This window comes from Enterococcus sp. DIV2371, from assembly GCF_050498525.1.
GTDB classification, from domain to species: domain Bacteria; phylum Bacillota; class Bacilli; order Lactobacillales; family Enterococcaceae; genus Enterococcus_B; species Enterococcus_B mangumiae.
Genome location: NZ_JBIPAJ010000001.1, coordinates 1,055,686 through 1,107,500 on the forward strand (window position 1 = coordinate 1,055,686; position 51,815 = coordinate 1,107,500).

Sequence of the window (51,815 nt, forward strand, 5' to 3'; positions counted from 1 at the left end):
GATGTGAAAATCGAAACAGAAGATGGCATCAAAACAGTTCAAGATTTAGTCACTTATGTTGAAAAACAAACTGCATAATCATCAAGATTAGGTTGGGGGCTGGGACATTTTCCGAAAAAGGAGTGTCTTAGCCTTTTTTTAAATGAAAAGAAGATATTTATCCTGAATATAAATAGGAGAACGATGATGAAAACAGCATTTTTATTTAGTGGACAAGGTGCACAATACCAAGGAATGGGTCAAGACCTCTACCATGAGCCAATCGTGAAAAAGACCTTTGATGAAGCAAGTGAGATCTTAGGCTATGATATGGCAGAGCTTTGTTTTTCAACAAATGATCGTTTAGATCAAACGGTCTATACACAGCCTGCTATTTTGACTGTCAGCATTGCCTTTTATCGTTTATTAGTAGAACGTGGAATCACTCCTCAGGCTGTCTTGGGACTTAGTTTAGGTGAATATTCTGCATTAGTGGCAAGTGGCGCTCTTTCCTTTAGAGAAGCCGTGGCGTTAGTCGAAAAAAGAGGTACGTTCATGACCGCCGCTGCACCAACAGGTAGTGGAAAAATGGTCGCAGTCATGAATGCACCGGCAGACGTGATCGAAGACTGTTGTAAACAGGCAGAACAAATAGGGATCGTTTCACCAGCAAATTACAACACCCCACAGCAGATCGTCATTGGTGGTGAAGAAAAAGCAGTGGATCAAGCGGTTGCTTTACTAAAAGAACAAGGCATCAAACGGATGATTCCACTGAATGTCAGTGGTCCTTTCCACACAGCCATCTTGGAACCAGCTGCTAGACAGCTAGCAGAAGAACTAAGCAAAATCGCTTTTTCGGAACCTAAGATCCCAGTGATCAGTAATACAACAACGGAGATCATGACAAAGGAAAGTATCCCAGCTTTACTTGAACAACAAGTGATGAAACCTGTTCGCTTCTATGAAAGTATCGAAAAACTCAAAGACTTAGGGATCGAACAAGTCGTTGAGGTCGGACCAGGTAAAGTCTTAAGTGGTTTTATGAAAAAGATCGACAAATCGATCGCAGTCACACGTGTTGAAAATCAGCAAACATTCGAAGAAACAATCAATCAATTGTCATAGGAGGCAAGTTATGGACGTAACTGGAAAAAATGTGTTTATTACAGGCAGTACACGAGGAATTGGCGAAGCCATTGCTTTAGCTTTTGCCAAAGCAGGGGCAAATATCTTCCTAAACGGTCGTGGAGAGATCCCAGCCGAAAAAATCGATGCAATCAAGGCATACGGTGTGGAGTGCGTGGGGATCTCAGGCGATATCTCCGATTATGATAAAGCAGGAGAGATGATCAAAGAAGCAGAAAAGCAATTGGGTTCTGTCGATATTCTGGTGAATAACGCTGGAGTTACTAATGATAAACTTGTCTTACGTATGGATGCAGATGATTTCAAGAAATGTTTAGATATCAATTTAACAGGCACTTTCAATATGACACAGCACGTGTTGAAAAAAATGATGAAAAAAAGAGAAGGAGCAATCATCAATCTTTCAAGTGTTTCTGGATTGATCGGTAACTTAGGCCAAGCCAATTATGCAGCGAGTAAAGCAGGTGTTGTCGGTTTTACTAAATCGGTGGCACGAGAAGTTGCGACAAGAGGAATCACTTGTAATGTGATTGCGCCTGGTTTTGTTACTACGGATATGACAGATGTCCTATCTGAGAAAGTAAGAGAGCAAGCAGAAAAACAAATTCCAATGCAACGTTTTGGCCAAGTAGAAGACATTGCGGAAGCCGCACTGTTCTTAGCGAAAAGTTCGTATATCACAGGTCAAGTCATCAATGTTGACGGCGGATTGGTCATGCACGGATAGGGAGGAAAATTAATGAATCGAGTAGTAATCACAGGTTATGGAGTCACTTCACCGATCGGGAATGATGCAGAAAGTTTTTTAGCTAGTTTAAAAGCTGGAACGAATGGTATTGCACCGATCACAAAATTTGATGCGTCAGAAACAGGTATCACATTAGCAGGTGAAGTCAAAGACTTTCCTTTTGATAAATATTTTGTAAAAAAAGACAGCAAACGGATGGATATGTTTTCAATTTATGGTATTTATGCCGCAATGGAAGCATTAGCAATGAGCGGGATCGAAAAAGAAGCAATCAACCAAGATCGTTTTGGTGTTATTGTCGGCTCTGGGATCGGTGGATTACCAACGATTGAAAGTCAAGTCATCCGGATGCATGACAAAGGACCAAACCGCGTTTCACCTATGTTTGTTCCAATGTCCATCGCTAACATGGCAGCTGGGAATATTGCCTTACGTGTAGGTGCTAAAGGCATTTGTACGTCGATCGTGACCGCATGTGCCAGTGGAACGAATGCCATTGGAGAAGCTTTCCGTAATATCAAACATGGCTATTCAGATATCATCCTTGCAGGTGGGACAGAAGCAACGATCTGTGAGATGGGGATCGCCGGATTTGCAGCATTGACTGCTCTATCCGAATCAACAGATCCAGCACGTGGTTCGATTCCGTTTGACGAAGGCCGTAATGGTTTCGTCATGGGTGAAGGAGCCGGTGTGTTAGTTCTAGAATCATTGGAACACGCACAAGCTCGCGGCGCAAAAATCTATGGTGAAGTCGTTGGATATGGCTCAAATTGTGATGCCTACCATATGACAGCTCCAACACCAGATGGTTCTGGCGCATCTAAAGCAATGAAACTAGCAATGGAAGAAGCAGGAATCGATGCGAAAGAAGTAGGATACATCAATGCGCATGGAACAAGTACACCTGCCAACGACCAAGCAGAAGCAAAAGCAATCCAAATCGCTTTAGGGGAATCATTCAGAGAAACCTATGTCAGCAGTACGAAATCGATGACTGGGCATTTATTAGGGGCCGCTGGAGGAATCGAGGCACTTGCGACATTGCTTGCGTTAGAGCATCAGTTCATTCCACCAAATATCAATGTAGAGAAACAAGATCCTGAAATTGATTTAAATGTGGTGATCAATGAAAGCAAAGAAGCCGAACTATCTTATGCTATGAGTAATTCATTAGGCTTCGGTGGACATAACGCTGTGCTATGTATGAAACGCTGGGAGGAATAATGTTGAAGATCAATGAAATCAAAGAATTAGTCAGTCAATTTGATCAATCCACGTTAACAGAATTTGACTTGAAAGACGGACAATTTGAATTATATATGAATAAAAATGAAATGAGTCGAGGAATGGGGCAACCCGTTCCGACACCCATGTTTTCTGAACCACAACCACAACCAGCTGCCCCAGTTGCAGCAAAAGAAGAAAGCAGTTCTACTCAGCAAGAAGTTGTAGCTGCACCAATAGTCGACGGTGTGGAAGTAAAATCACCGATCGTAGGAATCGTCTATTTACAACCCTCTCCTGATAAACCAGCTTTTAAAAAGGTGGGAGACAAAGTCACAAAAGGCGAAGTGATCTGTATCATCGAAGCGATGAAATTGATGAACGAAGTAACGAGTGACGTAGACGGTGAAATCGCAGCAATCTTGATCGACAATGAAGAGGTCGTAGAATACGGACAACCACTCTTTATCGTTCAACCAAATTAAGGCAAGGAGAACTAGACCTATGAACATTCAAGAAATCAAAAAAATTATCCCTCATCGTTATCCATTATTACTGATCGATCGAGTGGAAGAAATGGTCGAAGGCGAGCGGATCGTAGCCAAAAAAAATGTGACCATCAATGAACCTTTTTTCCAAGGACATTTTCCAGAAGAGCCTGTTATGCCAGGTGTCTTGATCGTTGAAGCAATGGCTCAAGCAGGAGCAGTTGCCCTCTTATCATTGGAACAGTTCAAAGGAAAAACTGCTTACTTTGGCGGATTAGATAAAGCCAAGTTTCGTAAAAAAGTGACTCCTGGAGATACGTTGATGTTAGAAGTCGAAATCACTAAAATCAAATCTTCTGCAGGAATAGGCAAAGGAATTGCAAAAGTGGATGGCAAAAAAGTTGCTGAAGCTGAATTAACCTTTATGATTGGATAGGTGAGTTATGTTTTCAAAAGTCTTGATAGCAAATCGCGGCGAAATAGCCGTACGGATCATTCGTGCCTGCCGTGAGCTTGGAATCCAAACCGTTGCGGTCTATTCTGAAGCGGATGCGGAGGCATTACACACACAATTAGCAGATGAAGCAATCTGTATCGGTCCTGCAAGAGCGACTGATTCATATTTGAATGTACAAGCAGTTTTAAGTGCAGCCATCGTAACAAAAGCAGAAGCCATCCATCCTGGATTTGGTTTCTTGTCTGAGAATAGTCGATTTGCTTCGATGTGTGAAGAATGTAATATCGTCTTTATTGGACCTAAAAGCAAAACGATCGATGACATGGGGAATAAAATCAACGCACGCCAGTTGATGCAACAAGCCAATGTCCCAGTGATCCCAGGTAGTGATGGTGTGCTGTCGACTGTTGAAGAAGCACTTGAAGTAGCAGAAAAAATCGGCTATCCAGTGATGCTCAAAGCCGCCGCTGGTGGTGGTGGTAAGGGAATCCGTAAAGTTTTATCAAAAGAAGAGTTACCACAACATTTTTCATCTGCCCAACAAGAGGCAGCAGCAGCTTTTGGTAACGATGAAATGTATCTAGAAAAAATCATTTATCCCGCAAGACATATTGAAGTCCAAGTATTGGGTGACCAATTTGGGCACGTTCTGCATCTAGGCGAACGCGATTGTTCATTGCAACGGAACAACCAAAAAGTATTAGAAGAATCCCCGTCTGTGGTGATTTCTGTAGAAAAACGAAATCATTTAGGATCTGCCGCAGTACGTGCTGCAAAGGCAGTGAACTATGAAAATGCAGGGACGATCGAATTTCTGATGGATGAATCCGGTGAATTTTATTTCATGGAAATGAATACCCGCATCCAAGTCGAACATCCAGTAACTGAAATGGTCACAAATATCGATTTAGTCAAAAAACAAATCGAGATTGCGGCTGGACGTCCATTAGAGATCCAACAAGAAGAGATCGTTTTTCAAGGACATGCCATCGAATGCCGGATCAATGCAGAAAATCCAGCGTTCCATTTCGCTCCTTCACCAGGGAAAATCAATGATCTATTACTGCCAGCTGGCGGTATGGGCTTACGGGTAGACAGCGCAGTTTATTCAGGCTACACGATCCCTCCTTATTACGATTCGATGATTGCTAAAGTCATCGTACATGGCGACACACGTTTTGATGCGTTGATGAAAATGCAACGAGCGTTGAGCGAGATCGTGACCGATGGGGTGATCACGAATGCCGAGTTCCAAATGGATCTGATCAGTCATCCAGCAGTGATTGCCGGAGATTACAGTACCGCATTCTTACAAGAAGAATTTTTACCGAATTGGATTCCCGAGACGGAGATAGGAGACGAATAAGATGGCTTTATTCAAAAAGAAAAAATACATTCGAATCAATCCTAATCGAGAAATCAAGCCAACAAATGCGCCGTCGGTCCCTGATAATATGTGGGCGAAATGTCCCAATTGTAAGCATATTATCTATACGAAAGATATTGGTGAAGAAAAAGTTTGTCCACATTGCAGTTACAATTTTAGGATCGGTGCGTGGCAACGATTAGCGCTGATCATCGATGAGAAAAGTTTAGAAGAATGGGATACGAACTTGGTCACCAAAGATCCACTTGATTTTCCTGATTATCAAAAAAAAATCAGCAAGATGCAAGAAAAGACTGGCTTACATGAAGCAGTTTTAACTGGTCAAGCGACCATCGAAGGCATTCCATTTGCTATCGGTGTCATGGACCCTAATTTTATCATGGGAAGCATGGGAACGATCGTGGGCGAAAAAATCACACGCTTATTTGAACGTGCCGCGGCGAAACAATTGCCTGTCGTATTATTTACTGCCTCTGGAGGCGCTCGTATGCAAGAAGGCATCTTTTCTCTGATGCAAATGGCCAAGATCTCAGCAGCTGTCAAACGTCACAGCAACAAGCAGCTATTTTACTTGACGGTATTGACAGATCCAACGACTGGAGGAGTCACTGCCAGCTTTGCGATGGAAGGGGATGTCATCTTAGCTGAACCACAAAGCTTGATCGGCTTTGCGGGACGCCGAGTGATCGAACAAACGATCAAACAGGAACTACCTGAAGACTTCCAAAAAGCTGAGTTTTTACTCGAGCATGGTTTTGTGGATCAAATCGTTCCAAGAAAAGAACTCAAGCAGACGATCCATCAATTACTAGAATTGCATACGCAGAAAGGATGGATCAACCATGAATAAAACAGCTCATGATATCGTCCAACTGGCACGTGCAAAAGATCGTTGGACAAGTCTTGATTTCTTTGAAACGATTTTTGAAGGCTTCCAAGAGTTTCATGGTGATCGCTTATTTGGTGATGATGAAGCTGTCGTTGGAGGAGTGGCGAAATTAGCCGGCAAACCAGTGACTGTCATTGGTATCCAAAAAGGCCGAGACTTGCAAGAAAACATTCGTCGGAATTTCGGTTCTCCTCATCCAGAAGGTTACCGTAAAGCACTACGTTTGATGAAACAAGCAGAAAAATTCAATCGTCCGGTCATTACGTTGATCAATACAGCGGGTGCCTATTGTGGGATCGGCGCAGAAGAACGTGGCGAAGGAGAAGCGATTGCCCGTAATCTGTTAGAAATGTCTGATTTGAAGGTACCGATCATCAGTATCATTATTGGTGAAGGCGGTAGTGGAGGGGCATTAGCCTTGGCGTTAGCCGATGAAGTCTGGATGTTAGAACAAACGATCTATGCAGTTTTATCACCAGAAGGATTTGCTTCGATTCTTTGGAAAGACGGCAGCCGAGCTGCTGAAGCCGCTGAATTGATGAAAGTTGCCGCTGGTGAATTATTAGAATTAGACGTCATCGATCGCGTGATTCCAGAAACATTCAACGGGGAGCCGTTAAGCAAAGAAAAAGTCGCTCGCATGATGCAAAAAGCATTGATCGAAAAACTGACCGAACTTTGCCAGAAACCCACCGAAGAATTGATCGAACAACGCTATCAACGTTTTCGTAAATATTAAGAAGATTTTTGATTTAAACTGTAGAGAATTTACTCTACAGTTTTTTCTGATTTATCATATGAAGCTATAGTAATTGGTTTATGATTTGTATATTTAACGTGATTATTTTTATTATTTTCTAGTTAAAAAGAAAAATAAATTAGGTTTAATATATATTTTTTTTAATAATAACTTGTTTTTGTACTTATTTTACGAGTTAAATGTTAAAATAAGTAGCTGTAAGGGAGGTTAGAGGATGTATTCTAATTTAGATGACTTTTTAGAAAATGATAAAAGTGTTGAAGAAAAAAAAGATATGGTTAATGAGATGATCGGTATTCTAGATGTTGATCAGCTATCACAAGTTATTGAGTTTTTAAGTGGCCCCTTTTTTGCCAATAAATTGAAAGATTATTTACTAGATTTTAGTTTACCAGATATAGAATCGAAGGAATTTTTATTTCTTATTCAAGCTGAAAAATATAATGGTAATATAGTGAGAAAAATGATGAATGAAGTAGGTATTAGTAACTATTATTTAAATAAATTCATTCACAAGTATAAATTACAAGAAGTATCAAGTGGAATTTATATTTTTCCACATAAAAACATAGATGCACCATTTTTATTTCAATCTCAATATTCTAAAGCAGTTATTTCACATGAATCGGCTTTGTATATGCTAGATTTGAGTGATGTGATTCCGAAAAGAACTATTGTTAGTTTGCCAAAGGATTACAAATTCTCTCAATTAGAAAGAAATTCAAATGATTACATTAAGATTTATAATGGAGTATACAATAATAATAAGGCTCTTGTTTTGAGTTATTATGAAAATGATCCCATATTCGTAACGAAAAATAATCCAATAGGAAGTACCCAGATCGTTTTAAAAAAATCAATGAAGAATAACCTTGTTCGAGTCACATCAGCAGAGAGAACTATAGCAGATATATTGGCTCCTAAATCTAATATAGAAGAAGAGGTTAAACATGAAGCTCTTAGAAGATATTATGATTTATATCACCGAGATAGTAACCGATTGAGAAGAATAGCGCACAAACAAGGTGTATTGAAGGAACTAGACAAGTATTTGTGGGAGTTGCAACTATAAGAAGGAGGCAGTGACGGATGAATTCAAACAGACTAAAAGACATAATAAAGACTAGGAATTCAGGAATAAGTGTTGAAGAGTACAGGATAAGATACGCAACTGAACGATTTTTATCTAGATTGCAAGAAAGTGACTATAAGGATAACTTTATCCTTAAAGGCGGTTTTTTACTGGGAGCTATTTTTAAAGTAGAGCAAAGAACAACAAGAGATTTAGATACATTATTAAAAGAGATATCAGCAGATAAAATGAATGTAACTAGAGTGCTTGAAAATATTGTTAGTATTGATCTGGATGATGGCGTACGATTTGAGTTGATCAATTTATCAGAATCTCAGCAACAACGTAAATATGATGGTTTTCGAGCCAAATTCAAAATGACCTTTTTAGAAGAAAATTCAATCGTTCAATTTGATCTAGATTTAGGTGTGGGGGACACTATAACTCCTAAAGCAGAAGTTATAGACATACCATTACTTTTCAATGAGAAAAAAGGGGACCATAAATCAATCACTTTGCAGGCTTACCCGATTGAGACCATTCTTGCTGAAAAAACAGAAATAATATTGGATTTAGGAACAAAAAACTCCAGGATGAAAGATTTTTACGATATACATTTGATTTTAAATTATCAATATAAACCGAGTATTACTAAATGTTATAAGGCTTTTGAGAATACATGGTTGTTTAGGCATAAGGAACTGCCTATTGATGCAGAACGGTTCGAGGATTGGTTTTTTATTGTTGATGAAATAATTGCAAATAAAAAAATGAATGATATTTATTGGAAGAATTATATTAAAGACAGAGAATATGCTAAACATCTAAGATTTAAAACTATCCTTAGGCAATTCAAAGAGTATTTAGAAAAATTACATAGAATATACATAGAATAATATGGTATAAAAAAAATAAAAACTACTAGCCTATTGAGTAATCAAATATACCAGTTAAAAGAAAGCTACGGTGGGGCTATCTGTTTTAATTTATCCTGATGTCAAATAGCTGATTAACAACATGTTAAAAAAGTAATATCATGCAAAATATTTTGTTTACTATTACTCCCTTTATATTCGCTACAAATCCATTATAGTCAATTTATTCTTTACAATCACAACTAAAATTATTTTTTGTTATTTTTAAAAAGTGTGATATCTTTTTTTAAAAGGAGTTGATAGTGTGTTTAGAAAATCATTAAATGTTCTTTTTTACGGAGTGTTGTTTTCGATGTTGCTATTTTTGACTGGCTGCTCTAAATCGAATGAGGATCAATTAAAAAACGCCGAGATCGTTCAAGTAACGAATGGTGGAACTTTACAAAACAGAGGAAGTTATACCCTTAAAGAGGGGAATTTAGAAATCATGAAAGAAATCCAACTGACACAAAACCTTGATCAAAATCCCGCTGATTTAAAACTATCAAGCAGTGAAGAAAAAGAAATCAAAAGTTTGCTGACACCTGATTTTACAACCGAAGAACAAGAACTAAAAACGACTGAACTTTTTCAAACGTTTGTTAAAGAAATCAAACATGTCACAGTCGAAGTCAATCAGGAGAAGAAAACGACAACATTAGTCGGGAAGGATTATCGAAAAGAATTCTCTTGGGTAGATGAAAGTGGGAATCGTTTAGCTGACTCACATAAGATTGAATATAGTTTTGTGTCAGAGGATGGGGAATAGTTGAGTAAAGAAAAAATCTGAATAAAGAATGATATAAGCTGAGACCTAGTACTCGACTTTTTTTTTCATTACCTGAAGCAAAGGATGGAAATAAATATTCTTTATTCGCTCATATTATTCATTTTTAAAGCATAAAATCAAAATAAATTAAATAAATATACAAAAAATAGTTTATTTTTGAAATTTTCATGCTATAATGACAGAACAAAATGAATAAGGGGCGAGACAATGAAAAAGATTTCAGGAATTATTTTATTTTTAGTTACAACATTCGCATTAGGCGCTTGCGGGAATGGGAATGCAGCTGAATCAACCGATCAATTGACGGCGATCAAAGAAAGTGGAGTATTGAAAGTTGCGACGTCTGCTGATTATGCGCCGTTTGAATTTCATACGATCGTTGATGGGAAAGATCAAATCGTCGGATCGGACATTGATTTAGCAAATGCTATTGCCGATGAACTTGGTGTGAAACTGGAGCTTTCAGATATGAGTTTCAATACAGTGTTAGCCTCTTTAAAAGAAGGAAAAGCCGATGTAGCGATCTCAGCAATCTCAGCGACTGAAGAACGCAAAGAACAATTTGATTTCACCGACAACTATTACAATCCGCCACAAGTGCTCGTGATCAACAAAAAAGACCAAGGTACATTAACAAGCATTGATAGCTTAGCAGGTAAGAGCTTAGGTGCGCAAAAAGGTTCGATCCAAGAAGCAGTGATCAACGAACAAATCAAAGAGGCTAAAGTAGTTACGATCGACAAGGTGCCAAATATGGTGATCGAGATCAATCAAGGTTCACTTGATGGAATGGTCGTTGAACAGACGATCGCCGAAGCTTATATCGCTCAAAATCCTAACTTGGTGATCGCTGATATCCCTTTGGAACAATCAGATGATGAAGCCTTTGCTGTTGCTTTACCAAAAGGTAGTACCGAATTACAAGAAGAGTTGAATCGCATCATCAAAAAGTTGAGCGATGAAGGCAAGATCGATGAATTTATCAAAAAAAATCATGAATTAGCTGAACAAACAGCGACAGAATAGAGGGAAGCCGTGTGAATTTTTCGTTTTTAGATAAATACTTACCCTATTTTCTATCAGGTGCGGTTGTTACGATCGTGATTTCGATTTTGACTGTCATCTTTGGAACGTTGATTGGTTTAGCAATGGCATTGATGAAGCGCTCAAAAGTCAAGCCTTTGAATTGGTTGGCTAATAGCTATATCGAATTATTGAGAGGCACACCGATGTTGTTACAGATCATGATCGGGTTCATTCTATTACAACGTTTCTTTCCAGCTGTTGACTGGTCAGTAGGTATTTTGACGATCGACTTAGGTCGTTTGATACCTGGAATCATCGTTTTATCACTAAATTCTGGCGCATATGTTGCTGAAATCATTCGTGGAGGAATCGCGGCTGTCAATATGGGACAAACAGAAGCATCCTATTCGTTAGGGTTACGTCCCATACAAGCGATGCGTTATGTCATTTTCCCACAAGCGTTGAGAAATATTTTGCCACCATTAGGAAATGAGTTTGTCACATTGATCAAAGATTCTTCCCTGCTGACAGTGATCGGTATCAATGAATTGATGGGATCTGCTCAAATCGTGATTTCAAACTCATATATCCCATTAGAACCTTATTTTATTGCCGCAGGGTTATACTTCGTTATGACTTTTGTGACTTCGCGGTTGTTGAGTAGTTGGGAGAAAAAACTCGGTAAAGGGTATCGACGTTAGGAGAGAACAACGTATGGAAAAATCAATATTGACGATCAAGCAGTTAAATAAATCATTTGCAGAAACAGAAGTGTTGAGAGGTATTTCTACTACTATTTCAGCAGGCGAGGTCGTGGTGATCATCGGCCCTTCAGGTTCAGGAAAAAGTACGTTTCTCCGCTGTTTGAATCTACTCGAATCTCCTACAGCGGGTACGGTGGAGTTTGAAGGAACGGACATCACGCATAAACAGCATGATATTTTTAAAACAAGAGAAAAAATGGGGATGGTTTTTCAGCAATTCAATTTATTTCCCAATATGACAGTATTAGAAAATATCACTTTATCACCAATCAAGGTGAAAAAAATGCCAAGAAAAGAAGCCGAAGCGATTGCTTTGGAGCTATTGGCAAAAGTCGGATTGTCAGACAAAGCGGCTGCATATCCGTACTCTTTATCAGGCGGACAGCAACAGCGGATTGCGATTGCGCGAGCGTTGGCGATGCAACCTGATGTCATGTTGTTCGATGAACCTACTTCGGCGCTTGATCCAGAAATGGTCGGTGAGGTGCTCTCCGTTATGTTGCAATTAGCACAAGAAGGAATGACGATGGTTATTGTCACTCATGAAATTGGCTTTGCAAAAGAAGTGGGGGATCGGATCATTTTTATGGATCAAGGACAGATCCTTGAAGAAGGAACACCTGACGAAGTATTTGAACGAACGAGTCATCCTCGGACGATCGATTTCTTAGCAAAAGTCTTATAGTCAGAAAAGAGATAAGAGACAGGAAGATTTGGATGCTTGTTTCGAGTCTGCCTGTAGATGATGATTTTTGTCCTCAAGCAATCTAAAAAATGAATACAAAGAATCCCTGTGAAAATCAGCAACCAACTTCCCCAATAATAGGAAACTATTTTGGAAGTTGGGTGCTGATTTCTTGCCGCTGATTACTTCTGTCATAACCATACGTAAAAGGTTTGATGTATAGAGGTAGTTTTTTTTTAGATTTTACAGTATAATATGGGGTTGAGGAGTACATTTCGTGCTCCTTCATTTTTTGCAGATGAGGAGACAACATGTTTTCAAATTATAAACCTACATGGATGGTAGAAGCCGTCTATAAAATTACCCCTGCACAACTGAAAAAACTAGGGATCAAAGCCGTTTTAACGGATCTTGATAATACACTGATTGCTTGGAATAATCCAGACGGGACAGAAGAATTGTTCAGTTGGATTTTAGAAATGAGAAATGCGGGTATACCAGTAGTCGTTGTTTCTAACAACAACTCAGAACGGGTAGCTCGTGCAGTTGAAAAATTTGAGCTGCTTTATGTCGCAAGAGCATTGAAACCTTTACCAGTCGGCATCAATAAAGCGAAGAAAATGTTAGATTTGGCAGATGAGGAGATCATCATGGTCGGTGATCAGATCATGACCGATATTCGTGGCGCCAATAGTGCCGGTATCCGTAGTGTCTTAGTCAAACCAATCATTGATACAGATAGTTGGAAGACGAAGTTCAATCGGTTCTGGGAACGTAAGATCATGAGTTATTTAGTAAAGAAACATCCAGATATGGATTGGCGAGGTGGCATTGAATGAATGAAGAATTACAATGTATCGGTTGTGGTGTGATGATCCAAACAGAACACCCTGATAAGTTAGGCTATACACCAAAAGCCGCGCTTGAAAAAGGGCTGGCAACAGGTGATGTCTATTGTCAACGTTGTTTTCGTTTGAGACATTATAATGAGATCCAAGATGTGTCATTGACGGATGATGATTTCTTACGATTACTAAATGAATTAGGGCAAAAAGACGCATTGATCGTGAATGTAGTCGATATCTTTGATTTTAACGGATCATTGATCCCTGGATTACATCGTTTTGTCGGGAATAATCCAGTTCTTTTAGTTGGAAATAAAGTCGATATCCTACCTAAATCATTGAAAAAATCAAAAATGATCAAATGGATGAATGAGCGTGCCCATGAAGCAGGGTTAAGACCTGTCGATGTCTTATTGACAAGTGCGAAAAAAGCACCTGAGATGACGACGCTACTTGAGAAGATCGAAGAATATCGTGAAGGCCGCGATGTATATATCGTTGGTGTAACGAATGTTGGGAAATCGACGCTGATCAATCAGATCATCAAAAACACAGCAGGGGTCCAAGAAGTGATCACCACGTCGCAATTTCCAGGAACGACGTTAGATAAAATCGAGATTCCATTAGATGATGGTCAGTTTTTGATCGATACGCCAGGGATCATCCATCGTCATCAAATGGCGCACTATCTAGGCAAAAAAGATTTACGGATCATTGCACCGACGAAAGAAATCAAGCCTAAAGTGTATCAGCTGAATGAAGGCCAAACGCTTTTCCTTGGTGGATTAGCTCGATTCGACTTCATCAGTGGGAAACGTGGTTCATTTATTGCCTATGTATCAAATGATGTCAACTTGCATCGGACAAAATTGGAAAAAGCAGATGCTTTTTATGAAAAACATGTAGGTGGCTTATTGCAACCACCACGTCCAAATGAAGTCGGTGACTTCCCTGAACTTGTTCGCTTTGAATTTTCTGTCAAAGAAAAGACAGATATCGTCTTTGCAGGACTAGGGTGGATCACTGTGACAGAACCGGCAGTCATTGCAGGTTGGGCGCCAAAAGGGGTACACGTGTTAAGAAGAAAAGCACTCATTTAAGAAAGAAGGAAAAGCATGAGTTTAAGAGGAAAGCAAAAACGATTTTTACGTAGTCAAGCCCATCATCTACAACCGATTTTTCAAATCGGTAAAGGTGGAGTCAATGAAGCGATGATCGTTCAAATCGAAGAAGCCCTTGAAAAAAGAGAATTGATCAAAGTATCATTGTTACAAAACACAGACGAGATCGCGGAAGATGTGGCACAAGTATTAGAACAAGCTATCGCCTGTGAAGTGGTACAGATCATCGGACGCGTACTTGTTTTATACAAAGCTTCGACCAAAGAAAAATATCAACGGATATCTAAAGAAGTACATGCAATCTAAGGAGTGACGAAGATGAAATCGCAAGCGAGATCCTTTGTTCGACCTCAAGTATTTCCAAAAGAAATGCCCCATCTTTATGAAAAAAGAAAACAGGTGGGGATCTTGGGAGGAACTTTCAACCCTGTGCATCTGGCCCATTTAGTCATGGCAGAACAAGCAGGACAGAATTTAGGACTAGACCATGTCTGTTTAATGCCTTCCTATCAACCACCTCATGTGGATGAAAAGCCAACAATACCGGCAGAACACCGCTTAAACATGCTTGAACTTGCGATCGAAGACAATCCTTTTTTAACGATTGAAACGATTGAGATCGAACGAGGTGGCAAGAGCTATACGTATGATACGATGAAGGCTTTGACGCAAAATAATCCGGATACGGACTATTATTTTATCATTGGTGGCGATATGGTCGAATATTTGCCAAAGTGGTACAAAATCGATGAATTGTTGACGATGGTCCACTTTGTAGGAATCCATCGTCGCGGTTATCAAGTGGAAACACCGTACCCAGTGATCTGGGTCGATGTCCCTGAAATCGATTTGAGTTCGACAAAAATACGGCAGAAGATCCAACAAGGTTGTTCAGTCCGTTATTTGGTCCCAGATAAAGTCTTGGATTATATTCAGAAAGAAGGCTTGTATCAACATGAATTATAGTACAGATTATACGGCATATACTCGAGAAGTCTTGATGCAAAAAGTCCAAATGCGAATGAGTGAGCAACGGTTCAAACATGTCTTAGGTGTCGAACAAACGGCGATCGCTCTTGCTGAAAAATATGGCTGCTCACCAGAAAAAGCAAGCATCGCTGCACTGACACATGATTATGCGAAAGAACGTCCTGATGATGAGTTTAAACTAGTCATCGAACGGGATCACTTTGATCCTGAGTTGCTCGCTTACGGGAATGCCATTTGGCATGGCTTGGTCGGTGCATCTTTTGTGGAGCGGGAACTAGGCATCACGGATGAGGAGATCTTGCAAGCCATTCGTGTGCATACGACGGGAGCGGCTGAGATGTCTTTACTCGATAAAATCATCTATGTTGCTGATTACATCGAGCCTGGACGTTCTTTTCCAGGTGTTAAAGAAGCTCGTGAACTTGCGATGATCGATCTTGACGAAGCAGTCGCATTCGAAACCAAACATACTTTAGCGCATCTGATTGCGCAAGAACAACAAATATATCCAAAAACAATCGAAACATACAATCATTGGGTAGCAAAATAGCTAGCCAATATAGGAGGAAATCATCATCGATAGTAAAGAACAATTAAAAATCGCTGTTCAAGCAGCTGATTCAAAACGTGCAGAAGATATTTTAGCTTTGGACGTCCGTGAAGTCTCATTATTGGCTGATTATTTCATGATCTGTTCAGCAAACAGTGAACGTCAAATCAATGCCATCGTGGAAGAAATCATCGAAAAAGAAGAAGAAAACAAGTATGAAGTGAAACGCGTAGAAGGAAAAGAAGGTGGCAAATGGATCCTGATCGACCTTGGTGATTTGATCATCCATGTCTTCCATGCACCAGAACGCGGTTTCTACAATTTAGAAAAGCTATGGTCAGACGCACCACTTGTCGACTTGAACGAATGGTTGGATTAAAATGGCATACGAAACATTTGCTTTTATCTACGATGAAGTAATGGACGACGGGTTATATGATCAATGGTTGGCTTTTTCTAAACGGCATTTACCGGAAACAACTAAAAATATCCTTGAACTTGCATGCGGTACTGGCGCATTAGCGGTCGCTTTTGCCAAAGATGGCTACAATGTGACTGGTTTGGATCTGTCAGAAGAAATGCTGATGATCGCCAGTCAACGGGCCTACGAAGAAGAAGCAACAGTGCAATTTGTGGAAGGGAATATGTTAGATCTTTCCGAAAGTGGACAGTACCAAGCAATCACTTGTTTCTCTGATTCTTTATGCTATATGCAAAATGATCAAGAAGTGCAACAAGTTTTTGATGAGGTATATCAGGCATTAGAAGAGAATGGTCGTTTCTTGTTTGATGTTCATTCCGTTTATCAGATCGATCGAGTGTTTCCAGAGTATAGTTATCATTACCAAGGAGACAATTTTGCCTTTCTTTGGGATAGTTATGCTGGAAAAGAAAAACATAGCATTGAACATTATTTGACATTTTTCGTCGAGTCTCAAGAAAAAGAAGGTACGTTTATTCGTGAAGATGAACTACACCAAGAACGCACGTATCCGTTAGAGAATTACTTGCGTATGCTGGAAAATAGTGGCTTTGCGAAAGTTGAAGTATGTGCTGATTTTACAGATGAGACACCTAACGAAGAATCAAGACGCTGGTTTTTTGTTGCTCATAAGGACGAAAGCGATACAGACGAACTGTAGTAAAAAATAAAAAGAAGGGACGGCTGGATCATAAAGCTTTGTCTCTTCTTTTTTACTAGATGGAAGGAGGAAAGAAAATGAAAGTTTGCGGCATCATTGTGGAGTATAATCCATTTCATAATGGGCATCTTTACCATGTACAACAAGCTAAGGAACAAACTGGGGCAGACGTGGTGATTGCGGTGATGAGCGGAAATTTTTTGCAACGAGGGGAACCGGCGATCATTGATAAATGGCAACGTGCAGAAGTGGCGTTGCACTACGGAGTAGATCTAGTGGTAGAACTACCGATCGAATGGGCGGTACAATCGGCTGATTACTTTGCGAAAGGCGCAGTTCAACTGTTGCAAAAATTAGGTTGTGATTATTTATGTTTTGGCACAGAGGACGAGAAGGCGTTTGATTATCAAACATTTGGAACGTTTGTCATGCAACATCAAGATCAAATCACTAAAGCTTTCCAAGCGTTGCCTGATCAGACGATGAGTTATCCGCAAAAGATGACACAAGTATTCAAACAAGTCTATCCAGAGATCTCGCTTGATTTTTCCTCACCTAATCATATTCTAGGGTTGAGCTATGCAAAAGAAAATGCGACCTATGAACATCCGATGAAATTAGTCCCGATCAATCGCAAAGGGGCAGGGTATCATGATAAAGAATTGTCTGAAGAAACGATAGCTAGTGCCACGGCGATTCGTAAAGCACTAACAGAAAATCGCTCGATTTCTGCCACAGTCCCCTCAGAAACAGAGACGTTTTTAACGACAGGAAGTTTACAAACATGGGCATCCTATTGGCCCTTGTTAAAATACCGACTTCTTTCCTCCACGGTCGACTCGTTGCAACAAATCTATCAGATGACGGAAGGCATAGAAATTCGAATGTTAGAAGCGGCAAAGACTGCCACTGCGTTTGCTGAGTTTGTCGAACAAGTCAAAACAAAACGTTATACTTGGACGAGGATCCAGCGTTTGTCTTGCTATGTATTGTTGAATATCCAAAAAGAAGAAATGAAGGAACAACAGTTACAAGAATATATCCATGTGCTGGGCTTTACATCAGCAGGTCGGGCATGTCTCAAAAATAAAAAAGCATGCGCACTCTTTTCTAAAATCGGCAAAAAAGAAGCGCAAGTAGCAAAACTACTCGTTCGCAGTGACGAAATCTATCGCTTAGGTGGCGAGGTAGCGGAACAAGTATTTGGGCGAAAACCAGTCTTTATTGAAACGATCGAAGAGAAAAAAAGCTTCACATAAACCTGATTCACAAGTATAATGAAACAGGACGTTTTGTGTGTTCCCGCACGAATCAAAAGTATCTATCTTATATCAAATCAGAAAGCGAAGTGAAACTATGGGACGTAAATGGGCCAATATCGTAGCTAAAAAAACAGCTAAAGATGCAAACAACAGCCGAGTTTATGCGAAGTTCGGAATTGAAATCTATGCAGCAGCAAAATCAGGTGACCCTGACCCACACGCTAACCAAAAACTACGTTTCGTCATTGAACGCGCTAAAACTTACAATGTACCTAAACATATCATTGATCGAGCAATCGAAAAAGCGAAAGGTTCAGGAGATGAAACTTACTCTGAATTGCGCTATGAAGGATTTGGACCAAATGGCTCAATGGTCATCGTTGACACGTTGACTAACAATGTGAACCGGACAGCCGCTGATGTGCGTGCCGCATTCGGTAAAAATGGTGGTAATATGGGTGTATCTGGTGCAGTTTCTTATATGTTCGATAATACGGCGATTTTCGGTTTTGCCGGCGAAGATGCAGATGAGATCTTAGAGTACTTGATGGAAAAAGACATCGATGTGCGTGATGTCATGGAAGAAGATGGACAAATCATCGTTTACGGTGAAGTGCCTGATTTCCACAGTATCCAAGAAGCACTAAAAGAAAAAGGCATCACTGAATTTTCTATTGCTGAGATCCAAATGATCCCTCAAAATGAAGTCACATTGACTGGTGAAGATTTAGAAAAATTCGAAAAAATGATTGACGTATTAGAAGACCTAGAAGATGTTCAACATGTCTTCCATAATGTAGCGTTAGAAGATTAATAGAGGAACATTGATAAAAAGGGCTTGAAAGAACCATTTTCAAGTTCTTTTTTATTTTCTTTGAAAGACTAAGCAGTTGTTATCATACCCAAAAACCCAATGTCATGTTTTACTTTCGATCTTTTATCTCTCCATTTTTTCTGATAAAGGAACTTTTCGGTGAGAGTGAAAAAAGAAGCAGAGGCTTAAAAAGTTTAGAAAAGACAACAAAGAAGTCGTAGTAAAATTAAAAATTGCGTGTTATTTGTTACAGTTTTTTTGTGATTTATTATCATTTCTATTTCAACCTGTGTTATTATTAAAGTATCGTGAGTAAACGAATAGTAATTTGATGTAGGCGGGGAAAGAATAATGGAAGCAAAAATTAATCTAGAGCCTTTCGAACGTATTCTAAGCGGTTACCAAAAAGTAGAAGAATTGGCAGTCAATATCGCTGATTGCTCAAAGCTTGCTCAAAAATATGCACCTTATGGCGTAGAAGGTTATCGTTTAGGAAACTATATAGGCACAGGCTATTTGAATCGTTATCTAGAATGTATGGTTGATCGGGCACCTATGCTGATCTATAAAAAAAAATATTTGATTCCATTGCTTTTTCGACGTTCTGACTCAGCATTTCAGTTGTTTGAAGAAGATTATCGAATGGAAGCTTTCTTTTTATTGTTGGACTGGAGTCTGAAGCATCAACCAGAAAAGATATTGATTGAAACAAGCACAAAAATGGCACCAAAAAAAGAGACAGTCATCGATACTGCTTATCTGGCCTTTCGTGTCTCAGAAATATTGGACAGTGGCGGCTATCCGATCAGCAATTTCCAGACGGTCGAACAATTCATGGATTGGAATCGTATTTATCGTTTGATCGATAATGGCGGGATCGGTCGACACAGCAAGGTGTTTGACCCAGAATATCCGGAAAATATCGAAGAACTGCGAATGATCGTCTCACTTGTTCGTTTGAAATACCCAAACACAGAATTGATGTTGTGATCGATAGATGAATAAAAAACAGAGATTTTCTACACGTCATGTAGAAAATCTCTGTTTTTTTATGCAAAGAATCAATCTAAAGCGAGAGACTCATAATGTTCAGTAGCCAATGTTTGCAGAAAAGAAGCATCTTTAGCGGATGTAAAGAGGATCAATTCATGCATGGCGCGCGTACACATCGTATATAAAATCTGTTTGTCATGGCCAGAATTAAAATGTGCGTCATCCACATTCCACAAAAAGACTCGGTCAAATTCTAATCCTTTGGCTAGATAAGCCGGGAGAAGAATAATCGAACGTTTCATAAAATCAGATTCATCCGCAATCAACTGGACTTGGTCTTTTAATGAAGCCGGCAATTGTTCATAAAGAGTTTCACATTCAGCGATTGTTTTGCCAATGATCGCAGTGCGCCAATATTTTGCTTGTTCTTTCGTCTCTGTGATCGTTTGTTCCAACCACTGGATTTTACTTGAGGCTGAATCACTTTGGACGATCAATGGCAAACGTCCTTCCCGAGCGGTTGTTTCTACCACATTATCATGTGCTAAGAAATGATTCGCAAAATCAGTGATCTGTTTCGTTGAGCGATAGCTCGTGGTTAACTGAAACTGTGTCACTTCTTTTTCTGGGAAAAGCGCCTCTAACGAACCAGTGATCGTTTCATTACCAAAGACATTTTGATTTAGATCTCCACAAAATGTTAGGTTAGCATTTGGATAGATCGATTGGAGCAAAGCGACTTGTGAAGGTGCGAAATCTTGCATTTCATCGATGAAGATATACCGTGCTTTTTGAGTGACTGATACAGGATGGACACGGCGCATCAGTAGAAAATATAAAACGGCATCTTCTTGTGGGAGCTCTCTGGTACGTAAATTCGTCTTGACTACTTGTAGGTGTTCACCCCAAGCACTTTCGCTGACGCCATGTGACGTTAACAGCTCTTTAGGCACTGTTTGTAGAAAGTGAAGAAACTGTTTGGGTAAGTTGACAAATTGATACTGCAAGATCCCACGATGAACTCTACGAAACCTTTTTTTCACGATTTGGTTCGCTAATTTTTTGAGCAATGATCTTTCTTTTTGTTCGGTGTATTCTAAGTTTGGATCGGTGGCATATAGTTCTTGGAGTTGCTCTTCTGCAAGCTCTTTGACCCATTTCTGACGAGTTTCATCCTTTTGCAGTCCGCCTAGTTTTTTCAATAGTTTTGTTTGCAGCAAGGACAGGCGTTGATGCAAGGGGAGTAATTCATTTGTTTCTTGATACCATCTTCGAATCGCTTCTTTTGATAAAATGGTTCGACCATTGATTTTCATTTCACGGAACAAAGGACCAAAATCAGTGATTGTTTGAATGTAAGTATCGAGATGCTCAACGAAAGTCAAGCCAGATTTCAATGTTTTGATCGGATCATTGTCACCAGAGAGAAAACCGACTTCTTGTTGTTCTTCCTCTGTCAAATCAAATTCAGGCAACAACTGTTGTAAATAATTTTTGAATGTTTGTGTCGGTACACCACTTTCACCTAGAGAAGGTAAAACAGTGGAGATGTAATCAGAAAATAGATGATTCGGCGAGAATAATAAGACATTTTCGGCATCTAACCATTTTCGATTGTGATAAAGAATAAACGCAATTCGTTGAAGTAACGCTGAAGTCTTACCGCTGCCAGCGATCCCTTCGATCAGCATGACTTTACTGTTTGTGTCACGAATGATTGCATTTTGGGCTTTTTGGATCGTGGAAACAATGTTCTTCATATGAGCGCTAGAAGCATCATCTAAAATCTCTAACAGAAAATCATCATTGATGACTTCGGATGTATCGACCATCGAGACGATTTTCCCATCAACGATCTTGAATTGTCGTTTCAATAGCAGTTCCACATCGATTTTTTCTACATCGGTTTCGTAAAAAGCAGGGCCGATTTCCCCTTCATAATAGAGGTTAGCGATTGGCGCACGCCAGTCGATCACGATCGTTTCTTCATCCGTATCTCTTAATGAAGCGATACCTAGATAGAGGGTTTCTTTTTCTGTTTCTTCTTTAAAATCAATGCGGGCAAAGTAAGGATTTTCTTTCATCACTTCTAAAGTTTGTAGGCGTTTTTGTTGCGATTCTAATGTGTGGTACTTTAAAAGTAGTTCTTGTTCATGTTGGCGGTATTCGACTACTGACTCATAAAAAGATTCGTTAGAGCCACTACGTATTTTGTGATTCGCTGTTTCCTTTGTGGAATCATTCATTTTTTCTGTCAAGTCGCTTAATTTGCGATTTAATAGGCGTTGTTCTAATTGGATCATTTGAGTGGTTTCTTCCACATGCTGTTGTTCTAATTGTCTTTCATTCATTGCATCGTTTACTCCTTCCGCCGTAAATAACGAATTAAAAGTATAGCACAGATTGATTAAAAAAGGTACATCGGAGAGTCAACTAAAAATAATCGTAAAGTATTTGAGAGTGATAGTTGTTTTCATTTAGGGGTTTTTAGTTTGAATGGCCTAAGAGAACAGGTATTCTAAAGATGGAGAAAGGAGCTGAACGAAATGACACATTATAAAAAATTTGCGATGACACTACTGATCGGTGTGGTGGCACTGGTCAGTGAGTTTATGTTCGATCGTCCTCGCCTTGCGTTTATCATCATTGCTGTCACAGGCGGTTCACTCGCCTTCTTGATGTTTATTGAAATGATCAAAACGCTACGTTCAGGAAAATATGGCGTAGATATCTTAGCAATCACCGCAATCGTTGCGACGTTGCTTGTCAATGAATATTGGGCGAGTTTGATGATTTTGATTATGCTGACAGGTGGTGAGAGTCTGGAAGACTATGCGCAGAAAAAAGCGGGTCAAGAATTACAATCTCTATTAGATAATACGCCGCGAACTGCCCATAAATTGGAAGGAGATAAACAACTCGATGTTTCAGTAGATGCACTTGAGGTTGGCGATCGGTTGGTAATCAAACCAGGAGAAATCGTTCCGGCTGATGGACGAGTGATAAAGGGCGAATCTACTTTTGATGAAGCGTCGCTGACGGGTGAATCGAAACCGATAGTCAAGAAGATTGATGATGAATTGATGTCTGGTTCGGTCAACGGCGATTCGTCTGTTCAGATGATCGTTGAAAAGCGGGCAGAAGACAGTCAGTACCAACTCATCATCAAGCTTGTGGAGGAATCGAAAGAAAAACCAGCACGCTTTGTTCGTCTGGCAGATCGTTATGCTGTTCCTTTTACATTGATTGCTTACGTGATCGGTGGAATTGCTTGGTGGGTCAGTGGGGATCCTGTACGCTTTGCGCAAGTTTTAGTTGTAGCATCGCCCTGTCCATTGATTTTAGCTGCCCCTGTCGCTTTAGTGGCGGGTATGAGTCGTTCAAGTAAAAGCGGGATCGTGGTCAAAACTGGGACTGCTGTTGAAAAATTAGCTGAAACAAAAACGATTGCTTTTGATAAGACAGGAACGATCACCAAAGGTATTCTTGCAGTCACTGGCGTTGATCCAGTTTCTCAATTTTCAGAAGCGGAATTATTGCGTGTGGCGGCAAGTGCGGAACAAGGTTCTGCTCACATCTTGGCCCGTTCTTTAGTTCAAGCAGTTCCCCAACTGTTACCAGTCACTGATTTAAAAGAAATCTCAGGGCAAGGGATCGAAGCAACAGTCGAGGGACGTCATGTCAAAGTAGGAAATGCAAAGTTTATCGGCGTACCTGAATCTAAAACCGATACAACTGCGATCTATGTGGCGATCGATGAAAGATATGCGGGGACGATCTATTTCTCTGACACGATTCGCCCAGAAGCAAAGGAAACGATTGCGAACTTGAAAGCACAAGGGATTCAAGATTTGTTGATGATAACAGGAGATGGGCATACGGTTGCCGAAGCAATTGCTGAGAAAGTTGGCTTGACTGAAATCCATGCTCGTTGCTTACCACAAGATAAGTTGTCGATTTTAACTAGTATCCCCGAAGAAAAGCGCCCTGTCACCATGGTGGGAGATGGTGTCAATGATGCGCCTGCCTTAACAGTAGCTGATGTAGGCATAGCCATGGGGGCACATGGTTCTACCGCAGCAAGTGAAAGCGCAGATGTTGTCATTTTGAAAGATGACTTGGAGCGAGTCGCCGAAGCAGTGATGATTTCTAGAGATACGATGAAAGTAGCGAAACAGTCTGTTTTGATTGGTATTTTTGTTTGTGTCTTTTTGATGCTTGTTGCAAGTACAGGAGTCATTCCAGCATTGTTTGGTGCCATGCTCCAAGAAGTTGTTGATACAGTTTCCATTTTAAGTGCGTTGCGTGCCAAAAAATCCTCACCTCAAAAACGAAATCGGGTCATCCCGCAAAATTAAGGACAAAATCGCAAGAAGGACTTTTCAGCAAAATCTTTTTACGGTATGATGCAAAGAGAGAAGTAACACTTGATCAAACAAAAAAAGAACCGTGAGAGGAAGTTGAAAACATGCCATTCGTACATGTCGAATTAGTCGAAGGACGTAGCCCCGAACAATTAGAAAACATGATGAAAGATATTACCGAAGCTGTCCACAAAAATACGCAAGCACCAAAAGAACACATTCATGTGATCATCAACGAAATGAAAAAAGGCACATATGGTGTCAATGGTGAATGGAAAAAATAAGTTGATTCGAGACTTGATTTTTTCAAACAATAGTGGTTAAATAAATTCATAGATGATTGATGAGAAAGACAACTGAATTTGAGAGTCTTCGATAAGAGAGGAAAAGCTAGGCTGAAACTTTTCCAGAAGAAAACCAAAGGATGACCACTTTCGAAACCTTTGTTGAAACAAAGGCGGTCGTACCGTTATCACGCTTGAGGAATACGAACATCGTATTCAAAATTAGGTGGAACCACGAATTTTTCGTCCTAGTATCTGTATAGATACTAGGACTTTTTTTATTAGTGGTAAAACAAAAATTAAAGGAGGAATCCCCTATGATAAAAATGACATTTCCCGATGGTGCTGTAAAAGAGTTTGCGCCAGGGATCACAACTGCAGAGATTGCAGAAAGTATTTCTAAAAGTTTAGCAAAGAAAGCCTTGGCTGGTAAAGTGAATGGTGAACTGATCGACTTGAACCGTGGGATCGAAGAAGATGGCTCAATCGAGATCGTGACACCAGATCATGAAGATGCCCTTGCTTTGGTTCGTCACTCAAGTGCTCACTTGATGGCACAAGCAATGCGTCGCTTGTATCCAAATATCCACTTTGGTGTAGGACCAGCAATCGATTCAGGGTTTTATTACGATACAGACAACGGCGAAAACCAAGTCAGTGCCGAAGATCTACCAGCAATCGAAGCAGAAATGATGGCGATCGTTAAAGAAAACTTGCCAATCGAACGTCGTGTGTTATCAAAACAAGAAGCATTAGAAATCTTTGCAAGCGATCCTTACAAAGTGGAATTGATCAGTGAATTACCAGAAGATGAAGTGATCACTGCATACCAACAAGGAGAATTCATCGACCTATGCCGTGGCCCACATGTCCCTTCAACTGGACGTATCCAAGTCTTTAAATTATTATCGGTTGCTGGTGCTTACTGGCGCGGAAATTCAAATAATCAAATGATGCAACGTGTCTATGGAACAGCATTTTTTGATAAAAAAGCTCTTAAAGAATTTATCCAAATGCGTGAAGAAGCCAAAGAGAGAGACCATCGTAAATTAGGAAAAGAGTTGGAGCTATTCATGGTGGCACCAGAAGTTGGTTCAGGCTTACCATTCTGGTTACCAAAAGGTGCAACGATCCGTCGTACGATCGAACGTTACATCGTGGACAAAGAAATCAGCTTAGGCTATCAACATGTGTATACACCGATCATGGGTGACGTTGAGTTATACAAAACTTCAGGACACTGGGACCATTACCAAGAAGATATGTTCCCACCAATGGATATGGGAGATGGCGAAATGCTTGTTTTACGCCCGATGAACTGTCCACACCACATGATGGTCTATAAAAACACGATCCATTCTTACCGTGAATTACCGATCCGTATCGCCGAACTTGGTATGATGCACCGTTATGAAAAATCAGGTGCGTTATCTGGATTGCAACGTGTACGTGAAATGACATTGAACGATGGCCACACATTTGTCCGTCCAGATCAAATCAAAGATGAGTTTAAACGTACATTGGAGTTGATGGTCGCTGTCTACGCAGATTTCAATATCACAGACTATCGTTTCCGTTTAAGCTATCGTGATCCAAACAATACAGATAAATATTTCGATGACGATGCGATGTGGGAAAAAGCACAGATCATGTTAAAAGCTGCGATGGATGAAATGGAGCTTGAGTACTTTGAAGCAGAAGGAGAAGCAGCCTTCTATGGACCAAAATTAGATGTTCAAGTAAAAACAGCCTTGGGTACAGAAGAAACATTATCAACGATCCAATTGGACTTCTTATTACCAGAACGCTTTGATTTGACTTACGTGGGAGAAGATGGCGAAAACAACCATCGACCAGTCGTTATCCATAGAGGAATCGTTTCAACGATGGAACGCTTTGTCGCTTACTTGACTGAAGTATACAAAGGAGCATTCCCAACTTGGTTGGCACCGATCCAAGCAACGATCATCCCAGTTTCGGTTGATGCGCATGGCGATTACGCTTATGAAATCAAAGAACGTCTACAAATGAAAGGCTTACGTGTAGAAGTCGATGACCGCAATGAAAAAATGGGCTATAAGATCCGTGCGTCACAAACACAAAAAATTCCATATCAAATCGTTGTTGGTGACAAAGAAATGGCAGATGCAACAGTGAATATCCGCCGCTACGGAAGTAAAGAAACAGCTGTAGAAGATTTGAATATTTTTGTTGATGCGATGTCAGAAGAAGTTCATAATTACAGCCGTTAAGACGAATTTTTAAAAAGTTATAAGTGAATACAAAACGGGGAGGACAAAAATGTTCTTCCCTGTTTTTTTTATCTAGCTGATCGTTGCTGATGGGAAAAACGAAATCATGGTAAGATAGAAGTAGCTGAATAAAGAAGGAGAAGAGAATGTACCAGCCAATCCAACCGCATCATCTATTCCATAAAGAATACGAAGAAAAAATCAACTATACAGAAATATATCTCCCTGACTTAGCAGATGTCTTGGTGTGTATGTGGGAGTCGATTGCAATTGATTTCAGTGGCACGATGAACGATGTGATCATCGCTGATGGTTGCATCGATTTGATTGTGAATGTCTTGGAAAAATCTGTTTTTTATACCGGTTCAAGTAAAACTGACTTCAACTTTATCTCGAATTTTCCCGAACACTATATTGGTTTTCGTTTAAAGCCAGGTGCTTTTTTTGCACTGACTGGCCGAGAGGCAACTGAGGCAATGGATAAAGTATTACCGCTTGAGGAAGTGGCGCATGATTTTGATACGACACAATTTTTTACTATTACGATTGAAGAAATGAAAGAAACGCTGATTGGCTATCTGTCTGGTTTAGCCGAACTGATTATCAATAATGAATACATCAAGCTGTTTGAAGATTTATATGTAAAAAAAATGTCATCTACTCAAGAATTGTATGAGTATATGGGCTTGAGTCCACGCCAAGTCCAGCGCTTATTCAAAAAGCACTACGGTCTCACGCCGCAAATGGGGCTATCGATCATCAAATTTCACCATAGTTTGACGATTTTATTCACACAACCAACGGATCGAAAAGTGCTTGTTGAAAATTATTATGATCAATCTCATTTTATCAATGAGTTCAAAAAAAATATCGGCCTCACACCGAGTGAATTCATAAAATTAAGCGAGCAGCGAAAAATGTCGCTTCTATCCAATACGTTACTTCGTTGAGTTGTTACAATGAGAGTAACTTATAAAAGGAGTGGTCGATAGATGAACTTTAATCAGGCAAAAATAGGTTTAGTGATTCAAAAAGATTATGCACGATGTTATGACTTCTACACAAAAAAATTAGGTTTAGTCCCTACATGGGGAGATAGCAAAGGTCCGTATACGTCATTTGCAATGGCTGAAGGAGAACCTAACTGTTTTGATATGACTTTGGCAGAAGAAATGTCTTTGATCAATGGCTACACGCCATCTGTTGGAGAAAAAGCATCTGATACAGTAGTGATTACGCTCCCTACGAAAGATATTCAAAAAGATTATCAGAAGTTAAAGGCAAATGGCGTGATTTTTTTAGGTGAGCCACAGAAAATGGAGACTTGGGGCGGCTTTATGAGTGCCTACTTTAGAGATCCAGAAGGTAATTTATTTGAACTAAATGATGGTTTTTAGGCATTTAAAAAATGTATAAGAAAGAATCCAAAGTACAAGTGATATCTGAGTTCACGCGTATTTAGGGTTCTTTTTTTGCCGAATGAATGTTTTTGATTTTCTTGTTCCGAAGCAGATTTGTTTTCCTTTGAGTATGCTATAATCATATAGACTGATAGAAAAAAGGAAGTGTAGCAGATGAGCGTAATTAGTCGTATCGAAAGTATGATGAATGAGTATTCCTCGGCGGAAAAAAAATTAGCCGATTATATCGTGACACATGTAGAAAAAATTCCGATGATGACAGCTAATGAATTAGCAGAAGGTGCTGGGGTAAGTGCCCCTACAGTGGTTCGCTTTTCTAAAAAACTTGGTTTTCAAAGTTTGACGGCTTTCAAAATCAATGTTTCTACGGAACTACAAGCCGGTATTGTAGAAGGCTTTAGTGACATCGAACCGAACGAGTCATTTTATTCGATCAAGCATAAGTTAGGAAACAATGCGCAAGTGGCGATCAAAGAAACCGTGGATATTTTAGAAGAAGAGATGATCCAACGTGTCGTGAAACGTCTGGAAGAAGCCCAGACCGTTTATCTCTATGGAGTAGGTGCGTCTTCTTTAGTTGTGGAGGACATTCTCCAAAAATGGTCTCGTGTAGGAAAACCGATCATCTTTGAAAAAGATATCCATGTGTTATTGCCACAACTAGTAAGTAACGATACTAAAAAAGTACTATGGCTTGTTTCTAACTCTGGGAACAGCAAAGAAGTAGTGATGCTTGCTCAGTTAGCGAAAGAAATAGGGATCGAGGTCATCGCCTTGACACAATTTGGGAACAACCAATTAAGCAAATTGGCTGATGTCGTTGTCCAAACATCAAGACCTAAAGAGATCACGAATCGTAGTGCGGCAACAAACTCTTTGCTGGCGCAATTTGCAACGATCGATATCATTTTTTATTTCTACATGGCGAAGAATGAAAAATTGACCGACAAAGTCATGCAAACCAAAGAAGCAATCAAGAATTATGTCAAACGAAAATGAAATAACAGATGGTAGTTTTCCACAATGTCAGATTAGTTTCCATTGTTTCACGGTAAAAGAAAACTTTATTTTCAAAAACAACCATATTTTTTAAAGATTTTTAAAGTTGTTTTTTGTGACACATTTCTTGTTTGTGAAACAAATCGGGTTTTTTCGAGGTGAGAATTAAAGAATTTCTTGCGGATTGGGATTTTACTTTTTAATTTTGTTTTTTTTAGGTACAATGGAGGCACTATGACATGAGTTATCTGTCGTCCCCTCAAATCGAAAGAACGGTGTTCCGGAAGCAACTCTTTCAAAAATAAGTCCTGCAACGCCAAAATATAAGAAGATATTTTAGGTTTGCAATGCTTATTTTTCGTAGTTGGAAGCTTCTGTTACAACCATGCAAAAGATAGGAATGATGAAAAGTTTTATGAAAAAAAATACAAATAATTCTTGGTTAGATCGAATAAAAAAAGGGACTCAAGAACCGAAAAACAAGACGTTTCGTCGTTCACACGTTCCTTTTCGTTTAAATTTTCTTTTTTTCATTATATTTACGTTGTTCGTGTCATTGATTGCTCGATTAGGTTATTTGCAGATCGTGAACAGTGAGACATTAGAAGCGAAAGTCAAATCTTCTTCATCTTTGACGGTGCAAGTCAGCTCACCTCGTGGGATGATCTATGATGCGACTGGAAAAGCACTAGTGACGAATCAAGCCAATCAGGCGATCACATTTACGAGAGGCAGAAACATGACAGCCGAGGACTTGCTGAAAACAGCAAATAAACTGACGCAATTGATCGACATGCCAGTAGATGAAAATTTGACGACTCGTGATAAGAAGGATTTTTGGTTAGCTGATCCTGCTCACTTGAAAGAGGCGACCGAACGTTTGTCGGCGAAAGAAAAAGAGTTGAGTACTAGTGAACAATACCAGGCAACGGTAGACAAAGTGACAGATGAGGAAATCAATTTCAATGAAGAACAGTTGAAAGCTGCAACGATTTTCAAACGAATGAATAACGCTTATGAATTGAATACAGTCTTTATCAAAAATTCTGATGTGACAGATCAAGAATTGGCGATCGTAGCAGAACACGCTTCAGATCTTCCGGGAGTTTCAACAGGAACTGACTGGGTACGCCAGTACAATGCGGCGGATTCAATAAAGAGTATCCTAGGAAGTGTGACTTCAGAAAGACAAGGATTACCGGCTGATCAAGTGGAAGAATTTTTGGCAAAAGGTTATTCACGTAATGACCGAGTGGGTCAAAGTTATTTAGAAAAACAATATGAAGATGTTCTGCAAGGAACAAAGACACAATATGAAGTGACGTTAGATAATAATGGAAATGTGATCCAACAAAAAGAACTTTATGCCGGAGAAAAAGGCTCGAACTTGATGTTATCGATCAATGCAGAGTTCCAAGCGAAAGTCGAAGAGATTCTTCGAAACAATTATCAAAAATTAGTCGATAATGGCAAAGCCCAATATTCACCAGGTGCCTATGTCGTTGCGATGAATCCACAAACGGGTGATGTTCTGGCAATGGCTGGTTTTAGCCATGAACAAGGTTCAAAAGATTTGACTGAAAATGCACTTGGTACGATCACCAATGCGTTTGTTCCAGGATCTGTCGTGAAGGCAGGGACGTTGGCAGCCGGTTGGCAAAGTGGTGTGATCAGTGGCAATCAAGTATTAGTTGACGAACCGATCAGACTGCAAGGCTCTTCTGAAAAAAGTTCCGTCTTCAATCGTAGCGGTTCCGTACCGTTGAATGTCGTTCAAGCGCTAGAGCTTTCATCAAATACGTACATGATCAAAGTCGCTTTAAAAATGCTAGGATTAGAATACGTACCGAATATGGGCTTACCTAGTTTGAGTGAAGAGGCACAAGCATATGAACAATTGCGTGAGGGCTTCAAACAATTCGGACTTGGAACGATCACAGGTATTGATTTACCGAATGAGTCTGCGGGGATCTCACATTCTGTTGAGTCCATGAAGAAATTCAATGAGGATAATGGCCAAGACTGGTTCACACCAGGTAACTTTACCGATTTGGCATTTGGACAGTTTGATACGTATACACCGATCCAATTGGCGCAATATGCTTCAACCGTCGCAAATGGCGGAAAAAGAATCCAACCTCGTCTGGTCAAAGGAATCTATGGCAATGACGAGAATGGTAATCTGGGCGAAGTGAAAAAGGAAATGGAACCAGTTGTTGAAAATACAGTGGATATCTCACCTGAAAACATGGCGCTTTTACGTGAAGGTTTCCATCAAGTGGTTCATGGCACAAATGCCTACACAACTGCTCGCTCATTAGCAGATGCAAAGATGGATCTTTCTGCTAAAACAGGGACCGCCGAAACGGTTGCTGAAGGACATCCCGATATTGCAACGGTCAATAGTAATATCGTTGCATATGGCCCGACAGAAAATCCTGAGATCGCGGTAAGTGTCGTATTACCAAACCTTCTAGATGAAAAAGATCGGATGAATTCGATCATTGCAAAAGAGATCATGAATGCTTATTACGATATGTTCATGGCAAATAGATAAAAAAATAGTTCAGAAGATATGTAACGTATCTTCTGAACTATTTTTTTTATAATGAAAGTAACTTTTCAAGGTAACTTGCCAGACCATCTTCTTCGTTTGTTTGCTCAGTGACATCGTTGGCTACTCCTTTGAGTTGCTCCGTACCGTTAGCCATCGCAACACCCCAGCCGGCATACTCGAGAAGTTCCAAGTCGTTATGCTCATCACCAAAAGCAATGACATCTTTTTGTTCGATCGATAAATGATTCGCCACTTGATGGATTCCTTTTGCTTTTTCGATCCCTTTTGAAACGATCTCTAAAATCGCCATCGGACCTCCCCAAGTCCTTACATCTACGTGTTTTCCAAATTGCCGTGTCAGTTCAGCAGAAACTTGTTCGGCGTATTGTTTTTCCGTACGTACCAATAAGGACGTAGGATTAGTTGTTAGATTTCGAGGAGACAGTAGATTTTCTGGTTTAGGATTTGGTGAAGCAAAGAATTTTGCATCAAAAAAATCAAACGTATCGATAAAGAAAGTATCGCGATTCTCCGCAGCGATAAAGTCTAGGTTCAATTGATTTTTTTGCGCTAAGATCTCAAAAACGATTTCTTTATTGATCAGTGTTTCTTGCTCGCCAGCCCATTGTTGGTTTGGGATATGCACGAGCGCACCATTAAAGTTGACCATTGGGGTAGTCAATTCTAACTGTTGATAATACTGATAGCTCATTCGATAAGGACGACCTGTTGCAATACTGACATGATGGCCAGCATCAATGGCTTTTCTCAATGTTTGTTGGGTTTTATTCGTAATGATCGAATCAGGATTCAAAGTTGTTCCATCCAAGTCGATCGCAATCAATTTTTTGTTCAATGCTGTCATTCCTTTCAAACAACGATTTGTTTCAGTCTAGCATATTTCGATGAATAAACAAGGTGAAAAATTTTCTGAAAAGGAGATGCTAATGAGCGAAGAGAGAAAAGAAGGAGAAAAAAACCGGTAAAACACGAACATTTTTAGAATAAACTAACTTTTTATATAGTTTTCTATTGAAATACGAATGAAATCTCTATATAATTTATAAATGTTCGACGGGGGAATGGATTTGGATTTATTTTACATATTATTATGTAGTCCGTTAGAAAAAATCAGGGAGTGGAAATTTTTATGGAAAAGTTTTTCCAACTAAAGAAAAATAATACAAACGTACCAACAGAAGTAATGGCAGGTGTAACGACCTTTTTTGCCATGAGTTATATATTATTTGTTAATCCGACGATCTTATCAGCTTCTGGGATGCCGTTTCAAGCAGTCTTTTTAGCAACGATCATCGCATCGATCATCGGTACTTTAGTGATGGGGTTATTTGCCAATGTGCCATATGCACAAGCACCAGGCATGGGACTAAATGCTTTCTTTACTTTTACAGTAGTCTTTGGGTTAGGTTATTCTTGGCAAGAAGCATTAGCTATGGTCTTTATCTGTGGATTGATCAATGTATTTATTACCGTTACAAATATACGTAAAATGATCATCCATGCGATTCCTGAGAGTTTACAACATGCAATCGGTGGAGGTATTGGGATTTTTGTTGCGTATGTTGGGATCAAAAATGCTGGGCTTTTGTCTTTTTCTGCGGATCAATCAGCAATCACTAGCTCTGTCGTTGACAACGGTCAAGTAACAAATGTGACGATCAATGGCGGAATCGTACCTGAACTGGCAAACTTTAATAATGCGCCGATCCTATTAGCTGTCATTGGGTTAGTTTTGACATCGATCTTAGTTGTTAAAAATGTTCGTGGTGCAATCTTGATCGGTATCGTAGTCACAACGATCATCGGAATTTTGATGGGGGTTGTCGATCTAGGAACGATCGATTGGGAACAAAATTCTTTAGGCAATTCAATCAATGAACTAGGCACAACATTTGGTGCAGCATTTGGTGCGGAAGGGATGCAATCTTTATTCAGCGATAGCTCTAAGATCCCACAAGTACTGATGACGATCATTGCGTTTAGTTTATCCGATACATTTGATACGATCGGTACGTTCATCGGTACTGGACGACGTACAGGTATTTTCTCTAAAGAAGATGAGGAAGCCTTGGAAGACGGACGAGGATTCAAAACTAAAATGGATAAAGCGTTGTTCGCTGACGCGATTGCAACATCGATTGGTGCGATTTTCGGAACATCGAATACAACGACGTATGTCGAATCAGCAGCTGGTATCGGTGCTGGTGGTCGTACAGGTTTGACTTCAGTTGTCGTAGCCGCATTATTTGCTTTAAGTAGCTTATTTTCTCCACTGATCGCTGTCGTGCCAGCACAAGCAACTGCTCCGGCATTGATCTTAGTAGGTGTGATGATGATGGCATCTTTTGCTGACATCAATTGGTTAGATATGGAAGAAGCTTTACCGGCATTTTTTGCTTCGATCTTTATGGGATTAGCGTACAGCATCTCTTACGGAATCGCTGCTGGTTTTATCTTCTATACGATCATGAAAGTCATCAAAGGCAAAACAAACGAGATTTCATTTGCTTTATGGGTTGTTGATATTTTATTCATCCTCAACTTTGTTATTTTAGCAGTTATTTAAATGACAATTGATAGGAGTAAAGAGTCGGTTGACCCTTTGCTTCTATTTTTTTTGGTCTAGTTCCTCTTTTGCAAAAACGAACGATACCGGCACATACGTTGCACACAGGTAGAAAAATAGGTATGATAATAGAGACGAAAGAAGGGTGATGAATGAAGATTCAATGGAAGAGAAATTTATTTGTAGCTTGGATAGGCTGCTTCTTTACTGGTTCAAGTATCAGTTTAGTCATGCCGTTTATTCCAGTATACGTTGAACAACTAGGTACACCAAAGGATCAAATCGAATTATTTTCGGGACTGGCGATTTCAGTAACAGCTTTTGCTGCGGCAATCGTTGCGCCTATTTGGGGGAACTTAGCTGACCGAAAAGGAAGAAAAATGATGATGATCCGAGCAGCCGCCGGAATGACGATCACTATGGGGTCACTAGCCTTTGTACCAAATGCGTATTGGCTTTTGGTCATGCGTTTCTTTAATGGGATTTTATCTGGATACATACCTAATGCGACAGCGATGATTGCTTCACAAGCACCAAAAGAGAAAAGTGGCTGGGCGTTAGGCACACTTTCTACTGGAGCAGTTGCAGGCACATTGATCGGTCCATCGATGGGGGGCGCTTTGGCGCAATGGTTCGGAATGGAAAATGTCTTTTTGATTACTGGAGGGTTATTACTGATCACCACGATCTTAACGATTTTCATGGTAAAAGAAGATTTCCAACCGGTTGAGAAGAAAGATCTGATCAGTACGAAAGAAGTCTTTGCTAAAATGGATCACTTTTCTGTTTTAGTCGGTTTGTTTATCACTACGTTGATTTTACAGTTAGGGATCACGACGATCAGTCCGATTTTGACATTATATATTCGAGAACTCAGCGGTGATACATCAAATATTTTATTTGTGAGTGGCTTGATTGTTTCAGTCTCAGGAGTATCAGCCGTCTTTTCTTCGCCAAGACTTGGGAAGCTAGGGGATAAAATAGGAAATCAAAAAGTTCTATTAGCAGGGTTGGTTTTATCTTTATGTTGCTATTTACCAATGGCGTTTGTAACGACACCATTACAACTAGGGATTTTACGCTTCATATTAGGTTTTTCAACAGGTGCGTTGATGCCATCGATCAATACATTGATTAGCAAGATCACACCTGAAGAAGGGGTTAGCCGAGTATACAGTTACAACCAGATGTTTACGAACTTTGGTCAAGTTTTAGGACCAATGCTAGGTTCAACGATTGCCCATGCGTACAATTATAGTGCAGTGTTTATTGTGACGAGTCTTTTTGTTCTAACCAATATCCTTTTATCACTGTTCAATTTTAGAAAAGTATTACATCAAAAACTATGATCAAGCAAAATAAAAAACAGATTGGAGAATACTCCAATCTGTTCGGCTTTTAGGAATGTGATGATGTCGTTTCTTTTTTAGGTGTTGCAGCAGCGCTGATCAAAATGACGATCAATCCCGCAACTAATGAAATAATAGTCGTCATAGTAAAATCATAAGGGCTACTCGTTAATGCACCACCAATATAGCCAACCACTTGACCTAAAATGACTGCCCAAAACAATGTGACGATATATCGCATATCAAACACCTCTTTTCTAAGTTCAGTTTACCAGATTTTTTTGGAATGTAAAGGGAGAAACAAGCGTCCAAAGGCAATGAGTGGCGTCAAAAAGGAATAAACGACACGTTCATCTGAGTGAAATAAGAACGATAAGGACAGAAGAACAGAAAGTTAAATGAAAAGGTGGTATGTAAAATGTTTCTTCCACAACTTTATACGATCACCTCGTATTCTTTGTTGCAAAGTACGATTCGCATAAACGAATACGTCCGAGAAGCAAAGAAACTAGGCTATCATACATTAGCGATCACAGATAAGAATGTGCTATCTGGCGCAGCAGAATTTTACCGTATCTGTATGGATGAAAAAATCCAACCGATCATTGGATTAAATCTTACCTATTTATTTGAAGAACGATACTATGAATTATTACTCTATGCAAAAGATGCTGTAGGTTATCAACAATTGATCAAACTTTCGAGTAAAAAAATGATCCAGGAGAACATTGAGCTTCATGAAATCAACGAACTCGACCATTTGCTAGTCGTTTTACCAACAAAACACTCGCTTGCTGACGATTATGGTGTGTCCGCTTCATTTGATAAGCACTGGCAAATGTTACAAGAAAAAGTACTGTCTTCCCATTTTTATGTCGGTGTGACAGAAGAAACACCAACGCAAGCGCCGGAATGGCTTGCTTATTTACGAGCAAACCAATTTAAACTTTGTGCCTTACATCCGATTGCCAGCTTACATCAAGAAGAGCTTTTTTCTTTGGAAACAATGAAACATCTTCGTGAAGGAACACAACTTTCTTTTGAGGAAGTACGACAAACAACTCGGGATTCAGGCAGAGGCTTTCTGATTGCTGAAGAAGAATTACGTCAAAGATTTTTAGCAGCAGGCTTAGAAGAGGCGATAAAGCATGCGCATCAGTTAGCTGAATCGGTCACGTTTGAATTTCAATTCCATCAAAAGTTACTGCCACATTATCCTGTGCCAGACAATCGTTCTGCTGGAGAATATTTGCAAGAACTTTGTCAAAATCAATTAAAGAAACGAGTGGCACAAGTTGATAAGGCGTATCAAGAGCGTTTGGATTATGAATTGTCAGTGATCCACCAAATGGGATTTGATGATTACTTCTTGATTGTCTGGGATGTCATGGCTTTTGCTCACGAGAACAATATCGTGACAGGTGCTGGGCGTGGTTCAGCTGCGGGTTCATTAGTTGCTTTTGTCCTAGAGATCACTGATGTAGATCCACTGGAGTATGACTTGCTATTTGAACGATTTTTGAATCCTGAACGTTTTACGATGCCCGATATCGATTTAGACATTCCGGACAACCGAAGAGAAGAAGTGCTGATCTATGTCCGAGAGAAATACGGGCAATATCATATGGCACAGATCGCAACTTTCGGAACCATGGCAGCTAAAATGGTCTTAAGAGATGTCGCTCGCGTCTTTGGTCTATCGCAAAGCGAAGCCAATCGTTGGTCCAAAGCAATTCCTAATCAATTGAAAATGACTTTGGCTGAGGCCTATCGTACATCAAATAAACTGGTTGAGTTAGTACAGGCGAGCGAAAAAAATCAATTGTTGTTCCAAACAGCTAAAATACTTGAAGGATTGCCCAGACACGTTTCCACGCATGCGGCGGGAGTCGTTTTAAGCGATAAAAATCTTTTAGAGTTAGTTCCTTTACAAAAAGGATCAGATGAAGCATATTTGACTCAGTATACAATGAATGATGTTGAAGCAATCGGATTGCTAAAAATGGATTTCCTTGGATTAAGAAATCTATCGATCATTGATTACACAGTCAAAGCAATCAAACGAATCGAGAACAAAGAAATCCAACTAAAAGAAATCCCATTGAATGACCCCAAAGCATTACAGCTTTTTCAGCAAGGAGAAACAACTGGTGTTTTCCAATTTGAATCTGCGGGGATTCGGAATGTTCTACGAAGACTAGGACCAGAAAACATCGAGGATATCGCGGCGGTCAATGCGTTATATCGACCCGGACCAATGCAGAACATCGATACATTTATTGCTCGGAAGAAAGGGAAAGAAAAAATCCATTATCCTGATGATTCATTGATGCCGATTTTAAAAAATACGTATGGCGTCATCGTGTATCAAGAACAAATCATGCAAATTGCTTCAACTATGGCGGGCTTCTCTCTTGGCCAAGCGGATATTTTAAGGCGAGCAATCAGTAAAAAGAAAAAAGAAGTCATCGATGAAGAAAGAGATCATTTCGTGAATGGGGCAGTCCAACAAGGATACCGTAGCGAAAAAGCGAATGAAGTCTACGAATACATCGAACGCTTTGCAAACTATGGTTTCAACCGTTCCCATGCGTTTGCTTATTCCTTTGTCGGGTTTCAAATGGCCTATCTAAAAGCACATCATCCCGGCGCATTTTTTGTAAGTTTGATGAATTCTGTTCGTCACAATACTGCAAAGCTAAAAGAGTATATTGCTGAGGCGAAAAAGTATAAACTAAAACTGACAGCGCCATCGATCAATCAAAGTTTTTATGGTTTTGAGTTGACAGACAAAGAAACGATCCGCTTTGGATTGACCGCAATCAAAGGGGTTCGTAGAGATTTTGTTGAAGAGGTCATCCGTGAACGAAAAGAAGAAGGGCCGTTTCGTTCCGTAGATCAGTTTTTGATACGGATCAATAAACGTTGGCTGAAGTTGGACTTACTGAAAACGTTGGTCGCAGCTGGTGTGTTTGATGAATTAGCAGCAAATCGCAGACAGTTGATGTTGGATTTAGAAGGTAAGATCCAAAACATCTTATATAGTGGCGGTAGTTTAGATTTATTGGATATCATGGCTTTAAAAGAAGAAGAAGTTGCTGATTATACCCTCGAAGAGAAACTGCAATTGGAAGAAGAATATCTGGGTGTTTATCTATCCGGTCATCCAACAGAAGGTTACGAACGACTGAAATTAGCAAAGCGAGTCCATTTGGTCACAGAGATCGTGCCTAAACAAGCAACCAATGTCTTAGTGATGGTCAAAGAAGTAAGAGAGATCCGAACGAAAAAAGGGGCATTGATGGCTTTTGTCAGCGGCACAGATAGTAGCGGGGAACTGGCGATCACTGTCTTTCCTGAGCTGTATCGTCAAGCACGACCGCTATTCAAAGAAAATCAAGTGATTTACGTGCAAGGACGTTCAGAAATCAGTAAATATAATCAAGAGTTGCAATTGATCGCAGAAGTGGTCGCTGACCCTGAAGAACTGGAACAACAATATCCAGAGCAAACGTGTTATTTGCGGATCAGAGAAGAAGCAGATCAGCCTGATACGATGAAAAAACTGCAAGAACTGTTCAAGAAATTCCCAGGATACATTCCTGTTGTCATGTATCATGAAAAAGACCAACGAAAAGTCGTCTTATCTGAAGCCTTTTGGCTCGACGGCTCAGACAGTCTTAAGAAGCAATTAGCTTACCTTTTAAAAGAAGAAAATGTTGTTTTCAAATAACTTACGGTAAAACATACTATTTGCTTTCATTTTTTTTCATTTTTTTATCAGGAAATCAAGACAAGTGAGCAAAATAATGTTAGAATGTTAGTCGTGGTTAAGACAAAGAAGGTTATAAACCTAAGTCATGCTTAGGATAAAGTAATTTAATGAGGTGAAGATGAATATGAAACGCATCGGAATTTTAACTAGTGGTGGAGATGCTCCTGGGATGAATGCAGCAGTTCGTGCAGTCGTTCGTAAAGGTATATATGAAGGATTGGAAGTTTACGGGATCAATTATGGTTTTGCTGGACTAGTTGCCGGAGATATCCGTCGCCTAGATGTTGCAGACGTCGGTGATAAGATCCAACGCGGAGGAACATTCTTATACTCTGCACGTTATCCTGAATTTGGAACAGAAGAAGGACAATTAAAAGGAATCGAACAATTGAAAAAATTCGGTATCGAAGGACTTGTTGTGATCGGTGGCGATGGCTCTTACCATGGCGCGATGGCATTGACTAAACGTGGCTTCCCAGCAGTGGGTGTACCAGGTACGATCGACAACGATATTCCAGGAACTGATTTCACGATCGGTTTTGATACAGCGATCAACACAGTATTAGAATCAATCGACCGTATCCGTGACACAGCAACTTCACACGTTCGTACGTTTGTGATCGAAGTAATGGGTCGTAATGCAGGAGATATCGCTTTATGGTCAGGTGTTGCTGGTGGAGCAGATGAAATCATCATCCCTGAACATGATTTTGACATGGCAGTCGTTGCTAAAAAAATCCAAGACGGACGCGATCGCGGCAAAAAACATTGCTTGATCATTTTAGCTGAAGGCGTAATGGGCGGAAACGAATTTGCAGAAAAATTGTCAGAATATGGCGATTATCATACACGTGTATCGATCTTAGGACACGTTGTACGTGGTGGTTCACCAACTGCACGTGACCGTGTATTAGCAAGTAAATTCGGCGCACATGCTGTTGAATTATTGCAACAAGGTAAAGGTGGATTGTGTATCGGAATCCGTGACAACGACATCGTTGAAGCTGATATCATCGATACATTAGAAAACAACAAACACCAACCAGATTTATCATTATACGACTTGAACAACTCACTTTCTTTCTAATAAAGGAAAGCAGTCAGATAAATCACTAGATATATATGGGAGTGAGAAGCAAGTCTTCTCAATATCTAACAGATATTTAAGCTTTGAATGGCTTTAAATAAACAATTTGAATGGGAGAGTTTTGTAAAATGAAAAAAACGAAAATCGTTAGTACATTAGGACCAGCCAGTAATTCAGTAGAAACTATTTCTAAATTGATTGAATCTGGAGCAAATGTCTTCCGCTTCAACTTTTCACATGGTGACCATGAAGAACAATTATCTCGTATGGTAATGGTTCGTGAAGCAGTTAAAAAAACTGGTAAAGATGTCGGTATCCTTTTAGATACAAAAGGTGCAGAAATCCGTACAACAGTTCAAGGTACAACTGAAGAAGATTTTGGCCGCGCAGGCTACATCAAATTTGAAGTAGGCGACAAAACACGCATCTCAATGGACCCTGAACATGTTGGTTCAAAAGAAAAAATCGCTGTGACTTACCCAGGTCTTTTTGAAGACGTACATGTAGGTGGACACATCTTATTCGATGATGGCTTGATCGACATGGAAATCATCGAAAAAGACGAAGCAACACGCGAATTAGTTGTAGAAGTTAAAAATGCAGGTATGCTAGGATCACGTAAAGGTGTGAATGCACCAGGCGTATCAATCAGTTTACCAGGTATTACACCAAAAGATGCTGACGATATCCGTTTCGGACTTGATAACGACATCGACTTCATCGCAGCAAGTTTTGTTCGTAAAGCGCAAGACGTATTAGACATCCGTGAAATTTTAGAAGAAAAAGACATGACACATGTTCAAATCTTCCCTAAAATCGAATCTCAAGAAGGTATCGACAACATCGATGAAATCATCAAAGTTTCTGACGGTGTGATGATCGCTCGTGGAGATATGGGTGTTGAGATCCCTGCTGAATTAGTACCAATGGTGCAAAAACGTATCATCAAAAACTGTAACGCTGCGGGTATCCCAGTAATCACTGCAACACAAATGTTAGAATCAATGCAAGAAAACCCACGTCCAACACGTGCGGAAGCTTCTGACGTTGCGAATGCGGTATTTGACGGAACTGATGCAACAATGCTATCAGGTGAATCAGCAAATGGTGACTATCCTGTTGAAGCTGTTGCAACAATGGCTCGTATCGACCAACAAGCTGAAATGGCATTATCAGAATTAGGTTCATTCCAATTAAATGAATTTGATAAAACTGATGTGACAGAAACAATCGGTCTATCTGTTGCCCGTGCTGCGAAAAACTTAGGCGTTAAAACAATCGTTGCTGCAACTGAATCTGGTTATACAGCAAAAATGATCTCTAAATACCGTCCAGATGCTGACATCTTAGCTGTTACATTTGACGAACGCACAAAACGTGGTTTGATGCTTAACTGGGGTGTATATCCAACAGTTGCAGAAAAACCATCAACAACAGACGAAATGTTCGAATTAGCTGCGAAAAAAGCAGTTGAACTAGGATTTGCTTCAGAAGGCGACTTGATCTTGATCACTGCTGGTGTACCAGTTGGTGAACGTGGAACAACAAACGTAATGAAGATCCAAATGATTGGTTCAAAATTGCTTGAAGCTCAAGGAATCGGACAACAATCTTTAGTAGCTAACGCTGTCGTTGCTTCATCAGCAGCAGAAGCAATCAAAAAAGCGAAAGACGGTATGGTATTAGTTGTTCCTTCAACAGACAAAGAATACATGCCTGCAATCGAAAAAGCAGCAGCAGTTGTTGTTGAAGAAGGCGGTTTGACTTCTCACGCAGCAGTTGTAGGGATTGCACAAGATATTCCTGTGATCGTTGGTGCGAAAGACGCAACTTCAACAATCAAAGACGGAGAATTGATCACTGTTGATGCTCGTCGTGGTATTGTATATCGCGGAGAAACAACAGCTATCTAATCCACATCAAAAAGAGTGCCGAGAGAAATCTCAGCACTCTTTTTTTGTGTGATCCAATGTTTCGTTTGAGTAAACTATTTTTGTGTTTGCATGAATTCGTGGATCACTTCAATCACGTTTTCATGTAAGACGGTTGGCAACTGTTGCGCACGTGTAGCTAATGAGATCAAAAAACGTGGTTGATCAGTATCTGCCAGAGGAATAGCGACCAAATTATCTTCAGGGTGGATGGCGATCTCCGTCAAAAAGCCGATGCCGATATTTTCCCGGACCATGCTTTTCAAGATGTTCAAATCGTTACTTTGATAAACGATCTTTGGTTCGATATGCGTTTGCTTAGAAAGCTTCGTAAATGCAGCAGGATGGACGTAGTGCTCATTTAGCAAAACAAATTGTTCATCTGCTAACTCCTTAAAAGAAACGCTTGTGCGCTCTGCTAGAGGGTGTGAAGGAGAAACGACGATCATAAAGCATTTATCTAACAATCGTTCGACTTCAAGCTTCTGATCGACGATCGGTTGTGTGGACCCGAGGATTGCGATATCGATACGACCTTGATGGATCATTCCGTATAGATCACGAGAACCACCATCAACGATATCGATCTGTGCCATCAATTGGTACTTGATAAAGTAGCTCGATAATTTTGGGAAATACTCGTTACCAATGATAGGCGGCATGCCAAAACGCAATTTTTTCTTTTGTAATTGTGCAATCTCAGCTTTGGCAAGAGTGATTTCTTGTAAGACTGATTGTGCGTGGATCATCAATTGCTTGCCAGCAGGAGTGATGATCAGTTCATGATGGGAACGATCTCTTGTAATGAGCGTAGCACCAAGTTCTTTTTCAAGGCGTTGGATGGCATAAGTGATCGTTGGCTGACTGACCTCGAAAAACTTAGCGACCTTGGTGAAGTTTTTTTGTTTGACGATTTGAACATAATATTCAAGATCTCTGGTATTCATGAAACGATTCGCTCCCTCAACATATAAATAATGTTTATTGTAATCCATAATTTTCCGACTATCAAATCAAACAAGTTAAAGAAAATCAGTGAGAACAAAAATAAGTATATCGAAACCTTGTCCCAACAAGCTAAATGTTTTTTTATGAAGTGTAAGGTGTCAAGAAAATTTCATTGACAACCGACTTTTTGCCCTGTATAATAGCTTTTGTTGCTTAGGAGTGATGAAACTATGAAATGGTCTTTATTGGAATTGAGAAAATACCAAGAGACACCGTTAACTTTTCATGAGACCCTTGACGTAAAAAAGGCTCTTATGAAGCGAGACGATTCAATTTTAGATGTTGCGCCTGTGGAAGTCGAAGGTCTAGTCTCAGTAGATAACAAAGGCTATCTCGTTCATTACACTGCGCAGACGACACTGACTGTTCCGTCTACTCGTTCATTGACCCCAGTTGAATTACCAATCAAACTGTCTGTGGATGAATTGTTTATGACGATGGAACAATACCAACGTAGAGATGCACAGTTACCTTCAGAAGAGATTCTCTTGATCGAAGGAACACATCTTGATGTGACAGAGTCGATCGAAGACAACATTTTATTGGCGATTCCGATGCGTGTACTCACAGAAGAAGAAGAGCAATCCACTGAATTACCGAAAGGAAATGACTGGGAAGTGCTATCTGAAGAAGAGTACGAAAGACGCAAAACGGAAGAAGCTGAGACAAAAGTAGATCCTCGTCTTGCAAAACTATCAGAATTTTTTGATTCAGCATCAGAAGAAGATGATAAAGCGTAAGATTGGAATATATTGTATCAAATTTTGATACGAGACTTTACAAGGAGGTGTAGCAAAATGGCAGTACCAGCTAGAAGAACATCGAAAGCTAAAAAAGCAAAACGTCGTACTCATTACAAATTGACAATCAAAGGATTGAACGAATGTCCAAACTGTGGTGAAATGAAAAAAAGCCATCACGTATGTGCAAGTTGTGGTTACTACGATGGTAAGGACGTAATGTCTAAAGAAGCTTAATACATTTTATTTAGAAAATGTAAAACCTCAAGGCTAACCATGGAGCCTTGGGGTTTATTTTTTGATTCTTAAATAACAATTGGATTTCGAATATATAAGATAAGAAACATGACCGATTCGTAGTTATTTGGTTTGCAAGTAAGCCATGTTAAGCTATAATGAGAGAGATTAGGGAGAATATCCCATATGTAGGAGGAGTTTATATGTCAAAACAACAAATCGGCGTTGTCGGTATGGCCGTCATGGGTAAAAATCTAGCCCTTAACATTGAAAGCCGCGGCTACTCTGTTGCTCTATTCAACCGTACAGGAGCAAAAACAACAGATGTGGTAGAAGAGCATCCAGACAAAAACTTCAAAGCAACATACACGATCGAAGAATTTGTTGATTCAATCGAAAAACCACGTCGTATCCTTTTGATGGTCAAAGCAGGACCAGCAACCGATGCGACCATCCAAGAATTATTACCACACTTAGACAAAGGCGATATCTTGATCGATGGTGGAAATACCTTCTTCCAAGATACGATCCGTCGAAACGAAGAGTTAGCTAACTCTGGCATCAACTTCATCGGAACTGGTGTTTCAGGTGGAGAAGAAGGGGCGTTAAAAGGACCTTCGATCATGCCTGGTGGACAAAAAGAAGCGTATGAGTTAGTTGCACCGATCCTTGAACAAATCTCTGCAAAAGCGGAAGATGGTACGCCATGTGTGACTTACATTGGTCCAAATGGTGCAGGACATTACGTGAAAATGGTCCACAATGGGATCGAGTATGGCGATATGCAGTTGATTGCTGAATCTTACGACTTGATGAAAAATATTCTAGGTCTATCTGTTGATGAGATGGCAGATATCTTCAAAGAATGGAATGAAGGCGAATTAGACAGCTACTTGATCGAGATCACTGCGGATATCTTGACACGTAAAGACGATGAAGGGACAGGTCAACCGATCGTAGATGTGATCCTTGATGCTGCTGGAAACAAAGGGACAGGTAAATGGACAAGCCAAAGTGCCTTAGACCTTGGTGTACCACTTCCATTGATCACTGAGTCGGTATTTGCCCGATATATCTCTGCATACAAAGAAGAACGTGTACAAGCAAGCAAAATCTTGTCACATACAAATGACTTTGAATTCAAAGGCGATAAAAAAGAATTTATCGAAAAAATTCGTGAAGCATTGTACTTCAGTAAAATCATGAGCTATGCCCAAGGATTTGCACAGCTACGTGTCGCATCAAAAGATTATGGTTGGGATCTGCCATTTGGTGAAATCGCAAAAATCTGGCGTGCCGGCTGTATCATCCGCGCGCGTTTCTTGCAAAAAATCACAGATGCCTACGATACTAATCCTGACATTGAAAATCTTTTATTGGATGACTACTTTGTTGAGATCACTAAGAAATACCAACAAGCCGTACGAGAAGTTGTTGCTCTAGCCGTTCAAGCAGGCGTACCAGTTCCAACATTCTCTTCAGCCATTGCTTACTTTGATTCATACAGAGCCGAACGTTTGCCTGCAAACATCATCCAAGCACAACGTGATTACTTTGGGGCACATACGTATGAGCGTGTTGACAAAGAAGGAATCTTCCATTACTCATGGTATAACGAAGATTAAACTCTTCAACATGCGAAACAAATAAGTAATAAAGAAAGAGCTGAGGTCAATTTATAGAGAACGACTTCAGCTCTTTTTAAAAATGGTATTCCATGATAAAATGATTTTAGATTAAAAAAATATATATCGGTATAATAATGGAGTTTAGAAGCCTAGGAGAGAGAAAGGATAAAATTGAATGAGTAATATTCTAATCATTGAAGATGAGAAAAATTTAGCCCGATTTGTCGAGTTAGAATTAAAGCATGAAGGGTATAATGCTGAAGTACATTACAATGGACGGACAGGTCTTGATGCCGCTTTGAATAATGAGTGGGATGCGATTTTATTAGATTTGATGTTACCTGAATTGAACGGACTTGAAGTTTGTCGTCGTGTGCGTCAAGCAAAAAATACACCGATCATCATGATGACTGCAAGAGATTCTGTCATCGACCGAGTTTCAGGTCTAGATCACGGGGCAGATGATTACATCGTCAAACCATTTGCGATCGAAGAGTTGTTGGCACGTCTGCGTGCTTTATTACGCCGTATCGACATCGAAGGAGATAAAAACGTAGCCAAACAAACAACGATCACTTATCGCGATTTGACGATCGAAAAAGAAAACAGAGTCGTACGTCGTGGCAATGAAGTCATTGAATTAACAAAACGCGAGTATGAGCTATTACTTACTTTAATGGAAAATGTCAATGTGGTACTTGCCCGTGATGTTTTATTGAATAAAGTCTGGGGTTATGAAACCGAAGTAGAAACGAACGTAGTGGATGTGTATATTCGTTATCTTCGTAATAAGATCGACGTTCCTGGTGAGGAAAGTTATATCCAAACAGTACGTGGGACTGGTTACGTGATGCGCTCGTGAGCAACTACAATAAAACAGAAAAAAGAGAACTTAAAGGTCCATCCTTGACAATCAAGTGGGCCTTTGCAAGTTCTTTCTTCATATTTGTCGTCTTTACGATCTTTGCGGTGATCACTTATAAGTCATCGATCAACTTGATCGTAGCAAAAGAACGAGCGAACGTGGAACATACGATTTCTGAAGCAGCTTCTCGTTTATCAAATTCAGACGAAGAGTTGACGTTGATCAGTGCCTATCGCAATTTAACGAATGCTGACCAAACTGGTGGCACTGGCGATGATACAGCGATCATTGAAGGAAACTTGATGAAGATCGATTCCTTTATTTCTGAACTTGGTCAAGCCTCAATGGATCTATACGTTTACGATCTTGATGAAAAGCTGATTTTCAAAACACATGAAAAAAGCCGTTCATTGATTCAAACAACGCGTAAGATTCCAACGATCGTTACCTTAGATGGAAAAACTGGTTTTTTATCGATCCAGCCTATTTATTCTAAACAAACGAGAGAAAAAATCGGGTATACTCAAACCTTTTACGAACTTTCATCTTTCTACGACATAAGAAACAATCTCTTGTTGACGTTGATCGTGTTAGAGATCGTCTCTTTGATATTAAGTAGTATCTTAGGCTTCTTCTTATCTTCATACTTCTTGAAACCGTTAAAAGTATTAAGAGACACCATGGATACGATTCGTAAAGATCCGCAATCAGATATCCACATGCCAGAGATCGATACAGATGATGAACTCGCCGACCTTGCTGAGATCTTCAATGAAATGCTTGATCGTATGCGTCTTTATATTGAGCAGCAAGAACAATTTGTAGAAGATGTCTCTCATGAATTAAGAACCCCTGTAGCAATCATTGAAGGGCATCTCAACCTGTTGAATCGTTGGGGGAAAGATGATCCTGAAATTCTAGAAGAGTCATTGACCGCAAGTATGCAAGAAATCAGTCGTATGAAAAGTTTAGTACAAGAAATGCTGGATCTTTCAAGGGCAGAACAAGTAGATGTTTATTATGCTAATGAAACGACGAATGCAAAAGAAGTGACTTATCAAGTATTCAATAATTTTAAATTACTTTATCCAGACTATGTCATTACACTAGATGATGACTTAGCTAAGGAAGTAACACTACAAATATTTAGGAATCATTTTGAGCAATTGATCATCATCATCTTAGATAATGCGGTGAAGTATTCAACGACTAGAAAAGAAGTTCATATCTCAATCTCATCAACACTTAGCGAATTTGAGATTGCCATCCAAGATTTTGGTGAAGGAATCCCTGAAGAGGACCTGAAGAAAATTTTCAACCGTTTTTATCGGGTCGATAAAGCGAGAGCACGAACAAAAGGTGGAAATGGGTTAGGGTTGTCTATCGCCAAACAACTTGTCGAAAGCTATAAAGGTCGAATATTAGCTGAGAGTGTGGTTGGTCAAGGGACGATTTTTAGGATTTTTGTACCGATCGTAAGAACAGAGGACAAGTAAAGTATCATACTTTACTTGTTTTTTTTATGGATTTATCGAACGTAGCGAGCCGTCTTTTGCTCTAATAATCAGATCTTTGCGGAGGATGTCTGAAAAAGAGGCGAACTTTAATTCTTTGATTTCAGCTGTATACAATTAAATAACAGTAAAAAACTGTTGATTTTAAAAGAAAAACGCTGAATATTCGGCTTTAAAAATATTCATTGAAAATCGCATTTTTTCTATTGCAATTTTTTTGAGTCCTTGATATATTATTATTTGTTCTGACAAAGCAGATAAAACTACTGCAACAAATTGTTTGATTTAACTGTTGACTAGGTTTTGGAGCTATGTTATAATAACTGAGTCGCTAATTTCAAAAGTGATATAAAGCTTAATAAATCAACGAAAAAAGTTGTTGACAAATAACAAACGAGATGGTATATTAATCAAGTCGCTAAGAAATGACGACAACAAACTTTCTAAACAAGGAAGAAAAAACTTGTTGACAATCTTTTAAGAAAGTGTTAAGATATAAAAGTTGTTGAAACAAGAAAGATTAGACCTTTGAAAACTGAACAAAGTAAGACAAACCAAATGTGTAGGGCGTCTTGATTCAATTCAAGACAACAAACATTTTTAACAAGCAAGCAATATGCTAGCAAACAAATTGAGCTTAACAAATGAACTATTATGATGTTCGAAAGTAAATTTCGAACTACAGTTCCACATCAGCTATCGCTGTGAGGAACTAGCATATTATGAGAGTTTGATCCTGGCTCAGGACGAACGCTGGCGGCGTGCCTAATACATGCAAGTCGAACGCTTCTTTTTCCACCGGAGCTTGCTCCACCGGAAAAAGAGGAGTGGCGAACGGGTGAGTAACACGTGGGTAACCTGCCCATCAGAAGGGGATAACACTTGGAAACAGGTGCTAATACCGTATAACAATCGAAACCGCATGGTTTCGGTTTGAAAGGCGCTTTACGGTGCCGCTGATGGATGGACCCGCGGTGCATTAGCTAGTTGGTGAGGTAACGGCTCACCAAGGCCACGATGCATAGCCGACCTGAGAGGGTGATCGGCCACATTGGGACTGAGACACGGCCCAAACTCCTACGGGAGGCAGCAGTAGGGAATCTTCGGCAATGGACGAAAGTCTGACCGAGCAACGCCGCGTGAGTGAAGAAGGTTTTCGGATCGTAAAACTCTGTTGTTAGAGAAGAACAAGGGTGAGAGTAACTGTTCACCCCTTGACGGTATCTAACCAGAAAGCCACGGCTAACTACGTGCCAGCAGCCGCGGTAATACGTAGGTGGCAAGCGTTGTCCGGATTTATTGGGCGTAAAGCGAGCGCAGGCGGTTTCTTAAGTCTGATGTGAAAGCCCCCGGCTCAACCGGGGAGGGTCATTGGAAACTGGGAGACTTGAGTGCAGAAGAGGAGAGTGGAATTCCATGTGTAGCGGTGAAATGCGTAGATATATGGAGGAACACCAGTGGCGAAGGCGGCTCTCTGGTCTGTAACTGACGCTGAGGCTCGAAAGCGTGGGGAGCAAACAGGATTAGATACCCTGGTAGTCCACGCCGTAAACGATGAGTGCTAAGTGTTGGAGGGTTTCCGCCCTTCAGTGCTGCAGCTAACGCATTAAGCACTCCGCCTGGGGAGTACGACCGCAAGGTTGAAACTCAAAGGAATTGACGGGGGCCCGCACAAGCGGTGGAGCATGTGGTTTAATTCGAAGCAACGCGAAGAACCTTACCAGGTCTTGACATCCTTTGACCACTCTAGAGATAGAGCTTCCCCTTCGGGGGCAAAGTGACAGGTGGTGCATGGTTGTCGTCAGCTCGTGTCGTGAGATGTTGGGTTAAGTCCCGCAACGAGCGCAACCCTTATTGTTAGTTGCCATCATTTAGTTGGGCACTCTAGCAAGACTGCCGGTGACAAACCGGAGGAAGGTGGGGATGACGTCAAATCATCATGCCCCTTATGACCTGGGCTACACACGTGCTACAATGGGAAGTACAACGAGTCGCGAAGTCGCGAGGCTAAGCTAATCTCTTAAAGCTTCTCTCAGTTCGGATTGTAGGCTGCAACTCGCCTACATGAAGCCGGAATCGCTAGTAATCGCGGATCAGCACGCCGCGGTGAATACGTTCCCGGGCCTTGTACACACCGCCCGTCACACCACGAGAGTTTGTAACACCCGAAGTCGGTGAGGTAACCTTTTGGAGCCAGCCGCCTAAGGTGGGATAGATGATTGGGGTGAAGTCGTAACAAGGTAGCCGTATCGGAAGGTGCGGCTGGATCACCTCCTTTCTAAGGAATATTACGGAGACTACACACGTTTGTCGATACTTTGTTCAGTTTTGAGAGGTCTACTCTCAAAATTTTTGTTCATTGAAAACTGGATATTGAAGTAAAAATGTAAGTAATACAAACCGAGAACACCGCGTTGAATGAGTTTTTTAATAAGTTCAATTGCTTATTTTTCTTGATCGGACTTCTATCGCTAGAAGAAAGATCAAAACCCAACCGTAAGGTTGATAAGGTTAAGTGAATAAGGGCGCACGGTGGATGCCTTGGCACTAGGAGCCGATGAAGGACGGGACTAACACCGATATGCTTTGGGGAGCTGTACGTAAGCTATGATCCAGAGATTTCCGAATGGGGGAACCCAGCATCTTTTATAGGATGTTACGTATACGTGAATACATAGCGTATACGAGGTAGACGCAGAGAACTGAAACATCTAAGTACCTGCAGGAAGAGAAAGAAAATTCGATTCCCTGAGTAGCGGCGAGCGAAACGGGAAAAGCCCAAACCAATGAGCTTGCTCATTGGGGTTGTAGGACTCCGATCTGGTAGTTCTTTCAGATAGTCGAATGACTTGGAAAAGTCAGTCAAAGAGGGTGAAAGCCCCGTAGACGAAATTTGGAAGGCACCTAGGAGGATCCTGAGTACGGCGGAACACGAGGAATTCCGTCGGAATCCGGGAGGACCATCTCCCAAGGCTAAATACTCCCTAGTGACCGATAGTGAACCAGTACCGTGAGGGAAAGGTGAAAAGCACCCCGGAAGGGGAGTGAAATAGAACCTGAAACCGTGTGCCTACAACAAGTCAAAGCCCGTTAATGGGTGATGGCGTGCCTTTTGTAGAATGAACCGGCGAGTTACGATTGCATGCGAGGTTAAGTTGAAGAGAC

46 protein-coding genes and 2 rRNA genes (2 of these 48 only partly in view) are annotated in these 51,815 nt (G+C 40.2%); 44 read left to right on the forward strand and 4 right to left on the reverse strand.

Features of this window, described 5'->3' with window-relative positions:
• The 25 genes from IGL24_RS04920 to IGL24_RS05040 form a co-directional block, all read left to right on the forward strand.
• Positions 1–78 carry the 3' end of an acyl carrier protein gene (locus IGL24_RS04920; RefSeq protein WP_034688440.1) on the forward strand. It extends 147 nt beyond the left edge of the window, so the window shows 78 of its 225 coding nt (coding positions 148–225); its start codon lies off the left edge, out of view; the stop codon is at positions 76–78.
• 108 nt (positions 79–186) lie between these two features.
• Complete coding sequence (gene fabD / locus IGL24_RS04925) at positions 187–1,107, forward strand: ACP S-malonyltransferase (RefSeq protein WP_206859587.1); 921 nt, start codon at positions 187–189, stop codon at positions 1,105–1,107.
• Between the two features lie 10 nt (positions 1,108–1,117).
• Positions 1,118–1,855 carry a 3-oxoacyl-[acyl-carrier-protein] reductase gene (gene fabG, locus IGL24_RS04930; protein WP_206859588.1) on the forward strand — a complete coding sequence of 246 codons (738 nt, stop codon included), beginning with the start codon at positions 1,118–1,120 and terminating at the stop codon, positions 1,853–1,855.
• 12 nt (positions 1,856–1,867) lie between these two features.
• Positions 1,868–3,103, forward strand: coding sequence for a beta-ketoacyl-ACP synthase II (fabF, locus tag IGL24_RS04935; protein ID WP_207114986.1), 1,236 nt, complete (start codon positions 1,868–1,870; stop codon positions 3,101–3,103).
• 2 nt (positions 3,104–3,105) lie between these two features.
• Entirely contained in the window at positions 3,106–3,588 is a 483-nt protein-coding gene (gene accB / locus IGL24_RS04940; RefSeq protein WP_347401502.1) for an acetyl-CoA carboxylase biotin carboxyl carrier protein, read from the forward strand.
• A gap of 19 nt (positions 3,589–3,607) precedes the next feature.
• Complete coding sequence (fabZ, locus tag IGL24_RS04945; RefSeq protein WP_206859602.1) at positions 3,608–4,027, forward strand: 3-hydroxyacyl-ACP dehydratase FabZ; 420 nt, start codon at positions 3,608–3,610, stop codon at positions 4,025–4,027.
• A gap of 7 nt (positions 4,028–4,034) precedes the next feature.
• Positions 4,035–5,414 (forward strand): acetyl-CoA carboxylase biotin carboxylase subunit, encoded by a 1,380-nt coding sequence (locus IGL24_RS04950; RefSeq protein ID WP_207114988.1) that lies wholly within the window; start codon positions 4,035–4,037, stop codon positions 5,412–5,414.
• Position 5,415: 1 nt separating this feature from the next.
• Positions 5,416–6,285 carry an acetyl-CoA carboxylase, carboxyltransferase subunit beta gene (accD, locus tag IGL24_RS04955; protein ID WP_207114989.1) on the forward strand — a complete coding sequence of 290 codons (870 nt, stop codon included), beginning with the start codon at positions 5,416–5,418 and terminating at the stop codon, positions 6,283–6,285.
• Positions 6,278–7,063 (forward strand): acetyl-CoA carboxylase carboxyl transferase subunit alpha, encoded by a 786-nt coding sequence (locus IGL24_RS04960; RefSeq protein ID WP_207114990.1) that lies wholly within the window; start codon positions 6,278–6,280, stop codon positions 7,061–7,063. The genes accD and IGL24_RS04960 overlap by 8 nt, the downstream gene beginning before the upstream one ends.
• 235 nt (positions 7,064–7,298) lie before the next feature.
• Positions 7,299–8,156, forward strand: a complete 858-nt coding sequence (locus IGL24_RS04965) for a type IV toxin-antitoxin system AbiEi family antitoxin domain-containing protein (protein WP_429966295.1) — start codon at positions 7,299–7,301, stop codon at positions 8,154–8,156.
• Between the two features lie 17 nt (positions 8,157–8,173).
• Positions 8,174–9,052 carry a nucleotidyl transferase AbiEii/AbiGii toxin family protein gene (locus IGL24_RS04970; RefSeq protein WP_207115156.1) on the forward strand — a complete coding sequence of 293 codons (879 nt, stop codon included), beginning with the start codon at positions 8,174–8,176 and terminating at the stop codon, positions 9,050–9,052.
• Positions 9,053–9,335: 283 nt separating this feature from the next.
• Positions 9,336–9,839 (forward strand): hypothetical protein, encoded by a 504-nt coding sequence (locus IGL24_RS04975; RefSeq protein ID WP_347401507.1) that lies wholly within the window; start codon positions 9,336–9,338, stop codon positions 9,837–9,839.
• 228 nt (positions 9,840–10,067) lie between these two features.
• Positions 10,068–10,886: a transporter substrate-binding domain-containing protein gene (locus IGL24_RS04980; protein ID WP_207115157.1), complete on the forward strand. Its 819-nt coding sequence runs from the start codon at positions 10,068–10,070 to the stop codon at positions 10,884–10,886.
• 11 nt (positions 10,887–10,897) lie between these two features.
• Positions 10,898–11,587: an amino acid ABC transporter permease gene (locus IGL24_RS04985; protein ID WP_429968404.1), complete on the forward strand. Its 690-nt coding sequence runs from the start codon at positions 10,898–10,900 to the stop codon at positions 11,585–11,587.
• Between the two features lie 13 nt (positions 11,588–11,600).
• Positions 11,601–12,335, forward strand: coding sequence for an amino acid ABC transporter ATP-binding protein (locus IGL24_RS04990; RefSeq protein WP_242542443.1), 735 nt, complete (start codon positions 11,601–11,603; stop codon positions 12,333–12,335).
• Positions 12,336–12,646: 311 nt separating this feature from the next.
• Entirely contained in the window at positions 12,647–13,174 is a 528-nt protein-coding gene (locus tag IGL24_RS04995) for a YqeG family HAD IIIA-type phosphatase (RefSeq protein ID WP_206858336.1), read from the forward strand.
• Complete coding sequence (yqeH, locus tag IGL24_RS05000; protein WP_207699859.1) at positions 13,171–14,280, forward strand: ribosome biogenesis GTPase YqeH; 1,110 nt, start codon at positions 13,171–13,173, stop codon at positions 14,278–14,280. The genes IGL24_RS04995 and yqeH overlap by 4 nt, the downstream gene beginning before the upstream one ends.
• A 15-nt stretch (positions 14,281–14,295) precedes the next feature.
• Positions 14,296–14,607, forward strand: coding sequence for a ribosome assembly RNA-binding protein YhbY (gene yhbY / locus IGL24_RS05005; RefSeq protein ID WP_207115160.1), 312 nt, complete (start codon positions 14,296–14,298; stop codon positions 14,605–14,607).
• A 12-nt stretch (positions 14,608–14,619) separates the two neighbouring features.
• Entirely contained in the window at positions 14,620–15,267 is a 648-nt protein-coding gene (locus IGL24_RS05010; RefSeq protein WP_206858379.1) for a nicotinate-nucleotide adenylyltransferase, read from the forward strand.
• A complete protein-coding gene (gene yqeK, locus IGL24_RS05015) occupies positions 15,257–15,841 on the forward strand; it encodes a bis(5'-nucleosyl)-tetraphosphatase (symmetrical) YqeK (protein WP_206858386.1) in 585 nt (194 codons plus the stop codon). Before IGL24_RS05010 ends, yqeK begins: the two co-directional genes overlap by 11 nt.
• Positions 15,842–15,860: 19 nt before the next feature.
• The gene (gene rsfS / locus IGL24_RS05020) at positions 15,861–16,220 is read left to right on the forward strand and encodes a ribosome silencing factor (protein WP_206858452.1); all 360 of its coding nucleotides are present in this window, start codon (positions 15,861–15,863) and stop codon (positions 16,218–16,220) included.
• A gap of 1 nt (position 16,221) precedes the next feature.
• Positions 16,222–16,983: a class I SAM-dependent DNA methyltransferase gene (locus IGL24_RS05025; protein WP_207699860.1), complete on the forward strand. Its 762-nt coding sequence runs from the start codon at positions 16,222–16,224 to the stop codon at positions 16,981–16,983.
• A 77-nt stretch (positions 16,984–17,060) separates the two neighbouring features.
• Entirely contained in the window at positions 17,061–18,242 is a 1,182-nt protein-coding gene (locus IGL24_RS05030) for a nucleotidyltransferase (RefSeq protein WP_207699861.1), read from the forward strand.
• A 97-nt stretch (positions 18,243–18,339) separates the two neighbouring features.
• Positions 18,340–19,059 (forward strand): YebC/PmpR family DNA-binding transcriptional regulator, encoded by a 720-nt coding sequence (locus IGL24_RS05035; protein WP_207115163.1) that lies wholly within the window; start codon positions 18,340–18,342, stop codon positions 19,057–19,059.
• 351 nt (positions 19,060–19,410) lie between these two features.
• Positions 19,411–20,049, forward strand: coding sequence for a hypothetical protein (locus tag IGL24_RS05040; RefSeq protein ID WP_206858396.1), 639 nt, complete (start codon positions 19,411–19,413; stop codon positions 20,047–20,049).
• Between the two features lie 71 nt (positions 20,050–20,120).
• Here IGL24_RS05040 and helD read toward each other — a convergent pair whose 3' ends face one another.
• Positions 20,121–22,403: an RNA polymerase recycling motor HelD gene (gene helD, locus IGL24_RS05045; RefSeq protein WP_207115164.1), complete on the reverse strand. Its 2,283-nt coding sequence runs from the start codon at positions 22,401–22,403 to the stop codon at positions 20,121–20,123.
• 195 nt (positions 22,404–22,598) lie between these two features.
• On the opposite strand from helD, the gene IGL24_RS05050 reads away from it, so the two are divergent.
• The 7 genes from IGL24_RS05050 (at position 22,599) to IGL24_RS05080 (ending at position 31,929) form a co-directional block, all read left to right on the forward strand.
• Positions 22,599–24,410: a heavy metal translocating P-type ATPase gene (locus IGL24_RS05050; RefSeq protein WP_207699862.1), complete on the forward strand. Its 1,812-nt coding sequence runs from the start codon at positions 22,599–22,601 to the stop codon at positions 24,408–24,410.
• 110 nt (positions 24,411–24,520) lie between these two features.
• Positions 24,521–24,700 carry a 2-hydroxymuconate tautomerase gene (locus IGL24_RS05055; protein ID WP_002287649.1) on the forward strand — a complete coding sequence of 60 codons (180 nt, stop codon included), beginning with the start codon at positions 24,521–24,523 and terminating at the stop codon, positions 24,698–24,700.
• 317 nt (positions 24,701–25,017) lie between these two features.
• Positions 25,018–26,952, forward strand: coding sequence for a threonine--tRNA ligase (gene thrS, locus IGL24_RS05060; RefSeq protein WP_206858401.1), 1,935 nt, complete (start codon positions 25,018–25,020; stop codon positions 26,950–26,952).
• Between the two features lie 146 nt (positions 26,953–27,098).
• Positions 27,099–27,902, forward strand: coding sequence for a helix-turn-helix domain-containing protein (locus IGL24_RS05065; RefSeq protein WP_207699863.1), 804 nt, complete (start codon positions 27,099–27,101; stop codon positions 27,900–27,902).
• Between the two features lie 42 nt (positions 27,903–27,944).
• Positions 27,945–28,349: a VOC family protein gene (locus tag IGL24_RS05070; protein WP_206858412.1), complete on the forward strand. Its 405-nt coding sequence runs from the start codon at positions 27,945–27,947 to the stop codon at positions 28,347–28,349.
• 177 nt (positions 28,350–28,526) lie between these two features.
• A complete protein-coding gene (locus IGL24_RS05075) occupies positions 28,527–29,372 on the forward strand; it encodes a MurR/RpiR family transcriptional regulator (protein WP_206858414.1) in 846 nt (281 codons plus the stop codon).
• Positions 29,373–29,772: 400 nt separating this feature from the next.
• On the forward strand, positions 29,773–31,929 hold the full coding sequence (locus IGL24_RS05080; protein WP_206858416.1) for a peptidoglycan D,D-transpeptidase FtsI family protein: 2,157 nt from the start codon (positions 29,773–29,775) through the stop codon (positions 31,927–31,929).
• 46 nt (positions 31,930–31,975) lie between these two features.
• Here IGL24_RS05080 and IGL24_RS05085 read toward each other — a convergent pair whose 3' ends face one another.
• A complete protein-coding gene (locus tag IGL24_RS05085; RefSeq protein ID WP_207116054.1) occupies positions 31,976–32,785 on the reverse strand; it encodes a Cof-type HAD-IIB family hydrolase in 810 nt (269 codons plus the stop codon).
• 294 nt (positions 32,786–33,079) lie between these two features.
• Between IGL24_RS05085 and IGL24_RS05090 the strand changes: the two genes are divergently transcribed.
• Together IGL24_RS05090 and IGL24_RS05095 are read left to right on the forward strand one after the other, a co-directional pair.
• Positions 33,080–34,516: an NCS2 family permease gene (locus IGL24_RS05090; protein ID WP_206858422.1), complete on the forward strand. Its 1,437-nt coding sequence runs from the start codon at positions 33,080–33,082 to the stop codon at positions 34,514–34,516.
• A 152-nt stretch (positions 34,517–34,668) separates the two neighbouring features.
• Positions 34,669–35,865, forward strand: a complete 1,197-nt coding sequence (locus IGL24_RS05095; RefSeq protein ID WP_206858424.1) for a multidrug efflux MFS transporter — start codon at positions 34,669–34,671, stop codon at positions 35,863–35,865.
• 49 nt (positions 35,866–35,914) lie between these two features.
• On the opposite strand, the gene IGL24_RS05100 is transcribed toward IGL24_RS05095, so the two are convergent.
• On the reverse strand, positions 35,915–36,106 hold the full coding sequence (locus IGL24_RS05100) for a YjzD family protein (protein WP_206858426.1): 192 nt from the start codon (positions 36,104–36,106) through the stop codon (positions 35,915–35,917).
• A gap of 177 nt (positions 36,107–36,283) precedes the next feature.
• Here IGL24_RS05100 and dnaE point away from each other — a divergent pair, with 177 nt between their 5' ends.
• The 3 genes from dnaE to pyk all read left to right on the forward strand — a co-directional run bounded on the left by dnaE (position 36,284) and on the right by pyk (position 42,640).
• A complete protein-coding gene (dnaE, locus tag IGL24_RS05105) occupies positions 36,284–39,598 on the forward strand; it encodes a DNA polymerase III subunit alpha (protein WP_207699888.1) in 3,315 nt (1,104 codons plus the stop codon).
• A gap of 166 nt (positions 39,599–39,764) precedes the next feature.
• Entirely contained in the window at positions 39,765–40,727 is a 963-nt protein-coding gene (gene pfkA / locus IGL24_RS05110) for a 6-phosphofructokinase (protein ID WP_206858461.1), read from the forward strand.
• Between the two features lie 128 nt (positions 40,728–40,855).
• Positions 40,856–42,640, forward strand: a complete 1,785-nt coding sequence (gene pyk / locus IGL24_RS05115; RefSeq protein ID WP_207699887.1) for a pyruvate kinase — start codon at positions 40,856–40,858, stop codon at positions 42,638–42,640.
• 74 nt (positions 42,641–42,714) lie between these two features.
• On the opposite strand, the gene IGL24_RS05120 is transcribed toward pyk, so the two are convergent.
• Positions 42,715–43,605 carry a LysR substrate-binding domain-containing protein gene (locus IGL24_RS05120; protein ID WP_207699886.1) on the reverse strand — a complete coding sequence of 297 codons (891 nt, stop codon included), beginning with the start codon at positions 43,603–43,605 and terminating at the stop codon, positions 42,715–42,717.
• 231 nt (positions 43,606–43,836) lie between these two features.
• Between IGL24_RS05120 and IGL24_RS05125 the strand changes: the two genes are divergently transcribed.
• The 7 genes from IGL24_RS05125 to IGL24_RS05155 all read left to right on the forward strand — a co-directional run.
• Positions 43,837–44,406 (forward strand): YceD family protein, encoded by a 570-nt coding sequence (locus tag IGL24_RS05125; protein WP_206858433.1) that lies wholly within the window; start codon positions 43,837–43,839, stop codon positions 44,404–44,406.
• Positions 44,407–44,463: 57 nt separating this feature from the next.
• Positions 44,464–44,643 carry a 50S ribosomal protein L32 gene (gene rpmF, locus IGL24_RS05130; RefSeq protein ID WP_010735836.1) on the forward strand — a complete coding sequence of 60 codons (180 nt, stop codon included), beginning with the start codon at positions 44,464–44,466 and terminating at the stop codon, positions 44,641–44,643.
• Positions 44,644–44,846: 203 nt separating this feature from the next.
• Entirely contained in the window at positions 44,847–46,268 is a 1,422-nt protein-coding gene (gene gndA, locus IGL24_RS05135) for an NADP-dependent phosphogluconate dehydrogenase (RefSeq protein WP_206858437.1), read from the forward strand.
• Between the two features lie 178 nt (positions 46,269–46,446).
• On the forward strand, positions 46,447–47,133 hold the full coding sequence (locus tag IGL24_RS05140; RefSeq protein ID WP_010735834.1) for a response regulator transcription factor: 687 nt from the start codon (positions 46,447–46,449) through the stop codon (positions 47,131–47,133).
• Complete coding sequence (locus tag IGL24_RS05145) at positions 47,130–48,632, forward strand: ATP-binding protein (RefSeq protein WP_206858440.1); 1,503 nt, start codon at positions 47,130–47,132, stop codon at positions 48,630–48,632. The genes IGL24_RS05140 and IGL24_RS05145 overlap by 4 nt, the downstream gene beginning before the upstream one ends.
• 736 nt (positions 48,633–49,368) lie before the next feature.
• Positions 49,369–50,928 (forward strand): 16S ribosomal RNA (locus tag IGL24_RS05150).
• Positions 50,929–51,159: 231 nt separating this feature from the next.
• Positions 51,160–51,815: ribosomal RNA gene (locus IGL24_RS05155) — 23S ribosomal RNA — on the forward strand (it continues 2,259 nt past the right edge of the window).
• The 16S and 23S rRNA genes sit together here, the layout of an rRNA operon.

What these genes read in the sequence shown, in the direction of transcription:
- fabG (WP_206859588.1), top strand. Translation starts at nt 1,118, where the DNA reads ATGGACGTAACTGGAAAAAATGTGTTTATTACAGGCAGTACACGAGGA.
- IGL24_RS05010 (WP_206858379.1), top strand. Translation starts at nt 14,620, where the DNA reads ATGAAATCGCAAGCGAGATCCTTTGTTCGACCTCAAGTATTTCCAAAA.
- IGL24_RS04970 (WP_207115156.1), top strand. Translation starts at nt 8,174, where the DNA reads ATGAATTCAAACAGACTAAAAGACATAATAAAGACTAGGAATTCAGGA.
- IGL24_RS05080 (WP_206858416.1), top strand. Translation starts at nt 29,773, where the DNA reads ATGATGAAAAGTTTTATGAAAAAAAATACAAATAATTCTTGGTTAGAT.
- IGL24_RS05030 (WP_207699861.1), top strand. Translation starts at nt 17,061, where the DNA reads ATGAAAGTTTGCGGCATCATTGTGGAGTATAATCCATTTCATAATGGG.
- accD (WP_207114989.1), top strand. Translation starts at nt 5,416, where the DNA reads ATGGCTTTATTCAAAAAGAAAAAATACATTCGAATCAATCCTAATCGA.
- helD (WP_207115164.1), bottom strand. Translation starts at nt 22,403, where the DNA reads ATGAATGAAAGACAATTAGAACAACAGCATGTGGAAGAAACCACTCAA.
- IGL24_RS04965 (WP_429966295.1), top strand. Translation starts at nt 7,299, where the DNA reads ATGTATTCTAATTTAGATGACTTTTTAGAAAATGATAAAAGTGTTGAA.
- IGL24_RS05040 (WP_206858396.1), top strand. Translation starts at nt 19,411, where the DNA reads ATGGAAGCAAAAATTAATCTAGAGCCTTTCGAACGTATTCTAAGCGGT.
- IGL24_RS05065 (WP_207699863.1), top strand. Translation starts at nt 27,099, where the DNA reads ATGTACCAGCCAATCCAACCGCATCATCTATTCCATAAAGAATACGAA.
- IGL24_RS05125 (WP_206858433.1), top strand. Translation starts at nt 43,837, where the DNA reads ATGAAATGGTCTTTATTGGAATTGAGAAAATACCAAGAGACACCGTTA.
- pyk (WP_207699887.1), top strand. Translation starts at nt 40,856, where the DNA reads ATGAAAAAAACGAAAATCGTTAGTACATTAGGACCAGCCAGTAATTCA.
- thrS (WP_206858401.1), top strand. Translation starts at nt 25,018, where the DNA reads ATGATAAAAATGACATTTCCCGATGGTGCTGTAAAAGAGTTTGCGCCA.
- IGL24_RS04995 (WP_206858336.1), top strand. Translation starts at nt 12,647, where the DNA reads ATGTTTTCAAATTATAAACCTACATGGATGGTAGAAGCCGTCTATAAA.
- fabD (WP_206859587.1), top strand. Translation starts at nt 187, where the DNA reads ATGAAAACAGCATTTTTATTTAGTGGACAAGGTGCACAATACCAAGGA.
- IGL24_RS05075 (WP_206858414.1), top strand. Translation starts at nt 28,527, where the DNA reads ATGAGCGTAATTAGTCGTATCGAAAGTATGATGAATGAGTATTCCTCG.
- IGL24_RS05120 (WP_207699886.1), bottom strand. Translation starts at nt 43,605, where the DNA reads ATGAATACCAGAGATCTTGAATATTATGTTCAAATCGTCAAACAAAAA.
- gndA (WP_206858437.1), top strand. Translation starts at nt 44,847, where the DNA reads ATGTCAAAACAACAAATCGGCGTTGTCGGTATGGCCGTCATGGGTAAA.
- IGL24_RS05100 (WP_206858426.1), bottom strand. Translation starts at nt 36,106, where the DNA reads ATGCGATATATCGTCACATTGTTTTGGGCAGTCATTTTAGGTCAAGTG.
- yhbY (WP_207115160.1), top strand. Translation starts at nt 14,296, where the DNA reads ATGAGTTTAAGAGGAAAGCAAAAACGATTTTTACGTAGTCAAGCCCAT.
- rpmF (WP_010735836.1), top strand. Translation starts at nt 44,464, where the DNA reads ATGGCAGTACCAGCTAGAAGAACATCGAAAGCTAAAAAAGCAAAACGT.
- IGL24_RS05050 (WP_207699862.1), top strand. Translation starts at nt 22,599, where the DNA reads ATGACACATTATAAAAAATTTGCGATGACACTACTGATCGGTGTGGTG.
- pfkA (WP_206858461.1), top strand. Translation starts at nt 39,765, where the DNA reads ATGAAACGCATCGGAATTTTAACTAGTGGTGGAGATGCTCCTGGGATG.
- IGL24_RS05025 (WP_207699860.1), top strand. Translation starts at nt 16,222, where the DNA reads ATGGCATACGAAACATTTGCTTTTATCTACGATGAAGTAATGGACGAC.
- IGL24_RS05035 (WP_207115163.1), top strand. Translation starts at nt 18,340, where the DNA reads ATGGGACGTAAATGGGCCAATATCGTAGCTAAAAAAACAGCTAAAGAT.
- fabZ (WP_206859602.1), top strand. Translation starts at nt 3,608, where the DNA reads ATGAACATTCAAGAAATCAAAAAAATTATCCCTCATCGTTATCCATTA.
- IGL24_RS04980 (WP_207115157.1), top strand. Translation starts at nt 10,068, where the DNA reads ATGAAAAAGATTTCAGGAATTATTTTATTTTTAGTTACAACATTCGCA.
- IGL24_RS04950 (WP_207114988.1), top strand. Translation starts at nt 4,035, where the DNA reads ATGTTTTCAAAAGTCTTGATAGCAAATCGCGGCGAAATAGCCGTACGG.
- IGL24_RS04960 (WP_207114990.1), top strand. Translation starts at nt 6,278, where the DNA reads ATGAATAAAACAGCTCATGATATCGTCCAACTGGCACGTGCAAAAGAT.
- yqeH (WP_207699859.1), top strand. Translation starts at nt 13,171, where the DNA reads ATGAATGAAGAATTACAATGTATCGGTTGTGGTGTGATGATCCAAACA.
- IGL24_RS05055 (WP_002287649.1), top strand. Translation starts at nt 24,521, where the DNA reads ATGCCATTCGTACATGTCGAATTAGTCGAAGGACGTAGCCCCGAACAA.
- IGL24_RS05140 (WP_010735834.1), top strand. Translation starts at nt 46,447, where the DNA reads ATGAGTAATATTCTAATCATTGAAGATGAGAAAAATTTAGCCCGATTT.
- IGL24_RS04990 (WP_242542443.1), top strand. Translation starts at nt 11,601, where the DNA reads ATGGAAAAATCAATATTGACGATCAAGCAGTTAAATAAATCATTTGCA.
- IGL24_RS05090 (WP_206858422.1), top strand. Translation starts at nt 33,080, where the DNA reads ATGGAAAAGTTTTTCCAACTAAAGAAAAATAATACAAACGTACCAACA.
- fabF (WP_207114986.1), top strand. Translation starts at nt 1,868, where the DNA reads ATGAATCGAGTAGTAATCACAGGTTATGGAGTCACTTCACCGATCGGG.
- IGL24_RS05095 (WP_206858424.1), top strand. Translation starts at nt 34,669, where the DNA reads ATGAAGATTCAATGGAAGAGAAATTTATTTGTAGCTTGGATAGGCTGC.
- yqeK (WP_206858386.1), top strand. Translation starts at nt 15,257, where the DNA reads ATGAATTATAGTACAGATTATACGGCATATACTCGAGAAGTCTTGATG.
- dnaE (WP_207699888.1), top strand. Translation starts at nt 36,284, where the DNA reads ATGTTTCTTCCACAACTTTATACGATCACCTCGTATTCTTTGTTGCAA.
- IGL24_RS05070 (WP_206858412.1), top strand. Translation starts at nt 27,945, where the DNA reads ATGAACTTTAATCAGGCAAAAATAGGTTTAGTGATTCAAAAAGATTAT.